Origin of the sequence: Glycomyces buryatensis (assembly GCF_004912275.1) — a bacterium.
Taxonomy (GTDB): domain Bacteria; phylum Actinomycetota; class Actinomycetes; order Mycobacteriales; family Micromonosporaceae; genus Glycomyces; species Glycomyces buryatensis.
In genome coordinates this window covers 9,217-66,887 of sequence record NZ_STGY01000047.1, presented here as the reverse complement: position 1 = coordinate 66,887, position 57,671 = coordinate 9,217, and the positions used below count along the sequence as shown (strand labels likewise).

The window sequence follows — 57,671 nt, the reverse complement described above, 5'->3', positions numbered from 1 at the left end:
CTCGGTGGTCTCGGTGGAGAACCAGGTGCCGAGGAAGTTGTAGGCGTCGGTGAAGTCGCCGGTCCAGCCCAGCAGGTACATCGGGCAGTCGCCGCTGCGCGTGGCCGGGATGTAGTCGACCCAGCTGATCGGGGTGGCCTCGACGGTCACGCCGACCGCTTCCAGGTCGGCGGCGATGATGTCGAAGATGTCCTTCGGCGCCGGCATGTAGGGCCGGGTGACGTCGGTCGGGTAGCAGACCTCGATGGACAGGTCCTCCTGGCCGGCGTCGGCCAGCATCTGCGTCGCCAGTTCCGGGTCGTAGTCGTAGGTGGTCACTTCCTCGGACCAGCCGTCGATGGTCGGCGGGATGAACTGCGAGGCGACCTCGCCGCCCGGCGGGAGCACTGAGTCGACGATGCGCTGGCGGTCGATCGCGTGGGAGAGCGCCGCGCGGACGTCGTGGTCGTCCAGCGGAGCGGTCTGCTGCTGGTAAGCCATGTAGAGGATGTTGAACACGTCGCGCTCGGGTACCTGGAATCCGGCGTCGAGCAGGGGCTGCACGTCGGCGGGGGCGACCAGGTCGTAGCCCTGGATGTCGCCGGCCTCGAGGGCTTGGCGGCGGGCGTTCTCATCGGAGATGGTGTTGAAGATGAGGGTCTTGACGTTGGCGGTCTCGCCCCAGAAGTCGTCGTAGCGCTCCAGGGTGACCGACTGCGCGCCGTGGTCCCATTCGGTCAGTTCGTAGGGGCCGGTGCCGGCGAGGACGCCCGCCTCCTGGGTGTACTGCGGGAGCGGGTCGTCGGCGGTGACGACCTCGTCGTCGGTGATCTGCTCCAGCGAGGCCGGGCTGACGATACCGGTGGTGGCCATGGTGAACGCGCCGGGGAAGTTCGCGGTGTACTCGGTGAGGCTGATGGTGGCGGTGAGTCCGTCGGCCTCGCAGCCGGCGTAGATCGACTCGGCCTCGATGCCCATTTCGGGGTCGTTCTCGGCGAAGCCGCCGAAGAAGCTGGAGTAGTAGTACGTGTAGTTCGGGGACTGGTAGCCGCCGGTGAAGTTGTGCCAGCGGTCGAAGTTCTGGCAGACGGCCTCGGCATTGAGCTCGGTCCCGTCGTGGAAGGTCACGCCCTCACGCAGGTTGAAGGTCCACTCGGTGCCCTCGGGGTTCTGCTCCCAGGTCTCGGCCAGTCCGGGGACGATCTCGGTGCCGTCGTGGTCAAGGAGCGTGTCGAAGACCTGGCGGGTGACGCGGAAGGTCTCGCCGTCGGAGGCGAAGACCGGGTCCATCGACGCGGGGTCGCCGGGGCTGCCGAAGATGAACGGCTTGGTCTCGTTGAGGTCCTCACCGCCTCGTTCACTGGAGCATGCGGCGATGAGGCCCAGCGCGATTGCCGCGCTCGCCGCTGCGCCTATGGCGCGTCGGGTCGGGGATGTTCGAGACGTGCGCATGAAATGTTCACCCGTCGGTCGTTGGGTATTCGGAGGTACCCACATGTTAAGACCGCGTGAGTTACGCCACGGTTAAGCGTTACGCAACCGTGACCGTTTCGGAGGAGATCGTTACCAACCTGGCATCCTGCGACAGAAGTGGCAGGTGTTGCAGCGCAAGACGAATCACCGCTTTTTGCAGGTAGGAGCGATGCGACCGACGGGATCGGGTGAACGAGTTCCGAGGCCGCTCAGTCGATGTCGCGGCGGCCCGAGAAGGCCCTGCCGAGGGTGACCTCGTCGGCGTATTCGAGGTCGCCGCCGACGGGGAGGCCGCTGGCCAGCCGGGTCACCTTGAACCCCATGGGCTTCACCAGCATCGCCAGGTAGGTGGCGGTGGCCTCACCCTCCGTGTTCGGATCGGTGGCGAGGATGAGCTCCTTCGTCTCTCCCTTTTGGAGTCGCGTCATGAGGGAGCGGATGCGCAGGTCGTCCGGGCCGATGCCCTCCAGCGGATTAATCGCGCCGCCGAGCACGTGGTAGCGGCCGCGGAACTCGCCCGTCCGCTCGACCGCGAGGACGTCCTTGGGCTCCTCGACCACGCAGATGAGCTCCTCGCTGCGGCGGGGATCGCGGCAGATCGCACACTCCTCGGCCTCGGTGACGTTCCCGCACGTCTCGCAGAACTTCACCTGCGCCTTCACCCGCTCCAGCGCCGAGATCAGCCGCTCCACCTCGGCGCTCTCAGTGGAGAGCAGGTGGAAGGCGAGCCGCTGGGCGCTCTTCGGGCCGATGCCCGGCAACTGCCCGAGTTCTTCGATGAGATCGCCCAAAGCCCCGTCGTACACGACTCTTCTTCCCCCTGCTGTGAATCCTATAGGATATACCAAACCTCCGGCGTGCCGTGCGACGGCGCACCGGTCGGCACTCGCGAACGCGCGAACCGAGTGGTACTTGCGAACCCGCGGGCCGAGCCTCGCTCGGGAACGCGGGTCTCGTAGCGCCTCGGCGCCACCGATTCCGGTGCGGCCGAAGCGTTTGTGTAGGGCCGGTTTACATCCCGGGGAGGCCGAGGCCTCCGCCCATGCCGCCCAGGGCGTCGCCCAGCGGGCCCATCTTCTCGGCGGCCATGCGCTTGGAGTCCGCCACAGCCGCCTGGACCGCCGCGAGCACCAGGTCCTCGAGGGTTTCGACGTCCTCGGGGTCGACCGCCTTCGGGTCGATCTTGACGCCCTTGAGCTCACCGTCGCCGGTGACCGTCGCGGTCACCAGGCCGCCCCCGGCGGAAGCGGTCACCTCGGTCTCGGTCAGCTCCTGTTGCAGCGCCATGTAATCGGCCTGCATCTGCTGGGCCTGCTTGAGCAGGTTCTGCATGTCTGCGCCACCTGGGAACATGTCACATCACCGCTTCCTATTTCTTGGATGTTGTTGCCCGGATCGGATAGTTCGCTCCCCGCACCTTAGCGCTGGGGTCCTGGACCGGCAGTCTGGTCCGTTGTCGATCGCGTTCCTGAAGGATCTGCTTCACCCGCAGGTGCGGAGTCCACAGGCCGATGTCGGGGTCGGCGTTCCTGTTCAGGACGTTGATCGCGCCCGCATGGTCCGCATCCCACACTGCCCCGCATCGAGTGCAGTCAAGCCGGTCCCCCGAACGGCGCCCGAGGGCGCCGCAGCAGGGGGCGACTTGCGAGGTGTAGGCCGCATTGACCAGGGTTAGCACAGAACCTCTGCGCTCCGACACGTTCTCAAGCGCCTCGGCTGTGACTCCCTTGGTCCACGCTGCGAGGCGGCGGTTGGTGTTCTTCCCCATACGCTTCCGCGAGACGAAGGCGCGGGTGAGGTCTTCGGCGACCAGCTGGTTCGCCTTATCAATCACGGCGTGCACGGCGCCGAAGGTCTCAGTGCGCACCTGCTGCCGGAATCGGATTCTACGCCGATCGCGTTTGGCAGTGCCGAGGTTGTTTCGCGCGATCCGTTCGGCCTTGGCGATGTCCCCGGACTCGCGGGCGCTGTCAGCAACGGCACGGATCATTGCGCGACGAGCGTTCTTAAGCTTGAGATGATCGGACTCGGCGGCCAGAAGCCGACCGAACCCGGCGCCGTGGCGATGCCCGTCGGAGTCGGTCAGGATCTCGGTGTAGCCCTTGTCGACCCCGATCGTCGCATCCCCGCACGGCCTCTTCGAAGACTTCATCGCTGCGGCATCGATCGCATAATGCACCTCGATTCGGCCTGACCGCAGAATCAACCTGAGTGTCCCCGTGGGCGCAACAGTCGTATTCAAGGGGATCTTTACAGTCTTATGGCGTTCCAAACCGGGTACGGCGAGCCACACGTTGCCGCTGTCGGAAAGCGTGAAGGTCTTGTAGTTGTCGGCGCGGACGATGATCTGGTTCGACACCCGGGAGCGACCTCTCCCCATGTAGCGGCGCATCACGCGCCGCAGATACGGATCGGCGGGCCACCGGTCGTATTTCAGGGCGATATAGAGACGTTTGCGCACGGCTTCGTCTCTGGTATGCCGGTGGATGGCTTTACGGGCCTTGAGCTTCGCACCTTCACGGGTTGATGCGATGTCGGCCATCGCGTCCCGAACGGTCTCTTTCCAGGCGTTGGCCAGCACACCGAAGGTCGCGGCGGTACCGTCCTTCATCCACCGGTCACGGACGTGCCGGTCGCGCATCCCGACTCCTCGGATCGAGCCAAATTCGCGCCACACTCGAGCGCGGACCGCCCCAAGCCTGAGCGCTTGAGTGGAAAGATGCATATATTTGCTCTGGTTGATGCAGTCGGAATAAGCAATGCGGGTGACCTTCACTCGGTGCCCCCTGCTCCACGGCCAGAACCGAATATGAAATCAACCACTGGCCGCTGCTCCTCATTCCCTGCCATCGATTCAGGCTTCTTTGACCTGCAACCAGCGTATCCCCCAGCACCGACACTCGCACTCGGTCGATGAGGGTTCGGCCTCCGCCATTTCCGGCTACTACCGGATCTGCTTGGCGCCGAACGCGCTCGAGAGCATCTTCACGGCCTGCTCCTCGCTGGTGCCGAAGCCGCCCGGGGCGACCGGGTCGTCCGGGGACGGCTCGTCGTAGTCCGCCGGCGGCGGCTCCTCGAAGTGCTCGGCGGCCTGCCTGGCCGCGGGAACGGCTACGTCAGGTCTGCGATCGGCCACCGCCCCCCGGCTAGAAGGCGCCCCCGTCGTCGGGGGCGGTCCCGCTTTTGGGAGATTCGCGGCCTCACCCACCTCGCAGCGGATCTTCCAGCTCCCGCCCAGCACCTCGTTGAAGACCTCCACCACGATGCCGTACGCGGGTTCCTTCTGGAGGTTCTCGGCATGGAAGGCGTGCTTGAAGACGAGCACCACTTCCTTGTCGGTGGCGTCGGCGACGGTGGCGTCCGACAGCAGCGCCGCCGTGGTCCGCTTCCGGTCCTTCACCGCCATCATGATCCGGTCCCATTGCCGCCGAATGGAGGCCGCGTTCGCGCCGCCACCGGCCCCGACCGGTTCGGGCGCGGGGGTGGGAGCTGGAGCGGGCTCAGGCGCGGCGGGTTCGGTCGCTGTCGCGGTGTCCCAGCCGTCGTCCGCGGCCGGTGCCGCAGCGGCAGACGGCGTTTCGTTCGCGGACTCGGGCTGCGGCCCTGCGGCTTCGGGTGCGGTGGCGGTCTCGGACGCCGGTTCCGGTGCGCTCACCGGTTGCGCGGCGGACGTCTCGGCCGCCGGGGCCGCGGGCCTGGTCACGGCCGGCGGCTCCGCCGCTCGGACCGGGGCTGGGGCTGGGGCTGCGGCGGCGGGCCGCGCGGGGGCGGACATCGCGCTCACGCCGCGCTGCTCCAGGGTCTCGAGGCGTTGCAGCAGCCCCGCCATCGACTCGTCGGAGCCGGGCAGGATCGCCCGCACGCAGGCCAGCTCCAGCAGCAGCCGCGGTGCGGTCGCCCCGCGCATGCCCGCCAGTCCGGCCGCGACGACCTCGGCCATCCGCGTCAGCGTCGAGGTCCCCATCCGAGTGGCCTGGCTGGTCATCTTCGAGAGCTGGTCGGCGGGGGCGTCGATCAGACCGCTCGATCCGGCGTCCGGGACCTGGTTCAGGATGATGAGGTCCCGCAGGCGCTCAAGCAGGTCACCGGCGTACCGCCGCGGGTCCAGCCCGCCTTCGGCGACCCGCTCGACGACCTCCATGACGGCCGCGCCGTCGGCGGCGGCGAACGCCTCGCACATCTCGTCCAGCAGGCCCGCGTCGGTGACGCCCAGCAGCGCGGCCGCCCGCTCATACGTGACTCCCGCGTCGCCCGAACCGGCGATGAGCTGGTCGAGCACCGAGAGCGTGTCGCGCGCCGAGCCGCCGCCGGAGCGGACGACCAGCGGGAAGACATCGTCGGCGACGTTCGCACCTTCCTCTTCGCACAACCGCTGGCACAGCTCGCGCATCTTCGGCGGGGCGATGAGCCGGAACGGGTAGTGGTGGGTGCGCGAGCGGATCGTCGGCAGGACCTTGTCCGGCTCAGTCGTCGCGAAGATGAACAGGACGTAGTCCGGCGGCTCCTCGACCAGCTTCAGCAGCGCATTGAAACCAGCGGCGGTCACCATGTGGGCTTCGTCGATGATGTAGATCTTGTAGCGCGAGTCCACCGGCGCGAAGACGGCACGTTCGCGCAGCTCACGGGCATCGTCCACGCCACCGTGGCTGGCCGCGTCGATCTCGATGACATCGACCGAGCCGTGGCCGTCGGCCGCCAGGGCCCGGCACGAATTGCACTCGCCGCACGGCTCCGGCGTGGGCCCCTGGGCGCAGTTGAGGGAGCGGGCCAGAATGCGGGCCGAGGAGGTCTTGCCGCAGCCGCGCGGGCCGGAGAACAGGTAGGCGTGGTTGAGGCGGCCGGCCCGGATGGCGTTGATGAGCGGTTCGGTGACGTGTTCCTGGCCGACGACTTCGGCGAAGGTCTGCGGCCGGTATTTGCGATACAGCGCGAGTGCCACGTCTTCCTCCTGCTAACCGAGAGCTCTGGCTACAGCCACGATACGGGCCCGGTCCGACATTCGCCGGTTCGACCACAGGTGTTGGTGCCGGGGGCACACCTGGGCATACCCACGGCGCGGCCGCCGCGGAAGCCCGGACCCGAAAGGCGCCGCCACCGGGATCGTAACGCGACGTATCGGCACCGGCTACGGGTGCAGAAATCGGGCAATTTCCGGAAATCAGGGGTGGTAACGCTCACATGTAAGCGGTATCCTATCCAAGGTCTACATATCCATATATTTCAAAAGGAGAGTATGTTGGATACCCTCACACCCCACCGCCATCGCCTCAGGCGGTGGCTCGCCGCCGCACTGGCGGCGGCCTGCGTCACCGGCGGCCTCACCGCATTCAGCACCGTCTCCGCCAATGCCGCCGAAGCGGACGAGGTCACCGCCACCCAGGTCGACGACCCCAACCTCCAGTACTACGGACGCTGGGCCGCCGACGGCGACTGGCGCACCATGGGCTGGGCCGGCAGCTACGTCGAGTCCGGCTTCACCGGCTCCTCCATCGGCGTCCACCTGCGCGGCACGATCGACATGTACTACTCGATCGACGGCGCTCCCGAGCAGTGGCTGCGGGCCGTCTCCGGTGACGTCTCCATCGCCACCGGCCTGTCCGGCGGCGACCACACCGTCCGCATCGGCTTCCGAGAGAAGGCCGGCTCCTACAACGGCGACCCGGCGTTCGGCGGCTTCATCGTCGCCAGCGGGTCCGCCACGACCGAGATCGAGCGTCCCGAGGGCTTCATCGAGTTCATCGGCGACTCGATCACCGTCGGGCAGCCGAACGGGGACCGCCCCTTCACCGCCTACCCGTGGCTCGTCGCCGAGGAGCTCGGCGCGGGGCACGCACAGGTCGCCCAGGGCGGCGCCTGCCTGGTCAGCCAGGACTGCTACGGCATGATGGACTGGTTCCGCCGCTCTTCGACGTGGGTCGACTCCGACGACTGGGACTTCTCCACCTACCAGGCCACGGCCGTGGTGATCAACTTGGGCACCAACGACATCGGCCACGGCGTCTCGACCGAGCAGTTCTACGAGAACTACATCGTGATGCTGGAGCGGGTGCGCGAGGCCTACCCGGACGCGCAGATCTTCGCGATGGGCGTCTTCCGCAACCGCTATGTGGCCGAGACGCAGTCGGCCGTGCAGGTCCGCAATGACGCGGGCGACGCGAACGTCCACTTCGTCGACACCGCCGGCTGGGTCGACCCGGCCACGGACACGCACGACAACGTCCACCCGACCGACGCCGGACACGAAAAGATCGCAGGTCTCCTGACCCCGGTACTCCAGGAATACCTGTAGCGATCGCTCGATGAGGTCGCGGGCCCGGTCCGAAAGGACCGGGCCCGCGCGTTCTGGATGTAGAGCGCCCGCACCGAGTCCGGTGCGGGCGCCTCTTCCCTTGCCTACGAGGACGAAAGGGCTTCCGTCGGCGACAGGCGCGACGCCCGGATCGCCGGATAGAGTCCAGCTAGGGCACCGATAAGCAATGTGGCCGCCAGCCCGCCGCCCGAGACCCACGCCGGCACCACCGCGGGCCACTCGCGCGACGCCGCGTACACCGCCGTCACCGCGGTCCCGATGAGCAGCCCGCCGATCCCGCCGAGCGCCGACAGCAGCAGCGACTCGGTCAGGAACTGCGAACGGATCTGTCCCCGAGTCGCCCCGAGCGACCTGCGCAGACCGATCTCGCTGCGCCGCTCCAGCACCGATATGACCATCGTGTTCGCCACCCCGACCCCGCCGACCAGCAGCGCGACCGCGCCGAGGCCGAGCAGCATCCCGGTGAACGCCGTGTCCACAGCGTTCTGGGCGGCCAGCGCGTCCGAGGGCCGGGACACCGAGATCTCGTCGGGCGCACTGGGGTCGGCCGTCGCCGCCAGGACCAAGGCCACCGATTCCACGTGGGTCTCTTCGGAGCGGGTGTACACGGTGGTCGCGTGCCCGCCGATCTGCGGCGTCGCCTCGACATCGGCGGCCCGGGAAAGCGACTCGGCGACTCGGTCGTCGGCGACAGCGGCGCGCTGCTCGAATCCGTGCACGAGGCCTACGAGATCGGCGAGCGGCGGCGGCTCGCCTCGGCCTCATCGCCCGGCGGGGCGAACCGATGATCGTTTCGCGTGCGCGAGTCGTGACGCGGTGGAAGCATGGCGCCCATGACCACGAAACCCAAACCCGCGACAGCGACCACCACGAGCTGGCACCGCACCTTTCCTGGAGCACCTGCCGTTCGACGACACGCAGGACTTCGAGGATGCGACGCGGGGCCTCATCGCCCGTCGTGAACCGAACGCCGTCACCGGCACCGACGGTAACGTCCTGTGGGACAACGACACCTACGACTTCCTCGACGGCGACGCCCCCGACTCGGTGAACCCGAGCCTGTGGCGGCAGTCGCGGCTCAATGCGATCCAGGGGCTGTTCGAGGTGGTCCCCGGGATCTACCAGGTCCGCGGCTTCGACCTCTCGAACACCACGTTCATCGAGGGCGACGAGGGCGTCGTCGTCATCGACACGCTGCTCTCGAAGGAGACCGGCGCGGCCGCGCTGGCGCTGTACCGCGAGCACCGCGGGCAGCGGCCGGTGAAGGCGATCATCTACACGCACTCGCACGCCGACCACTTCGGCGGCGTCAAGGGCTTCACCACCCAGGAGGAGGTCGACGCCGGGCAGGTCCGGATCTTCGCCCCCGAAGGGTTCATGGAGCACGCCGTCTCCGAGAACGTCTACGCGGGCACCGCGATGAGCCGCCGCGCCGCCTACATGTACGGCGCGGCCCTCGCCCGCGGCCCGCACGGCCAGGTCGGCGCGGGGTTGGGCCAGACCATCTCCACCGGCGAGGTCACGCTCATCGCTCCGACCGACGAGATCACCACCACCGGTCAAGAGGCGACCGTGGACGGGGTCCACATGGTCTTCCAGATGGCGCCGAACACCGAGGCGCCCTCCGAGATGCTCATCTACTTCCCTGGCTACAAGGCGCTGTGCAGTTCCGAGGACGCGACCCACACGTTCCACAACCTGCTGACCCTGCGCGGCGCGGTCGTGCGCGACCCGCACGGCTGGTCCCAGTACCTGACCGAGTCGATCGACCTGTTCGGCGGCACGGCCGAGGTCGTCTTCGCCTCGCACCACTGGCCGACCTGGGGCGCGGACCGGGTGGTGGAGTTCCTGTCGCTGCAACGGGACCTGTACGCCTACGTGCACGACCAGACCCTGCGGATGCTCAATCAGGGACTCACCGGCCCCGAGATCGCCGAGGCCATCGAGCTGCCGCCGGCGCTCGAGAAGGCCTGGTGCACCCGCGGCTACTACGGCTCGGTGAGCCACAACGTCAAGGCGATCTACCAGCGCTACCTGGGCTGGTTCGACGGCAATCCGTCGAATCTGTGGCAGCACCCGCCGGTCGAGCGGGCCAAGCGGTACGTCGAGTTCATGGGCGGATCGGACGTCGTGGTCGCCAAGGCCCGCGAGTCCTTCGCGGCGGGCGACTACCGGTGGGTCGCCGAGGTCGTGAACCATGTCGTCTTCGCCGAGCCCGACCACGCCGAGGCGCGCGTGCTCCTGGCCGACACCTACGAGCAGCTCGGCTACTTCGCCGAGAACGGGACCTGGCGCGACTTCTACCTCTCGGGCGCGACCGAGCTGCGCGACGGCCAGTTCGGCACGCCGACCGAGTCGTCGGCGAACGACGTCATCGGGGCGCTCACCCCGACGATGTTCTTCGACGCGCTCGCCATCCAGATCAACGGACCCAAGGCCTGGGACCTCCGGATCGCGATCGACATCGAAGTCACCGACACCGGCGAGCGCTACCGGCTCCGCCTCGCCAACGGCGTGCTGACCTACTCGTCGGCGAAGCAGTCGGGCGAGCCTGACGCGACGATCACGGCCCCGCGGCGCGGACTGCCCGCGATCGCTCTCGGCGGCCTCGACCCGAAGCACCTCGCGGCGGCGGGCGTCACGATCGGCGGCGACACGTCCGTGCTCAAGGCACTCGCGGGCGTGCTCGACCCGGGCGACAAGAACTTCGCCATCGTCACGCCTTGAAACGGCCGGCGGGCCTCGTGTGTGGCACAGCCGTGGAACAAGACTCTCGCAGGAACGCGCGGAAGGCCGGATCCCCCGGTCCCCGGGCAGGCGGGGCAGTCGGCGCCGGCGCGTCCTCACGGCAATGAAAAAGACCCCGGGTGACCGGGGTCTTTGGCTTTGGAGCCGCCTGACGGAATCGAACCGTCGACCTATTCATTACGAGACAATCCAAGGTTGACCGGTCCTAGCTGCGAAAACGTGGACCAGCCGTGGCGCTGGTCCACGGCTGGTCCATGAGGCCGTTGGCTGGCAGCCGCGTTCTCGCGCAGCTCAGCAGCGACAGGTCACATCACCAGGGAAAGTCGTGCGCGTCATCAGCACCCCAGGGGATCCACCTTGGGCCCTTTGGTAGGCGTTCTGGCAGGACTTCAAGGATGTACTTCCAATCCTCCGCCTCGAGGAACTCAGGACGTGCAGCCAAGCGTTCCCGGTGCTTCCCGTTGGGTCTCATTGGAAAGGGTTGGTTCCCGAAAAATCCTCGCTCGAACACAACGTGTTCCTGTGGAGCTTCAAAGCCCTTCGTCGTAAAGAAGATGTACTCGTTGAACTGCTCCCTCATCCTTCCTTCCAACTCCAGTGCCCCCATACTTTTCTGCCTTGCCCTCAGGGCTACCTTAAGAGCCTTCGGAAGATTCTGGAACGCCTCATTCCATTCCAGCCGTCCATCCCATTTATCTTGCTGAATCAATTTTTGTTTTAGATTGTCAGCCGCATCAACATCGGATATGCCTTCATCCCATTCAACAAAGTCCCCGTCAACCCCCACCAACAACTTGGGTCGATTCCAGAGGGGTTCACGATGAGCACTGCCAGCGTGCTGCGCCGGAGCTTCCGTTGCCCCCCAGGCAAACTCCAATCGACTATGTCGTGGGCCCGGACCCGCAGGTACTATAATACGTCCATCATGGATGGCCCTCTCCCTATTCGCCAAATGTAGGGCGCGGGCGACACTCTGAGCCGTCGCCTCCTGTTCGATCGCGTTGATTATTTCGTCTTGCTCGTCCGCCCGCTCTTGATCCCTTTGATTCATTCGCTCTTGTAGATTCGAAAGTTGTTTACCGAAACGTTCTTCGACCCGGTCTTCCACCGTCTTTGCGGCAATGTTGGCGGCCCCCACGACCTTCCTGCTGATCTTTTGTGAGAAGAAGTTCAGGACCCCGACTAGCGTCAGGGAAGTGCCGACACCCACCGCAAGGTTTTCGAAGACCGCGGGCTTGTACCAATTGGAAGGAATCACAAAAGCCGCACCCAGTACGATGAGTCCTACGGCCAGCGCGATGGAGAACCAGAAGGGATGAAATCCCTCCTGGCTATCCTCGTCAACTTCGTTTGCCATGCCTAGCATCATAGGCACGAACTGCGATCCTCCGGGTTTTAGACTGCACTGAGTTCAGGCTGGTTCGGAATTCAGTGCCGCGTCGATCTTCTGGTGCCAGTGCGCGTCGTAGCCCTCCAGGACGTTGTCGTACTTCTGGTGGAGCACCTGCACGCTGTGCCCGGCCCACATCGCGACCTGCTTGGGCGGGATGCCGGCATAGAGCCTCAGCACAATTCCGGAGTGCCGGAGGTCGTACGCCTTCCGCAGGCGCAGGCTTCCCCGCTCGACGGGCCCGTAGGCGAGATCGCGAGCGGCGAGCAGCACATGCCGGTAGGTGGAACTCTGGATCGGGTTGCCGTTGAGGGTGCGGAACAGCTTCCCGTCCGCGCCGACGCCGAAGCGCCGGATGTGCTCGCGGAGCAGACCGACCAGGCGCGGCGGGATCGGGACGGGCCGGGTCTCGCCAACGCCGCGGTGTTTGAGCTCCTGGCGCTCGTGACGCTCACCAGAGTCCGTCCAGTCCGCGCCGACGTCCGGCTCGGCGGCCTCCAAGACCAGGCGTCCCCAGCCCTGTTCGGGTAGTTCGCACTGATCGCGTTGGAGGGCAACGACTTCCTCCGGCCTCATCATCGCGTGATACATGCAAGCGAAGAACGCGACGAAGCGTGGGCCCTGACCGGCGCCGACGTAGCTCACGGCCGTCAGCAGGTGCTCCACCTGCTGCGTGTTGCCGATCTGCTGGGGCTTGACCACCTTGACGACCTTGAGTTTCTTGGGTGTCTCCCACCGCAGTGTGGACGCGTCGAGCGGGTTGTGCGTCAACAGCTCTTCGGTGATCGCGTACTCAAGCGCGGCGTGCAGGATCACCTTGCGCTTGGCGAAGGTGGCCGCCGACGCCGGTTTCCCGTCGAGCTTGAGCGTGAGGCGATCGAGGACGGACCGGAGCCGGGCAGGCTCGACCGCCGCGCTGATCTTCGGGCAGCGATCCTGGATCCATGCGAGCAGCGCCGCCGTGTCCGCGTCCGGCTCGGCGTCGGTCTTCTTGAATGCCCAGTGGCGCAGCGCTAGACGCACCTGATTGCGCCGCTGTGCGGGCATCTCAGGCAGGAAGGCGACGGTGATGTCGATGAGCATCGACGCGGTGCCGGACCGGCTGTTTCCGCGGTTGCGGCCCCACGCGAACAGTGCGTAGGAGGTCGCGAGGTCGAGCCAGGTCGGCTCGGTCCTGGCTTCCTCCGCGCGGAGCATCGACAGCGGCAGGCCCTTGACGAGGTCGAACGCCTCCCCGCGGTTCATCGCCGCTTGCAGGTCTCCGTTGAACGCCTTAGCCTGGCTCTTGGTGACGTACGACCGGCTGAATGCCTTGGGGTTGGGCGCGACCCGCCAACGACAGTTGTAGCGCTTGGGCCTGGCTTCGCCCCGGTCGCGGATCTTGTAGAGGACGACCTCGTAGCTGGTGGCGTTCACGCATACACCTCCGTGTTGTCGAGCAGGCTTTCCAACCAGCGGTCGAACTCGTCTTCACGGCAGACCACCCGGCCGTTCGGGAGCTTGTAGCAGCGCGGGGTCTTGCCGTAGGCGCGCCACTCCTGCCAGGTCGAGCGGGAGACTCCGAGGATGTCGAGCATCTCGGCGACGCCGAGTAGCCGGGAGCGGTAGTTCGCCTGGCGCGCATTCCGGCGGCGTGCGGCGATGTCTCGGGAGGTTGGGTGCGTCATGCTGCGGCTCCGCTCGTGTGTTGAGATGTGGTTGAGAGTGGTTGGCGGCCTTGGGCACCGGTACGGCGATCCTTGGCGCGGGTGGCGATCGACTCGGCGATCTGGGCAGCGACGTGGTGCTCTTCGGCGGTCCGGTAGCCGAACCCGATCACGGACCAGTCGACGTCCACCAGGACATCCGGCCCGCCCATGTCGAGCTGGTGCTGCGCGATCTGCCAGGCGGCGCGGGTGCCGCGCAGGGCCGCGAAGGTGGTGGAGAACGCCCGCGACTTGGTGAGGAAGTGCCCGCGGTACCCGAGCATGTGCGCCCACCGGTCGAGCCGGAGGTCCGCCAGGTGCGGGGACTCGGCGAGGTGCAGCGCGGTGCGCATCATCGCTTGCGCGTGCGGGCTCGCGCCGGACGCGGCGATGTCCGCTTCGCTCGTGACGGCCTGGTCGATGCCGTCAGTGACGCCGGTCGACTTGGTGGCGTACTTCGCGATGTAGGAGGCGACCCGGCCCGCCTGGACCGAGCCTGGACTGACCGCCTGGACCGTGCCTGGACCGCCGCTGGTCACGGCACCCGCAGACCCGCCTGCGGTTTCCGCAGAACCGGATCGGTCGGCTTGTGCGGTTTCCGCAGACGGGTCGGGCCCGGACCGGTCGGCCGGACCGGTGGCGATGGTCTGGACGTCGAGCTGCCCGCCCCACCGCAGGATCAGGCCGGACCGGTCGGCCCGCTGCGCGTCGACCTCGGTCGCGGTCGCGGCGGCCCGGACCGCCTCAGTCAGGACGGCCACCGTCGCCCAGGCCGGGGGCCGGGAGCCGGGCCCGGTCGGACCGTCGATGCGGACGGCGGCGTGGAAGTGGACTTGCCCGCGCCGCTGGTACTCGGCGACCTTGGCGTAGGACACCTTCATGACCTCGGTCGACTCGCGGATCGTCAAACCGCCGGCATGGGCCAGGGTGCGGCGCAGGCGGCGGGTGAAGTCGGCCCACAGGGCCCCGGCGTGGTTGTTCCACAGCACCGCTGTCTCGTAGTCGTAGGTATCCGGGTCGACCGGCGAGCCGAGCCTGGGGTCGGCCTCGCGGTGCCAGGCCCGGCAGGCGCACGGCCGGTGGCCGGGTCGGGAGTGGACCGGCCCGAACGAGGGCGCGGTGAGCGTCACGAACACGGTGGGCCGGTCCGCGACAGTGGCCGGGACGCCCTTGGGCTCATCGCCGACCAGTCCGGCCCGCACGAGGTGGAACGCATCTTGCTCGTACCGAGCCGAGCAGGACGGGCAAGCGGCGGCGCGGCGGGTGCCGCAACGGACCCACACCGACCGGTCCTCGGCCGTGGTCCGCACCTGGAGGCCGCTGTGCGGCAGGGTCGTCCGGGTGGTCTCGCGGCGCAGGAGCTTGACCGGTCGGGCGCAGCCGCCGACCGCTTGGACGCGGCTGCGCCAGTCGCAGTAGGCCTTGCTGGACTTGAAGGTGGACAACGACTCCCTTGTGGGCCGTTGCCGCGCGGTATCGCGTGCTACCATGGAACCTCAACATTCTGCTTTTCGAGGGGCCAAGCCATGCCGGGCGAGGCCCCTTGTTTCGTATGCGGTTGTGATCGGGCTCGGATCGGTCATGCCGGACCAGTACGAGCGAAAGCCGTACCGGCACACCAGGTGTGGCGTACCGGCACGGCTCGGGATTACTTGCGGGGCAGCAGGGCTTCCCACTGCCAGCGGTAGGCGGCGTCAACGGCGGCGAGCATGCGCCCGGTCTTGGGGAAGACGTCGCGGTCCTCGGGGTCCTGGTTGGCGAGGGTCTTGAGGAAGTCGATGCCGCAGCGCTCGACCGTCGCAGCGGCCAGGGCCGTGATCGTCTCGGGGTCCTCGGCGGCGCGCAGCTCGGCGACCTTGCAGTCCGACAGGTACAGCGCCACCCGCAAGAGGCCCTTCAACTCTGCGGTCATGAAGTTGTAAGACAGGCCCTGCTCTTCGGCTAGGAGCCCCACGGCGAACATCGGCGCGGCGCTCTCGCGACCGGTCAGCACCGAGACGGCGCGGTCCGTGTTCTTGATCGGCGCGGCGGCGTTGCGGACATCCCGCGCCAGGCGGTCCCGCTGCATCTCTTCGCGGTGGAGGGGCGAAACGAACTCGGTCGGCTCGGCGACGCGGGTGCTAACCTGGGTGTGCATGTACAAGCTCCTTCATCGGAGTTCGCCTCGACGGGTGGCAGCCCGTCGGGGCTTTTTCGTGTCCAGGGAACGAGCGGTAAACCTTGCTAAGCTTGAATCTCGTTCAACTCTTGCATTCATGGTATCAGCACAGATTCCATGGATGCAAGAGTTTGGGCGCGAGGAATTCAGGAGGTGCAAGAGTTGAGTGAGTATGCAATACTTGCGGCTATGGCAGGTCCACGGAAACTAGTCCCCACGAGCCAGGCGGCTCGTGAGCTTGACGTGGACCCATCAACCCTCTGGCGTTGGCAGAAGTCCGGCCGCGTGACTCCGAGCTGGGTGACTCCAGGAGGTCAGGCTCGGTGGGACCTCGACCTTCTGCGTCGCCAGCTCGGATTCCCCGACGAAGGAGACCACATGCCGGATGAAGCCACCGCTCCCGAGCCGCAGCCGGTTGTAGCTGCGATCGTGACCAGCGAACTTGGTGTCCTGATCGGGAAGCGGAACGACGGCAAGCCGCCGTGGACCTTCATCGCAGGCGAGATCGAACCTGGAGAGTCGGCCACGCTTGCCGCGGTGCGCGAGGTCAAGGAAGAGACCGGCCTCGATGTAATCGGAGCCGAGCGCGAGATCGGCCGGCGTGTCCACCCGAAGACCGGTCGCACCATGATCTACCTGGCCTGCAAGCCAGTCGACAAGACCGACGTGTACGTCGGTGACGAAGAGGAACTCGCCGAGGTTCGATGGGTCAAGCTCGAAGAGGCGGAAGAGCTGCTTCCGAACCTGTTCGAGCCCGTCATGGTCCACCTGGCAAGGGAACTCGGCTAGAGCGCAGACATCGAAGGGCCCGCGACCACCGGTCGCGGGCCCTCTCTGTGTCCGCCTGCGTTATAGGGGTAGCTGAGGGATAGGGTCGTCCGGCTTCTTCACCTTGATAGTGCGCTTGTGCTTGTTCTTCTCGTAGTCAGCGAGCCAATTCTTCGAGCTCAGCCAGTTCCCGCTATCGGTTTTCTGCGCTCGAAGTCGTCCGCGTTCGGCGGCTGCGCGAAGTGCCGTGACGGTGATGCCCGCATCCTCGTCGGCCAGGCTAGCCAGCGGCACCAGCCGAGACGGCCCTGCCACGGCAGGAACGACGAAGCGGTAGAGATTGTTTGTGACAGCTCGAGCGATGAGTTCACCCATGGGTCCGCAGTCGCCCTTGTCCGCCTTGCGCATCGCATTGAGGTACTTCTTGCGCTCGTTCTTGAACACGATCGCTGGCGGGTAGCCGAGCCGCACAAGGAGCAGATTGAGCAGCAGCCTGCCGGTACGACCGTTGCCGTCGAGGAACGGGTGAATTTGCTCAAAGTCGTTGTGCGCCTTGGCCAGACGTTCGGGGAATGGAACTCCATCTGACTCTCGGAGCTGTTTGACGTCCTCCACCCAATCGGTCATTCGGTGGCCGACCTCGGGAAACGGTGGCGGGGTCATCCCTTCAGGGAAAGGCTGGATGTCGTGCTCTCGCCAGTTTCCGGGCGTCTCCTTCGGAGTCGCCTGAGGATGAGGTGCCACGTTCCAGACTGGTGTCATCACCTCGTAGTGGACCTTGCGAACTTCCTGGATGCTCAGCAGCTCCCCGTTGGTCCAGTCCCCTGGCTCCAATGCCTGGCCGTAGACCCACTTGGCCGCGGCACCGTAGCCGACGACCTCCATGTACTCGCTCAGGTCCTTGGACCCAACGGCGCGCCCCTCCTCGAGCAGCTTCTTCACCTCGTTGAGGACCAGTGTGTTGCCCTCGAGGGCCGTGGAGTGGTGGGCCTCTTGGTGCCACAGCTCATCCCAAATCGCCTCTGCCTCAACGGGCGTTGGGAGACCTCCCAGTCTCGTGCGGAGGTCAGTTATCGCTTCCTCGAGACGGTCGTAGACCGTCTGCCTGGAGGGGCGTCCGCGTGTCATGAGATTGAGGCTGCCTTCCGAAGCGTGGTTCACAAGTTCCGCTGAAGTTGTCGTGCTTACCCGCAGATAATCCCAACACAACAACTCGGCCTTACCTTAGCTCAAGTTGTTGTGTTGGATTTAAAGTAGCCCTCGTTCAACAACTTCTACCGACGTGTTCTACCGGCTTGATCCACCGGCCTGTTCTACCCACTTGTTCTACCGACCCCAGGGACCCGGCTTGTGTCCAAACTTTCTCTACTTGGTCAAGGCGCGCTGCGCGCGCTTGTCGCTGGCACCGCGCCGCCTTGCTCAGGCCAACGCCGGAGCGAAGGTGCCAGCGGTTGCGGCTCACCCGAGCCACCCGGCCCCTATGGGGGGTCGGCTTGCGGCTCACCTGAGCCGAGTAATCAGACTGTCCGGCATCAAACGGACAGCTCTGAGCCGAACCGTGAGCCGCAGATCGGTCTCGTGAGCCGTAACCTGAGCCGCAAAACCGCGGCCGCTGAGCCGCTGAACCGGGGCCGGAGTGCCCGCCTGGCATCCGCGCTCCAGCAGGCTGAAACAGGCGGGAATAGCAGCGCCCGGGACCCTCTGAGATGCCCTCAGCGGCGCGAATCCGATGATCCCGCGAATCGGTGTACTAGCGGCTAGCGGGCAGCTCAGCGGCGACTTGAGCCGCTAACTCAGCTGCTAGCGCTAGCAGGAGAGCCCGCTATCGGTAGCAGCCAATTCTGAGCCGCCAGGCGGGCGGGAATCTGGCGTTCCCCGGCTGGTCCACGGCTGGTCCATGAGCAGCCGCCTACGGTCGTACTCAGCCGGACACAGCCGTACACGCCAAAACGCCCACCTAGCGGCGTATTGCCTGCTAGATGGGCGTTGAAAGGCTTGTGCCTGTGGAGCCGCCTAACGGAATCGAACCGTTGACCTATTCATTACGAGTGAATCGCTCTGCCGACTGAGCTAAGGCGGCTGGGTCCCCCACGCACCCGCCAGAGCCCGCTTATCCTTGCTGCCTTCCGGCCCTGGGGAGGTTCACAAGATGACGCCGCATGAGGGACGGGCAATAGCGTACCTCACCGAACCCGCTCCCCCAAGCCGGGAGACACCCAGGGGTCACCGAGGTCACCCCTCTTTACCCGCTGTTCGTTGCCCGCCATGGTCCGGTAAGCTTCCCGGCGGAGGATTCGCATAGTGGCCTAGTGCGCTCGCTTGGAAAGCGGGTTGGGTGTTAAAGCCCTCAGGGGTTCGAATCCCCTATCCTCCGCAAACGGACAGACAGAACATATATGCTGTTCAAGTTAGCGAAGGCTAGTATCCTGGCGCGCCGTGCATGCACGGCGCGCCAGCGCCGTATCCACGCGGACAGCGACGTACAGTCGAAACTTCCGAGCCCTTCACCGCCCAATGACGCAACCCGCGGGAGCCACAATGGCGCGAAGGATGCAATACAAGATCACGGTCACGGGCCCGATGCGTGATCCGCTCCCGGTGCATCTGATCGCAAGCGTGCTCCTCGACTGCGTCGCGGAAACACCCCCAGCAGGGAAGACCTCGGAGCCGTGTCAGGAGCTGCGGGGTGAATGCTTCTGCGACACTGCTGGAAACGCCACCAAAGACCCCGGAACGGACGCCGAAGCGTCCGGTTGCTGACCTGATGCCTCCACACCGCGTCTGCCGGCGATCGGAAGGCCGAAAGGGTGGCAGCCTCAAGCCGCCGAGGGGAAGCCAGGAGTGGGTCTGTCAAGATCTCAGGCTGCCGTTGCGCCTGGATCGTTCCTTGGACGGGACTCAGGTATGGCCGTAACTCCTCGAGGCGTTGCAGCTCTGTCGCTTGGTGGTCACCCGCTGCGTTCAGCCCATCGATGATGCGTCTCCACCTAGTGACCTGGTCAGGGGCCATGTCCTCGCGGGAATACATGCGTTTCAACCAATCGGTGAGGTACCAACAACGGCCGGCGATGTTGCGATAAGCGTCGTGGGCCAGCTGCTCTGCCCAGGTGAGGCCGGTAGTACGTTGCCATGTGAGGGAGGCACATTTCGCGAGTTGTGCGAGGGCGTCAAGTGCCTTGGGTTCGCCGTGCGCGATCGGTATCCAGCGGTTGACGAGGTCTGCGAGAGCATCGGGATCGATCCAGCTCGCGCGGGCGTGGGCCAAGGTCGCGTCGATATCGGTGTCGCTGGTTTTGATCTGGGGCGCGGGTAGGAGAGCTGCAATGGCGTAGTCGCGCCAGTTGTAGTCGCCGCGCAGGCCGTTTTCGTCGTCGATGGCGTCGAGCGCGGTCGCCATCGCGGGGGGCCACACGTGGTTCAGGTGTGCGCGGAGCTCATCGCTGTAAGTGAACAAGGTGGCCATGGCCTCGAAGAGGCCGTGCATGGCGTGCGGGTTCGCCGAGAACTGTTGGACATGCGCGTGTAGGGGACTCGGATTTCCCTGGATGGCGAGTTCGGTGAGGACGCGGACGGCGTGGATGTGGGACCGGTTGTTGTAGCCTACTTCGGTCCAGTGGTCAGCGGCCCGGGCGTGTGCGGCGAGTAGGGCTTCGGCGAGCTGGCTCGCCTCACCAGCGATACAGCTGCCGCTGGCCGCGGCACTGGTGGTGGCGATCAGGGCTGGAATCAGCCTGGGGACGTTGAACCGCTCAGCAGGGACTTGCGCGAGTGTCTGCTCGTAGGGGCGGTTGAGGTGGGCATCTGCGCGGCTGCCTGTGTGGGGGTCCCAGTTGCCGTAGCAGCAGTCCCGGACGCCTGCTTCGATTGCAGCGAAGGCGGCCTTGTGGCGACACACCGCAGTTTCCGGGCTTTCGTTGCACGGAGCCGACCAGACCCGTGCGACCGCGTACGCGAAGACGAGCCGGACTTCATCGAAGTAGCTGGTCGCGCTGCACTCCATCCCTTCAACGATCTGGTGCGTATCGAGCTGCCGCTCGGTATCGACTGCAAGCAGTGCGGGAAGCCCGATCGCGGCAGATCGATCAGCACCGAACTCATACGTGGTGGAGGCGTGATAGCGACTACCTTGATCCTGCTGCGCGGCTGCTTGAGCGAGCACCGTGACAGCCCACCGAAGTTCATCGGACGGAAGCTCGATCCGCCCGCTGACATTCGCGACTGCTGCGGTAGCTGCCACGGCCGCGATCGGGTCCATTGGGCTCAGGACGCCGTCAGGCGGGTCGAGCATGAATGCCTGCGCCACAGCGATGTCAGCGAGCAGGGTGTCGACCGTCCCAGAACGATCGAGCGAGGTCGCGTAGGAGTTCTGCAAACGGTATGCCTCGGAGGTTCGAGCACTCGCTTCCGTTGCCGGCCGCAGGATGGTTGCCACGGACTCGGGCGGCTCGCACTCGACAACGATCCCTCCCTCAGCCCTGTAGTACCGGTGGTTCTCTGGGCGGAGGACGGCTGCCCAGTTCTCCACCGTGGCGAGGAAGTGTTCGGCCTCATCGACATCGGCATCCTCGGGAACGAATACTTGGGCCCGGCGCACCATCTCGTCTGCAACAGCGGCGAGTTCGTCGAGCCGAGCCTGATCGCGAGCAGCTGAGGCTTTCACTGTGGCTTCCAAGGCGACATCTCGCAGGGTTGATCGGCGATATTGCCGGCCAACCAGATTGGCGTCATCAGGCCCCTGGACGTGAATGGTTCCCTCGTGAGCGAATCGTTCGAACTCCGCTTCCCACACGGCAGGTTGGCGCAGCCAGACGTCGATGAGCGAACCGGCCTGCGTCCGGTGTCGGACGTAGAGACCCACGACCAAAGCGGGCATGGCTACGTTGTGGCACTCGCGCATCAGCAGTTCTGCCACCAGGTGCAGTGGCATGTTGTATTCGGCTACAAGCTGGTCGGCGAAGCGCTCAACCGCCAGCAGTGCGCTCATGCAAGGGTAGGGGCCAACGGTCGACCCGCGATACCAGGACCACACGTGCCCATCGCCTACACAGTGTCGGGTGCCGACGCCGGGAAGGTCGAGCGGAAGTCCCGGCATCTCCTCGAGCGGCAAGGTGTCCGGATGATGGCCGCGGACGCGGATCGCTGCCGCATGGTCCAGCATTCGATTGATCATCGCAAGAGTGGGCACCGGACGGGCTACAAGCAGCTGCCAGAATGGACCGAAGTACCGACCCGCCATCGGAGCACCGAAGCCGCCGTAGCGGCTGTGGCCGCGAATACCCTCCTCAAGGGCGCCGTCGTACCATCCGCCTTCAGCTTTGACCGGATCGTACTGCTCTATGTAGTAGGACTCGGTGGTGTCCAGCAGCAGGTCAGGGTGATACCTCGCCATCATCACCACGGCCCAAGGGTTCTCGACGACGGCCGAAAGGTCAAAGCCCCGTTCGGCGCAGGCACGCTCGACGTGCGCCTGGGCGCGTTCGTCGAGATCGGGACCGAGCATCGCCAGCGCTTCCAGCACGAACTCGTCCTTCTGATCCGTTACGGTGTCGAGAATGCGGTCGCGGACGCGCTGGCGGAGCGAGATCGAAGCTCCCGTGTCGCTGGTAGCAAGCCCTCGCAGCCACATCAGGACCAGCTTCTGAACAGATTCCTCGAGCTGCCAATCGAACTGGTCCTGTTCGTGCGTGTGGTCGCGAAGGAACAGCAGTTCAACGAGGGGTGCGAAGACCACCGGGTCAGCTACCTCTCCGGTGGCATAGCGCTGCATGGCCAATCGAATCACCTGCCGCAGTCCGGTGAATTCGGCTGCGGTCAGGTCGGGCCAAGCTGCTTCGAGGGTCTCCTTGGCGGTTCCGAGTGTGAGTGCCGCCTCCAGAGGAACTTCCGACCATCGAGCACCGTGGCCCGGCGCAATCTGGTCGAATTCGGCCTGTAGGTCTCGGAGCGCTCGCTGCGCGTCGGCGGCTTCGAGCAGTCGCGTCTGGCAAGCGATGCGGGCGGCGCGAATCGACCAGCGGGGCGCCGCGGCCTCGGCTAGGAGATTCAGTTGCCCAGCAAGGACATAGGTCAGGGCCATATCGCGAACCAGGTCACTCGCGAACTGCACAGGCTGATTCCAAGTTCTCGCGGGATTGACGGGCGCAAGCAACCCGTCGGAGCGCAGCGACGGTAGCGCATCTGGATCTGGAGACGTGGGATGGTTTGGCAGCAGCTCGCGGGAGGCCAGCGTCCTCAATGCCTGGTCGCGAGCATCTGGCGAGGGCCGACCTTGATCCCACCGTTCGCCCTGCCGTACGAGCTGGCCCCACACCGTGTTGAACAGATGCGCCTCGGAAACGGCGCCATCGGGCACGGCGGCGTCCGGGCCGGCCCGAAGCAGCATCTCGACGAGACCGAGCCTGGCAAACAGCCAGCGCGCCCGCTCGTCATCGGCCCACCGGCCCAGTACCGGAAAACGCTCGATCAACTGCTTGACCTCGATCGGGTCAAGAACTGGGATGCTGCATTGGCGAACGTGAGCCTGGTCCGCCCCGTCCGGCACCGCTTCACCGCCGAACACCTGCCTGAGTATTTCCTCGACCAAGCTGGCTCCATCAGCTCTGGTCACTGCTATCAGACCAAGACCGGCAGCCGCAGCCGCTCGTGCGAGCGCCTTCAGCATCCGATCGCGGCCTTCCAAGACCGACTCGGCGCCATCGATCACCAACAAGCGTCCCCCGCCGACGGCGGAGGCACCCAGAACACTAGAGAGGCGAGCTTGCAGCCGTGCTTCGAACTCGTCCAAGCTAGTGGGCAGATGTCGCAGGTTGAGAACAGTCACTGCGACCTGGGCCTCGCGCATCCGGCGTGCTTCACGGACGACCAGGGCCGACTTACCAACATCAGGTTCTCCAGTGACCACGAGGGCTGAACCTTCAGTTCCAGCTGTGGCCATCGCTTTCGTCACGGCTTCGCTGACCGCAGTACGAGGAAGCTCGAGGCGGTGTGCGTTGTTGCCCATGCTGAATCGGACGTCGCTTTCAGCGTCCTCGGACAACGAGTCCAGAGCCCTCCAAGCCGCAGCGTACGTAGGGTTTCGATCGACCACTACGCCCTGCAAGTCTCGGCGCAGCGACGTCTCAGCAACCCGGGCCTCGGCCGGCGCATAACGATCCGAAAGCTCCTCGAGCCTTGCGAAGAGCGCGTCGGCCCTGTCCACCGACCCGTCGGGCACGATGGCGCGAAGGCGGCGCACCGTCTCGGTGCGGTCAGATCCGTCCACACCTTCGAGACGAAGGTCAAGCACCGAAAGTTGGTGGAGCACCCGCCAGGTCAGCTCCCCCGCTGTGCACTCAGTCGTCACCTTCGGATCGGACGCTGCCTCGCCGACGAGGGTATCGACAGCATCCAACCGCGAGCGGACCTTCGCGTTTGTGCTACCTGGCCGCTTGACCGCGGCACGGAACGATGCCTCGTCAGGCGCCTCGCGGGCGAATCGGGCCAGCTCATGCAGTTGCTTGGCCGCAGGATTCCAGCCCGCGACCGCAAGCGCGAGCCTCCAGTGCCCTGAACGGACCTTTGCCCAATGCTCGGTGACGATGCGCAGATACGACACCAGCAACTCAGCTGATGCAGTATCACTTGCAGTTAGCCCCGGGTTCCGGCGAACCCCAATCGACAAGCACCGCTCAGAACCATCCGGGGCGCGACCGATCACCACAAGGTCATCAACCGGGCTCGACAAGCTGGCCTGGAAGAGAATCGCCTCCGGTACTACGTCGTCGCCCAGGGCCGCCACCGGGTCGCTCAACAGAAGGGAAGCAAGGAGCACCGCCCCGTAGCGGTGCTCCAAGACCGTCCCACCTCCACCCGTTGAGTACGAACTCGCACCCGTTGCAGCCTTCTGACCGTTTGACATCTTCCCAGGGTATTGCAGTACCCCGACGGTCAGCCATCAACGGTTCAGACCGACGTTGCCGACCGAAAACTCTGCCAAAGCCCCGATGCGAGCCCAGGAAGGATCAAGTCGACCAGGCGATCCAGAAACTCAACAGCCGTGGGAGTTCAAGTGCTCAACCTGCCAGTCAGCGACAGGCTGCCCCCTACCCTCGGCGTGCACCAGCCTTGCGAATGTTGCCCTGGACGCTTGAGAGCCCGATGCCGTACTGCTCGGCGAGGTCGGTCTGACGGGTCCCGGCGAGGAACTCCTCGATGAGCTCCTGTCGGTCGGCTGGGGTGAGTCGTTTGCTCAACGGGCGCGGCGCCGGAAGCCCGCGCCGTCTCTCCCCGTCTACGGCCCCATCGATGCCCCTGCCCGGTTTGACCTCTTCAACCAACCTCTTGCACAGACCGTCTACCTGCGCAAACCTGTTCGAAAAATCCTTCAGTAGCTCCGCCAATAGGAAAAAGAAACGCCGGAGCTCACGCTCCGGCGTTTTTGTATGCCCTCAAATCGGCCCGCCACAAGGCCGGGCCGCACGGGACTGGGCTACCGCTCCAGGTAGGCGGCGAGGTTCGCGAGTGAGGAGGCCAGTCCGGCGGCGTGGTCCTCGGCCGAGATGCCGGGCGGGACGTCGTCGGCGCGGATCGCGACCCGCGAGCCCCCACTGATCGGGGTGACGCTCCACGTCATGGTCATCGTGCCGGCGAAGGCGGCATCGTCCGAGACGAAGTCGATCTCCTGCACGACCTTCTCGCCGGGGACGAGATCGATGAAACGAGCCTCGACAATGTCCGAATCGACGGTGGCCTTACCCGAGGCGCCGGAGGCGTCGTCGTAGGTCAGCACCAGGCGGTACGACCCGCCCGGTCGGGCGTCGAACCGCTCGAAGCGGCCGCTCATCCCCTCGGGCGGCAACCACGCCGCGAGCGCGTCGGGGTCGACGAACGCGGCATAGACCCGCTCGGTGGACGCCGCGATGTCCCTGGATGCCTGGTCGGTCCTCGCCATAGGAAGCACCGTAGCGCCGAGGACCGACAAGATCCACCGTCCGCCAATGAACAGACCGAGGATTCGGCGGTTCGCGGCAATGCCAACCGATCTTCCTGGCGCGCGAGGAGGTGCCTCACCGGCCGAGGGGCCTTTCCATAGCGCCAATCGGCGGTTGGAGACCCAGGAGCTCGTGCGGGACACTGCTCGGCTAGAAGCTCACTTCCCATTGCGTGATCTCGGGCATTTCGCGAAGTTGGTAGATGTCCCCACTGCTGTGCTCGATCAGTTCGCCGGCCGGCGTGAAGAGCACCTTGATCTCGCGGGCGTCAGCGGGGACCTCGAACACCACGGTGTGCGTCTCACCGTTGGATTCGGTCGCGGACGGGTGGGTGCTCCAGTCGAGCGGTTGAACGGGCTGCTGCTCACCCGTGAACGCCACCATCGACTTCTCGGGGTCGAGTGTCCAAGTGGTCTTGTCATAGACGTCATCGCCGGTGCATCACCAGAACTCGATCGTGATGAGGGCCGAACCCTCGGGGGTCCAACCGAAATCGTCGGACCACACCGAGCGCGTGATTTCCGCCAGATTGGAGGCGCAGTCCATCGTCCATGTGTCGTTCTCGCTCGAGAACTGCAAGTCCACGTATCTGAACGCGTCCGTCCTCTCGGTCCACAGGCCCAGGCCGTTGTAATAGGCGGCCACCGGATCGATCTGCTCACCGGTTCGCAGGTCCAAGCCCTGGGCACGACCCTCGTCCTCGATCCACAACACCGCGTCCTCGCCGGTGGGGACGACTACTGCCAGATGACCTCCGTGCATCGGCGGTTCGGCGAGGTCGATTCGTTCAGGTCCAGCCTCGATCCACGTGTTCACCGGGCCCGGCCCGACCTCAGAACTGTAGGTATGGGCATGGGCGATCTGGTTGAGGAGGAGCTCGGTGCCTTCGGCGAGCAGGGGGATGTCGGGCAGCAGCTCGGACTGCCCGGTCTCGGTGAAGTGGCAGAGGAAGGAGATCGAGAAGTGCGGGCCCATCAGGTCCGCGCCGTTCTCCAAGAGGCGCGCCTCATCTCCTTCGTCGCACCAGTGGTCGTGTCTCGGACCGGTGAAAACCTCATAGAGATCAGCGGTTCGGGGAGGTTCGACCTGGGTACAGGCTGCGGTGATCGTCGCGAGGGCAGCGAATGCGATGAGGGCAGGGGTCATGCGTCTGTTCAGGAGGGGCACGCGGTGATCCTATAAGCGAATGCTACGAGGCCTCAATAGACTGCCAGTCGATGCAGTGGTGACCGGCCGCGATCGCAGTCATCGTCTGCGGCATCTACCCCAAAATCCGCCGGGTGTCGCGATCGGCGGAGAACCAGTCGGTCCCGCCACTCGTCGACGGCCAAAACGCCGGAGCTCACGCTCCGGCGTTTTTCGTGCGGGTCCCGAGCAGGGCCTCCGCCGTCAGGCCGGGCCGGTCGGGTCCGTGTCGGCTTCGGCGGTCTCGGTGATCACCCATGCGTGGTAGGCGGGGTTGACCGCCATGACCGGGAATGCCAGGACGCAAGGCACGTCGTACGGATGCAGCGCCTTGACCCGCAGGACGATCACCGGCACCAGCGAGGCGCGGGTGTGGAAGCAGACCCGCTCCTCCACTTGGTGGTCGACGCCGCCGTTCCAGCGGAACGTCGAACGGATCGGGTCGACGCGCTGCGCGCACGCGACCAGCCGCTCGTTCACCAGGTCCTCGGCCATCTGCTGCATGAGACTGGTGCGGGGGCCGGTGACCACCACTTCGCAGATCGGTTCGAGTGCGGTTGCCTCTGCCATGGCCGCTGCTCCTCTCGTCTTCGTCAAGGAAGCGAGCGGGACGGAACCCGCAGGTCCCGTCCCGTCACGCTATTCGCTTATCCGCCTGCGGTTCAGGCGCCACCCTCGCCGGCCATGCCTCCGCGGGGCCCGGCGCCCGGGCTCTTCGGCGGCATCGTGCCGGTTCCGGCTCCCGGGCTCTTGGGAGCCCGCTCGCCGGCCAGCTCGGCCGGGGGCGTGTCCGGCACCCCGGCGGGCTTGTCGGCCCCCCGGAACGTCAGGTGGGCGTTCTCGACGTCCTTCGGGTCGCCTTCGACGTCCACGAGGATGATCTGCCCGGCCGTGAACTCGTTGAAGAGGATCTTCTCCGAGAGCGTGTCCTCGATCTCGCGCTGGATCGTCCGACGCAGCGGCCGCGCCCCGAGCACCGGGTCGTAGCCCTTGTGCCCCAGGTACAGCTTCGAGTTGTCGGTGAGCTCCAGGGCCATGTCGCGGTTGGCGAGCTGGTCCTCGATGCGCTTGACCATGAGGTCGACGATCTCGACGATCTCGGGCTCGGCGAGCTTCGGGAACACGATCGTGTCGTCGATGCGGTTGAGGAACTCCGGCCTGAAGTGGTTCTTCAGCTCGTCGGAGACCTTCTCCTTCATCCGCTCGTAGTCGTTCTCGGCCTCGTCGCCGGACTGGAAGCCCAGCGTCACGGCCTTGCCGACGTCGCGCGAACCGAGGTTCGTCGTCAGGATGATCACCGTGTTCTTGAAGTCCACGATGCGGCCCTGGCCGTCGGTCAGGCGCCCGTCCTCCAGGATCTGCAGGAGCGTGTTGAACACGTCCGGGTGGGCCTTCTCGATCTCGTCGAACAGGACCACGCTGAAGGGCTTGCGGCGGACCTTCTCGGTGAGCTGCCCGCCCTCGTCGTAACCGACGTAGCCGGGAGGCGCACCGACCAGGCGCGAAACCGTGTAGCGGTCGTGGAACTCGGACATGTCCAGCTGGATGAGCGAGTCCTCCGAGCCGAACAGGAACTCCGCGAGGGCCTTGGCCAGCTCGGTCTTACCGACACCGGACGGACCGGCGAAGATGAACGAGCCCGACGGGCGCTTGGGGTCCTTCAGACCGGCGCGGGTACGGCGGATGGCCTGGCTGACGGCCTTGACGGCGTCCTTCTGGCCGATGATCCGCTTGTGCAGCTCGTCCTCCATGCGGAGCAGACGCGAGGTCTCCTCCTCGGTGAGCTTGTACACCGGGATACCGGTCCAGTTCGCGAGGACCTCGGAGATCATCTCCTCGTCGACCTCGGTGACCTGGTCCAGGTCGCCGGCCTTCCACTCCTGCTCACGCTTGGTGCGCTTGTCGTGGAGGCGCTTCTCGGCGTCGCGCAGGCGCGCGGCGGCCTCGAAGTCCTGGGCGTCGATCGCCGACTCCTTCTGGCGCCTGGTCTCCGCGATCTCCTCGTCGATCTCGCGGAGGTCCGGCGGTGCGGTCATGCGGCGGATGCGCATTCTCGCGCCGGCCTCGTCGATCAGGTCGATCGCCTTGTCCGGCAGGAAGCGGTCCGAGATGTACCGGTCCGCCAGCGTCGCGGCCTGGACCAGCGCGCCGTCGGTGATCGAGACGCGGTGGTGCGCCTCGTAGCGGTCCCGCAGGCCCTTGAGTATCTCGATGGTGTGGGCCAGGCTCGGCTCGGCCACCTGGATCGGCTGGAAGCGGCGCTCGAGAGCGGCGTCCTTCTCCAGGTACTTGCGGTACTCGTCCAGCGTGGTCGCACCGATCGTCTGGAGCTCGCCGCGGGCCAGCATCGGCTTGAGGATCGAGGCGGCGTCGATCGCGCCCTCGGCGGCACCGGCACCGACGAGCGTGTGGATCTCGTCGATGAACAGGATGATGTCGCCGCGGGTCTTGATCTCCTTGAGCACCTTCTTCAGGCGCTCCTCAAAGTCACCGCGGTAGCGGGAGCCGGCCACGAGGGCACCGAGGTCCAGCGTGTACAGCTGCTTGTCCTTGAGCGTCTCGGGGACCTCGCCCTTGGTGATCGCCTGCGCCAGGCCCTCGACGGCGGCGGTCTTGCCGACGCCGGGCTCGCCGATGAGCACCGGGTTGTTCTTGGTGCGGCGGGAGAGGACCTGCATGACGCGTTCGATCTCGCGCTGACGGCCGATGACCGGGTCGAGCTTGCCGTCCCGGGCGGCCTGAGTCAGGTTGCGGCCGAACTGATCCAAAACGAGCGAGCCGGACTGCTGGGCCTCGGTCGAGGTGCCACCGGCGGTCGCGCCGGCGGGCTCCTTGCCCTGGTATCCAGAGAGCAGCTGCAGCACCTGCTGGCGGACCCGGTTCAGGTCGGCGCCGAGCTTGATGAGCACCTGCGCGGCCACGCCCTCGCCTTCGCGAATCAGGCCGAGCAGAATGTGTTCGGTGCCAATGTAGTTGTGGCCCAACTGCAGTGCCTCACGCAGGCTCAGTTCGAGCACCTTCTTCGCCCGCGGGGTGAAGGGGATGTGCCCGGAGGGGGCCTGCTGGCCCTGCCCGATGATCTCTTCGACCTGCTGACGGACGCCTTCGAGGGAGATGCCGAGGCTCTCCAGGGCTTTCGCCGCCACGCCCTCGCCCTCATGAATGAGGCCGAGCAGGATGTGTTCCGTCCCGATGTAGTTGTGGTTGAGCATCCTGGCTTCTTCTTGAGCCAGGACGACCACGCGCCGGGCACGGTCGGTAAACCGTTCAAACATGCGCTTCTGCTCCTCGCGTCCGCCGCTACTTGTCGTCAATACTGGTCGTGGCTTGCAAAACCCTGTGGGTACACCTTATCTCCCGAGCTGTCCGGCAACGGGTGCCACGTGGGTGACAACAAGCGTGCACCTTAGGCCATTCCCAGAGAGAAAACGTTCGCTCTGAGCGCAATGCCAGGTCCGCTCGTGACCCCGTCCGTCCAAGGCCCCGGTGGGCCGCCGGGAAATCCCCTCGATAACGATCATGCCCTGCGCCTATGAGACTTCGCGAAACCACCGGACCGATGGAACGGTGCGGGGCCCTTCGATTGAGTTTCCACATCGAGCCCAAACGAAACACCCGCGCGGGCGCGGGTCCGTTCACCGGACACCCCCTAGGCGAAATCGGGGCCGGGGAGGTGGGCCGGGCCGTCCTCAGTGAGGGCCGCGGGCGAGGCGAAAGCGAAGCGCCCGCACCCTGCCGGGTACGGGCGTTCAGAGGATCAAAAATTCGCCGGTCGCTCAGTGCGCCTCGTTGTACTCCTCGACGATGGCCTGAGGAATACGGCCACGCGGGGAGACATTCTTGCCGTTGCGCTCGGCCCACTCGCGGATGGCCTTGTTCTGCTCACGGTCAACGGCCATACGGCGGGTGGAAGCGCCGCGCGCCGGTCCCCGGACTACACCCACGGTGTATCGACCCAATCGCGTCCCAGCCTCCTGGAATTTCGCCAGGGCTTCACGCAGTTCATTGGCATGCGTGGCAGAAAGGTCGATCTCGTAGGCCTGTCCGTCGATAGCGAATTTGACGGTCTCCTCAGCCTTGCTGCCGTCGATATCGTCGATCAGGATGACCTGTGTCTTCTTCGCCATGGCAAATTCCTCTCGATCCGACCGAAGCGACGAACGCTTACCGGCACTGCCTTTGCTACTAGTGCCAGAGCATATACGAGTCCCTTAGAGATGCGAAAGAGGGTGGCCAGAACTGAATCAACGCAGCACCCGGAACGTCCAGGTACTGCGTTGATTCAAGACGCCGCTCGAAGCCGCGTTCTCGCCGTTTATTTCTTACTATTCGGGTTTCACCAGCGGGAAGAGGATGGTCTCTCGGATACCGAGTCCGGTGAGCGCCATAAGCAACCGATCGATTCCCATGCCCATGCCGCCGCTCGGCGGCATTCCGTATTCCATCGCGCGCAGGAAATCCTCATCCACGGTCATGGCCTCGACGTCGCCCTTCGCGGCCAGTCTGGCCTGCGCCTCCAGGCGCTCGCGCTGGATGACCGGGTCGACCAGCTCCGAATAGCCGGTGGCCAGTTCGAAACCGCGAACGTAAAGATCCCATTTCTCGGCCAGTCCCGACTCCGTGCGGTGACCCCGGGTGAGCGGCGAGGTGTCCTCGGGGTAGTCGTAAACGAAGGTGGGAGCGTGGAGGTCGTCGACCACCAGGTGCTCGAACAATTCCTCGGCCAGTTTCCCGTGGCCCCACAACGGGTCGACTCCGAGCTCGACTTTCTCGGCGTAGGCCCGCAACTGGTCCAGGGAAGTGTCGACGGTCACGGTTTCTCCGAGCGCTTCGGAAAGGGAGCCGAAGAGGGTGATCTCGTTCCAATCCCCGCCCAGGTCGTAGGAGGTCCCGTCGGCCAGCTCGACCGTCTCCGAACCGAACGCGGAGCGCGCCGCCCCTTGAATGAGCGACTTGGTCAACTCACCGATCGTGCGGTAGTCGCCGTAGGCCTGATAGGCCTCCAGCATCGCAAACTCGGGAGAATGCGACGAGTCGGCGCCCTCGTTGCGGAAGTTCCGGTTGATCTCGAATACGCGATCGATGCCTCCGACTACGCACCGTTTCAAATACAACTCGGGCGCGATGCGCATGTACAGGTCGATGTCATAGGCGTTCATATGCGTCATGAACGGCCGGGCGGTCGCGCCGCCGGGCTGGACCTGCATCATCGGGGTCTCGACTTCGATGAAGTCGCGCTCGTCGAGTTGTTCGCGAATCGAGCGGACGACGGCGGAGCGATTGCGCGCGTTGGCGCGGGCCTCGGGGCGCACGATCAGGTCGACGTAGCGCTGGCGGACCCGGGTCTCCTCGGCGAGCGGCTTGTGCGCCACCGGAAGCGGGCGGAGGGCCTTGGCGGTGATCGCGAAGGAGTCGGCCATGACCGACAGCTCGCCGCGCTTGGAGGTGACGACCTCGCCGGTGACGCCGAGGTGGTCGCCGATGTCGACCAGGCGCTTCCACTCGTCGAGCGCTTCCTTGCCGACCTTGCCCTGGGAGACCATGACCTGGAATTCGGTGCCGTCGCCGTCGCGCAGGCGGGCGAAGCAGAGCTTGCCGGCGGTGCGGGTGAAGATGACGCGGCCGGTGGTGGAGGCGGTCACCCCGGAGGACTCGCCCTCGGGAAGCTCGGCGAACTGCTCCCGCAGCTCGGCCAGGGAGTGGGTGCGCGGGTAGCCGAGCGGGTACGGCTGCTTGCCTTCCGCGAGGAGGGCGGCGCGCTTCTCGCGCCGGATCTTCATCTGCTCGGGAAGGTCTGGGCCGCTGTCAATGGTCTGCTCGTGCTCGGTCACGTCTTACAGGGTAAATGCCGCCACCACGAGTCAGCATGCGACTTTCCTCGCACCGCCGCGCATCACACGCCCGTCGGTACCCGGGATCGAGTGTGTCGGGACGAAGTCCCCCCCGATTCGATAGTGCCCGGCGGGTGCGACGTTCTAGTCGGCGGCCCGAGTCGGCTGTGCGGGGACCGAGGCCGGGAGTTCGATGGCGAAGGCCGGGTAGCCCACCACCCGTTCGGGGTCCCCTCCGGTGTCCGCGGACGTGGCCAGGGCGAGTTGCCTTGGGCGCCTTCCGGTCGCGTCGGCCCAGGCCACGGTTCCGCGCAGGGCGAACACGCCGCAGGCGTGGGACGTGGAGATCTCGCGGGGACGCAGCCCCTTGATCGCCTCCGCCGTCTTGGCGTCGATGCGCCGGGCCGTCTCCTGGTCGTTGTAGTGCGACAGGTCGGTCGAGCACAGCAGGACCGTGCCCTCGCCGCCCTCCGCCAGCAGCGCCGCGACGACTCGCGCGGTGTCCGGCGACTGGCTCATGCCGCAGGCCACTGGCACCACTTCGATGTCGTCGCCGAGCGCGACCTGCAAGAACGGCAGCTGCACCTCCAGCGAATGCTCCGACTCGTGCGGCAGCCGCGAGGATCCGACGACCCCGGTCTCGGCGGCGTGCACGTCGCCCAGCGGGGTCTGCCAAGCGGTGTACGGGGCGGCCGCATGGCCGCGCAGCGGATGGGAGTGCGAAGGGCCGACCAGCACCACGCGGCGAATTCGATCGCGGTGGGCGGCCAGCCGGGCGTACACCTGGGCGGCGACGGGCCCCGAATAGCGGTATCCGGCGTGCGGGACGATATAGGCCGCGGCGAGCGGTTCGTCGCCCACGGGAACGGCGTCGAGCAAGTCGGTGATCGACTCGCGCAGCCGCTTCGCGTGGGCCGGGTAGAACCGGCCCGCTACGGCCGGTGGACGGATGAGGTCTGATTTGGTCGGTGGCATCGCAAGGTCTTCCGGGTCATGGTTCCTGATGTTTGTGTGACGGCGCGGCGATGCGGATCGGTTGCCGCCTAGGACCCCAGTCTCCAGCCGGACCCTCGAAAACCCCGGGAACCCGCGCCCCACAGAATGCGCATTGTCCAGTATCCGACAGCGCATATCGGTCTATTCGGTACCAATCGCGCACCACGAGAGCTTCACCACAGTCGGGGCAGTAGGTCGTCTGATTCGCTGTGTCATGAACATTGCCGGCGTAGACGTATCGCAGCCCCGCCCCGATCGCGATCTCGCGGGCCCTGCGGAGCGTCTGAGGCGGAGTGGGAGGGACATCGCGCATCTTGAAATCGGGATGAAATGCCGTGAAATGCAAGGGCACTCCGGTTCCGAGATGCCCGGCGATCCACTCGCACTCGGCGGCGATCTCGGCGTCGGAATCATTGTGCCCGGGGATGAGCAGCGTCGTGATCTCGGTCCACACCTCGGTCTCGTGCACCAGGTATTCAAGGGTGTCGAGGACCTTCGCCAAGGACGAGAAGGTGATCTTCTTGTAGAACTCTTCACTGAACGCCTTGAGATCGATGTTGGCGGCGTCCATATGAGCGTACAGCTCGGCGCGGGCGGCGGGATTGATGTACCCGGCCGACACGGCCACGGCCTTGAGTCCGGCCTCGCGGGCGGCGTCGGCGCAGTCGGCGGCGTATTCGAGGAAGATGGTCGGGTCGTTGTAGGTGAATGCGATGGACTTGCAGCCCAACGACTTCGCCTTCTCGGCCAGGGCCAGGGGCGAGGCCGAGGAGGAGAGCGTGTCGATCTCGCGGGACTTGGAGATGTCCCAGTTCTGGCAGAACCGGCAGGCCAGATTGCAGCCGGCGGTGCCGAACGACAGCACCGGCGTGCCGGGCAGGAAGTGGTTGAGCGGCTTCTTCTCGATCGGGTCGATGCAGAAACCGGAGGAGCGCCCGTAGGACGTCAGGACGATCTGGTCGCCCGCGCGAGCCCGCACGAAGCACAAACCGCGCTGGCCGTCACGCAGGCGGCAGGCGCGCGGGCAGACGGTGCACTCGATGCGGCCGTCGTCCAGGGCACGGTGGAACTCGGTCCCGACGGTGAACTCATCGGCACCCGCAACCCGTGCCCTCGCGGGAGTGACGGCGGCCATACGTCAAAGGTAACCCCGCGCCGCCGGGCATGAAAACACCGACCGCGCGGCGCCGAAGCGTCGCGCGGTCGGTCCGGGGGCCGGATTAGTTCAGGCGGGCACCGGAGGTGGTGTGGAAGACGTGCTCGTGGCCCGGTTCCGGGACCACGTAGACCGTCTCGGCCAGACGCGGGACGTTCACGGACTCGGTGCGAACGACGAAGCGCTCGGACGAGCCGTTGTAGGCCGCGTGGCCGTACACGTAGGCCTCGCTGCCCAGCTCCTCGACGAGGTCGACCTCGATCGGGATGCCGCCGGAGGTCTCCGAGCCGATCTTGCAGTGCTCGGGACGGATGCCGACGGTGACTTCCTTGGCGCCGCCATCGGTCGTCGCGGCGTCGCGGACCTCGCGCGAGAGCGGGAGGGTCACGTCGCCGAACAGGGCGCCGCCCTCGGTCAGGCTGACCGTCTTGATGTTCATCGCGGGCGAGCCGATGAAGCCGGCCACGAAGGTGTTCTGAGGCTTCTCGTACAGCACGCGCGGGGTGTCGCACTGCTGCAGCAGGCCGTCCTTGAGCACCGCGATGCGGTGGCCCATCGTCATGGCCTCGACCTGGTCGTGGGTGACGTAGACGGTGGTGATGCCGAGGCGCTTCTGGAGCGAGGCGATCTGCGAACGGGTCTGGACACGCAGCTTGGCGTCCAGGTTCGACAGCGGCTCGTCCATGAGGAACACCTGCGGCTCACGCACGATGGCGCGGCCCATGGCGACACGCTGGCGCTGACCACCGGAGAGGGCCTTGGGCTTGCGGCCCAGGTAGTCGGTGAGGTCGAGGAGCTTGGCGGCGTCCTCCACCTTCGACTTGATCTCGGCCTTCGGCATGCGGCGCAGCTTGAGCGCGAACGCCATGTTGTCGAAGACGGACATGTGGGGGTAGAGCGCGTAGTTCTGGAAGACCATCGCGATGTCGCGGGACTTCGGGGGGAGGTTCGAGACGTCGGTCTCGTTGATGAAGACCGAGCCGCCGTCGATCTCCTCGAGCCCGGCGAGCATGCGCAGGGAGGTGGACTTACCGCAACCGGAGGGGCCGACGAGGACGAGGAATTCGCCGTCTTGGATCTCCAGGTTGAGCTTGTCGACGGCGGGCTTGTCGGTGCCCGGGTAGATGCGCGAGGCATCCTGGTATGTAACTGTGGCCATGATGAGGTCCCTTTCACTGGCAGGTACGTGCCAGACGATCCGTTGTAAAAGGCGTGTTGTGCACGAACTACAACGACGGGTCTCACCAAGGCGGCGCGACCCTGCGCAGCGGTTCGTCCGCGACCCGGTGTTCCCACCGTGAAGCGTGAGGCGAGCCTAGCGGCAGATGAATGCCTTTGCCAAGCGGAGACCGAACGTTTGTCCGGTTTCCCGGGAAAGGATGCCGAACTGTTACCAGTCTCACGCGGGGTGAAATACCGCTCTCAGGCGACCCGCAGGGCCTGGAGCAGGGCCTCGTCTCCGACGATGTCGCAGATCCCGAACGGCAGCCGTCCCCACAGCGCCAGCGCGATGTCCGAGGCCGAGCCGGCGGCGCGGGCCTGGAGACCGGCCCTGGCATCGGGGTGGTCGAGCAGGGCGACGCGGCCTTCGCGCAGGCGCACGAACCAGGTCGCGTCGGCGTCCTGTGCGAACAGCTGGGCGAGCCCGGCCGCTTCGGACTCGGCTTCGCGCCGCTCCCCGGCGGGCAGGAACGCCTCGAAGACCTCCGAGATCGCCTCGGCGGCAAGGCCTGCGGGGACGGGGGCGGTGGCGCCTACGGCCATCTGCACGTCCCAGCGGGCGAGGCCGGTGGCGACGGTGACGCGGCGGTGCCAGAACTCGGCGCGGTGGTCCACGGGCGCCCAGGTCCAGGCGGGGGTGTCGTGCGGGTGGGTTTCGAGGGCGGCTTCGAGCAGGAACAGTTCCTCTTCGAAGATCTCGGCGGCGCGCTGGACGGGGACGTCCACGGGGGAGGGCCTGGGGACGTCGGGTCCCCCTGGAACGGCGTTGAGTGCGGTTCGGGTCCAACGGTAGAGGCGGACGAGATCGGCTATGACTCCGGCGACGGTCGTGTCGGGGCGGGAGGGCACCACGCGGTCGGCCGTGGCGGTGTCGACGATCTCGCCGAGGCCGCCGGCCTCGTTCTTGAGCTCGGTCAGGTAGTCGGTGATGCGCAGCTTGGACATGGGTGACCGCCGATCCTCGTTGCCTCAATACAGCTTAGGCTTTGCCGCGTGAACCACGCCAGTCCGCATCACAGCGAGAACCGCCCAGGGGGTCGGATCCCCGACAAAGCGCTCGGGCGTTATACGACCCTGCGTCTGGGCGGTCCGGCCCGCGAACTGGTCGAGACCCACAGCTCGGAAGAAGCCGTCGAGGCGCTCCGAGCGGCGAAGAGCTCGACGCTGGTGCTCGCCGGCGGCAGCAACGTCGTCATCGGCGACGACGGCTTCGACGGCACGGTGGTCCTGCTGCGCGGCGGCGGGATCGAGGAGTCTGGGCCCCAGACGGTGCGTGTCCAGGCCGGGCAGGTGTGGGACGACTTCGTCGCTTGGACTGTGGAGCATGAGCGCTCGGGTGTGGAGTTCCTTTCGGGCATTCCCGGCTCGGCCGGGGCGACCCCGATCCAGAACGTGGGCGCCTACGGCCAGGAGGTGTCCCAGACGATCGCCTCGGTGCGGGTGTGGGACCGCGAGACCGACGAGATCCGCGACTGGTCACCCGCCGAATGCCGGTTCGCTTACCGCCACAGCGTTTTCAAGCACAATATGCGCTACTTCGTGATGAGCGTGGACTTCACCCTGGAATCGAGCCCGGGCTCCCAGCCGATCGCCTACGCCGAGACGGCCAGGCGGCTCGGGGTCGACGTGGGCGATCGGGTGCCGCTGGAGGCGGCCCGCAAGACGGTGCTGGAGCTGCGACGCGGCAAGGGCATGGTGCTGGACGAGGCCGACCACGACACCTGGAGCTCGGGGTCGTTCTTCACAAACCCGATCATCAGTGCCCACCAGTTCCACGAGCTCAAGGAACGAGTGGGCGACGCCCCGCACTGGCCGGTCGGGGATGAACAGGTGAAAGTCTCGGCGGCCTGGCTCATCGGCGCGGCCGGCTTCGAAAAGGGCTACCGCAAGGGCAATGTGGGATTGTCCACGAAGCACACGCTGGCCCTGACGAACCGCGGCGGCGCCACCACGGCCGAACTGATCGCGCTCGCAATGGAAGTGGCCGACGAGGTAGAGATGAACTTCGGCATCCGCCTCCACCCGGAGCCCGTCGTCATCGGCGCCACGCTGAGCTGAACCGAGCGAAGACACACCGAGACCTCATAACGTTCGCCGAAATCCGCCGCCGAGGATATACTGTAATCCGCATGGGATATCTAGGCGTGGAGGCGATCATGACCAAGACACTCGTAGACGTCGATGACGAGCTGCTGGCCGATGTCATGGCCAAATCCGGGGCGAATACCAAGAAACAGGCGATCAACGAGGCACTGGAGTACTACCGCGAGGCCCAGCAGACCGGCCCGCAGACCGCTTGGAACAACTTGCGTCGAATGGCGGCCGACAACACCATCGACCTTGACGAAGTCGAGCGGCTCAGCAACCTTCACAAGGGCGGCCGTCCCGCCGAATGATCGAGTACCTCATCGACACCAGTGCTCTCATCCGCATCATTCGCGGGCAGGTCGATCCGGCATGGATTCAGTACGCAGACCGGGGTGAGTTCGGCATCTGCGAACCGGTGATCTTCGAGTTCGTCCAAGGCTCTGGCAAACGCCAAGCCAAGATGATCGAGGCCGAACTACTGGGAAGCAATGAGTGGGTGGAGTTGCCGGACAAAACCGGTAGCCACATGCGCAGGCTTCGCCGGGACTTGACCGAGCGCAGCATGCACACCATGTTCAGTCTCACCGACTATCTCATCGCCGCGACCGCGATTCAGATGGGATTGACCGTCCTGCACGAGGACAAGGACTTCTCCGCCGCTGCCCGATACTTCCCCGATCTCAGCGAACAGCGCATCAGCAAGACGCTCCCCGAAATTTCACGAGGCTTCGGATAAATCAGGGCATTCGGCCGGGGCGCACTCGATTCCCGGATCGTCGCGAACACCGACAGCGCGAGGGCCGGAAGCGGATTGCTCCGCGTCCGGCCCTCGCCTTGTGACACTCGGATTATGCTGCGGCCGTTGCCAGCTCTGCGATCTGCTCCTCCTCCACTGGCTGTTCCTCCGGCTTGCGGATGAAGACGATGGCGATGAGCACTCCCAGGAGGGCGAAGGCCGCGGCGATCGCGAAGGCCAGGCTGTAGCCGTCCCGCAGGGCCTCGATCGCTCCGGCTCCGGCCTCGGCGCTGGAGGCGGTCGCCGATGCGGCCACCGTGGCCAGGACCGCCAGGCCGATCGCGCCGCCGGCCTGCTGGGCGGTGTTGTTCAGGCCCGAGGCCGCGCCCTGGTCCTCGGGGGCGGCGCCCGCCATCGCGGTCATGACCACCGTCGGCAGGGCCAGGCCGAAGCCAGCGCCCATCAGGAACAGGATCGGCATGATGTCGACGAAGTAGTCGCCGTCGATCGGCGCCCGGCTCAGCAGGACCAGTCCGGTGGCCAGGGCCCCGAATCCGATCACCAGGATCGGGCGGGGGCCGAAGCGGGCCACCAGGCGGGCGGCGAAGAACAGGGAGACGACCGCGATCATCGCCGGTGCCGGCAGGAACGCCAGGCCGGTGCTGAGCGCGTCGAGCCCCAGGACTCCCTGGAGGTACAGCGCGAGCATGAACTGGAAGCCGAACCCGGCCGCGAAGCCCGTCACGACGATGGCGTTGGCCGCCGAGGCCTGGCGGTTGCGGAAGATCCGCAGCGGCAGCAGCGGCGTCCCCGCCTTTGCCTGGCGTACCAGGAAGGCGACGATCATCAGTGCCGCGACGACGCCGAGCAGGGCAGATCGGGTGCCCGAGACCGCCGGGTCGGCGATCATCACGATGGCGTACACGCCCAGGGAGAGACCGCCGGTCACCAGGGCCGCGCCCAGGATGTCGGCGCCCTGCCTGAAGCCGATGCCGCTTTCGGGGGAGAGGACCTTCAGCGCGACGACGAAGGCCACCACACCGAACGGCACGTTCACCCAGAACACGCCCTCCCAGCCGATCGACTGCGTGATGAGACCGCCGGAGATCAGGCCGATCGCCGCGCCACCGGCGCCGATGAAGCTGTACAGGGCCATCGCCTTGGCCTGCTCCCCCGGCTCGGGGTAGAGCCGCACGATCATGCCGAGGATGACCGCCGAGGCGAGCGCCCCGCCGACTCCCTGAAGGAAGCGCCCGGCGATGAGCATCTCGGGGCTGGGGGCGAGCGCCGCGACCACCGAGGCGATGGTGAACAGCGCCAGCCCGACCAGGAACACCTTGCGCGATCCGATCAGGTCGCCCAGGCGGCCCGACAGGAGCAGCAGTCCGGCGAAGGCGAGCAGGTAGGCGTTGACGACCCAGGCCAGCTGCGAGGTGGTGAAGCCCAGGTCCGACTGGATGGTCGGCAGCGCCACGGTGACGATGGAGCCGTCCAGGATGACCATGAGCTGCATGACGAGCAGCACGCCGAGCGCGAGGCCGCGCCGAGCCGGGACGGCCTGGGTGGAGGAGGAACGCACCGGTTCACTCTTTTGGTTCAGCAAAGTTCTCATGCCTTGAATCTACGGAGCTTCGATGAGACTCCCAATGGCCGAAGCACTCAAATTCATGTCTCTTCGTATCATCATCGGCGTTGTATGCTGTCGGTATGGACATTCTCAGCGGGACCATCGCGGCGCTGCGCGTCGGCAGCCCCGACGCGGGCAGGTTCGTCCGCCACGCACCTTGGGGCCGCGAATACGAGCGAATCGACGGGGCCGCATTCCATGTGGTGCTTGAGGGTTCGTGCTGGCTGATCCCCCGGGAGGGCGAACCGGTGCGGCTGAACGTCGGCGATATCGCGCTGCTCTACCTCGACCGCGGCCACGGCATCGCCGACAACCCCACCACGCCCCTGACCGAGATCGCCGGCCCCGCCGACAAACCCGTCATCGACGGCCCCGGCGCCCGCGCGACCGTGCTGTGCGGGATCTACAAGTTCACGCCCGGCTGGTCGCACCCGATGTTCGACGAACTCCCCGAAGTGGTCCACGTGCCCGCCCGCCTCGGCCGCCACCCGCAGCTGCGGGCCGCGATCGACCTGCTCAGCGCCGAGGTCGAGAGCGAAGAGCAGGGCCGCGAGGCAATGCTCCCCGCGCTCCTGGACGCCCTGTTCGTCTACACCATGCGGGCCTGGTACTCCGAGGCCGGCGAGGATCCCGACGCCGACGGCTGGGCCGCCCTGCTGCACGACGAGGCCATGCTGAACGCCTTGCGCGCCATACAGACCGACCCCGGCCGCAAATGGACCGTGGAGGACCTGGGGCGCATCGCGGGACTCTCCCGGGCGCACTTCGCCCGCCGCTTCACCGCCCTGGTCGGCGAAGCCCCGCTCGCCTATCTGACGCGCTGGCGGATGATCGCCGCCGCCAAACTGCTGAGAGAGGGCGACGGGACCCTCGCCAGCGTCGCGCGCGAGGTCGGCTACGGCTCAGAGTTCGCCTTCGCGAAGGCGTTCAAGCGCGCCCACGGTACGGCGCCGGGGCAGTACCGGCGCGAATTCGCCGCAGCCACAACGACATCCGCCGAACGCGCCCTGGCCGGTGCGTCTGCGGTCTGACGCGGCCTGACCTGACGACTACGAGAGCAGCCGGGCGGCGTCGAGCGCGGCGTAGGTCGCGATGATGCCCGCGCCCGCCCGCTTGATCGACGTCAGCGACTCCAGGATCGCCGCATCGCGATCGATCCAGCCGCGCTCGGCGGCCGCGACGATCTGCGCGTACTCGCCCGAGATGTGGTAGGCCGCAACGGGAACCGGCGAGTAGTCGGCGGCGGCCCGCACGATGTCCAGATAGGGCAGCGCGGGCTTGACCATGACGATGTCCGCGCCCTCGGCCACGTCCAGCTCGATCTCCCGCAGCGCGTCGGTCGCGTTCGGCGTGTCCTGCTGATAGGTGCGCCGGTCGCCTTGCAGCTGCGACTCGACCGCCTCGCGGAACGGGCCGTAGAACGCGCTGGCGAACTTGGCGGCGTAGGCGAGCAGCCCCGTGTCGGTGTACCCGGTCTCGTCCAAAGCCTTACGGACGTAACCGATCTGGCCGTCCATCATGCCCGAGGCGCCGAGCAGGTCGGCCCCGGCCGCGGCCAGGCACTCGCCCATCTCGGCGTAGCGCTCCAGCGTGGTGTCATTGTCGACCGACCCGTCGGCGTTCAGGACGCCACAGTGGCCGTGGTCGGTGAACTCGTCCAGGCACAGGTCCGGAATGAGGACCAGATCATCGCCGACCTCATCGCGGATCGCCCGGGTGGCGACATTGAGGATCCCGTCCGGATCGGTTGCGCCCGAACCGATCTCGTCTCGCTCCTCGGGGATGCCGAAGGGCATGAGCCCGCCGATCCCGGCCCGCACGGCCTCGACCGCGAGCTTGCGCGCCGAGTCCACCGAGTGCTGGTACACCCCGGGCATCGATGCGATCGGATGCGGCTCGGTCAGGCCCTCCTTGACGAACATGGGCAGGACCAGATCGGCCGGATGCACACGGGTCTCGGCCACCAGACGGCGAATGGCCGCAGTGCGGCGCAGCCTCCGAGGACGGATCGTCGGGAAGTCGGCTGGGCTCGGCACTGCGGCCATCTCCTAAATCAATCGTCAGCGGAACCTGAGCGCGGTCGGGCCTTGCACCTTCTGGCCGCGTCGGGTCTTGATCGGGCCCTCGGCCAGGCGCTGCTTCAGCTCCACGGCGTACTCGGCGAGCGACTCGATCAGGTCGGGAACGGAAGCGTTGTCCGGCTTGGCGTCCACGCGCAGACCGAACTCGATCGCGGTGTCCGAGGTGGCCGGACCGATGCAGGCCACTACGGTCCGCTGGTGCGGCTTGCCGGCGATGCCGACCAGGTTCCGCACCGTCGAAGACGAGGTGAACAGCACCGCGTCGAAACCACCGGACTTGATCGCGTCGCGGATCTCGGCGGCCGGCGGCGAGGCGCGCACCGTGCGGTACGCCGTGACGTCGTCGACCTCCCAGCCGCGCTCGGTCAGCCCCGAAACCAAAGTCTCCGTGGCAATGTCAGCGCGCGGCAAGAGCACCCGGCCGACCATGTCCAGGATCGGGTCGTGCGGCGGGAAGACCTCCAGCAGGCCCTCCGAGGACTGCTGGCCCGACGGCAGGAGCTCCGGCTCGATGCCGAACTCTCGCACCGCGTTCGCCGTCGCCTCGCCGATGCAGGCGATGCGCAGGCCACCGAAGGCGCGGGCGTCGAGCCCGTGCTCCTTGAACTTCTCCCAGATCGCCTTCACCGAGTTCTGGCTGGTGAACACGATCCACGCGTAACGGCCGTCGACGAGGCCCTTGATGGACCGCTCCATCTGGGCCGGGGTGCGCGGCGGCTCGACGGCGATCGTCGGCACCTCGCACGGGATGGCGCCATAGGCGCGCAGGCGCTCCGACATGACGCCGGACTGCTCCTTCGTGCGCGGAATGAGCACCTTCCAGCCGTACAGCGGACGCGACTCCCACCAGGCCAGTTCGAGGCGGTCCTCGACACCGGGACCGATGGTGAGGACGACCTGCCCGGCATAGCCGAGCGCCGCCTCCACGAACGTGTCCACGGAGGAGGTGGTGGTGTACTCGGTCTCGCCGGTCGCATCGCCGGTCACGGCCACGGCCGTCTCACCCGACACCCCGCCCGCGAGCAGGATGTCGCGCAGGCTGGACAGGTCCGAGACGTCGGCGGTGACCGTGAGGCTGCCGCGCTTGACCGCGTCGGCCAGCGCGAACGGCTCCAACGACGCGATGTCGTCGATGTCGATGACGGTGCGGACCTCGCCGGGCGGCATGCCCGCGTAGACCGCGACGGCCTGCGCGTGGCTCATCCCCGGGATGACCTCGAAGCGCGCTTCCTCGGCGCTGGCGGCCCGGATCTCGATCTTGGCCAGGCGGTTCGGGTAGGCGTCGCCGACGATCAGGCGGGCGATGTTCTCGCCCTCCCGGGCGGCGGCGGCCATGAGCTTGCCCTGGTCGCTCGGGGAGGACTCGATCAGTTTGAGCTTGCCCTCGTCCCCGGTGAGTTCCTTGGCGGCCTCGATGAGCGACTGCGGGAGCGACCGGTCATAGTAGACGCGGTCGGCTTCGCGGATGGCGTCGAGGGCGCGCTTGGTCAGCAGTCCCGGATCGCCTGGGCCGGTCCCGACGAATCGCACGCGGCCCACCAGCTTACGGGCACTGGTCATGTTCTCTCCATCAACAATCGTCTGCGTTAAAGTTCTGACTTCAATAGTTGCTCGGCGCCGCCCGCGAGCAAATCCTCGGCCAATGCCTTCCCCACCTCGGCGGCTTGGGCCGCCAGGTCTCCGGCTTCCGCGTCCCTGAGGGTCGCGGTGGTCGAGAGTCGTTCGGTTACGGTGCCGTCGACGGCGAATGCCGCCCCCCGTAGGTACAAGTCGATCTCTCCCGGCGCTGAGCCTTCCGAGACATCGGCGAGAGCGGCGACTGGTGCGCTGCATCCTGCTTCGAGTCGCGCGAGAAGGCCGCGTTCGGCGGCGACCGCGGCTTGTGAGTACCGGTCGTTGAGCATACTAGAAATGCGCGCAGATGTCTTGTCCGCTTTGCGGCATTCGACCGCCAACGCCCCTTGTGCGGGGGCGGGGAGCATCACTAGTGGGTCCAGGTATTCCGTGATCTCCTGCTCTCGGCTCACCCGTTTGAGGCCCGCGGCGGCGATGACGACGGCGTCGAGGTCGTCGCCGACGCGACCGATACGAGTGTCGATATTGCCGCGGATCGGGACGCATTCGAAGTCTCGGCCGAGGGCCAGCAGCTGGCTGATGCGCCGCGGGGAGCCGGTGCCGATGCGGGCGCCGGGCCCGAGTTCGGCGAGGGTGCGGCCCTGGGAGGCGATGAGGACGTCGCGCGCGTCGGCGCGGGGCGGCACGGCGATGACCAGGTGTTCGGGCTGCTGCGTGGGCAGGTCCTTGTAGGAGTGGACGGCGATGTCGATCGACCCGTTCTCCAGTGCGTCGCGCAGCTGGTTGACGAACACGCCGACGCCGAGCTGGGCGACGGGGACGGTGGTGCCGTCGCCGGTGGTCTTGATCTCGACCAGTTCGGTCTTCTCGCCTGAGACGCGTTCGATCTCGTCGGCGACCATCTGGCTTTGTGCGAGCGCGAGTTTCGATCCCCTTGTGCCGACGCGAATCACAGTATTACTTTCCTTCCGGCTTGATCTTGAGAGCTTGCGTCAGGGCGGTGTCGTGCGATTCGTCGAGGGCGTTCGGGTCGAGGTCGAAGAGGTCTCGCAGGGCCTTGGCGTAGTCGGGGGCGCCGGGCTGGCCGGCGAGTTCGCGGACGCGGACCGTCGGCTCGTGGAGGAGGCGCTGGACGACGCGGTGGACGGTGCGGGCGACCTCGGCGCGCTGGTCGTCGGTGAAGTCGCCGCGGCGGGCGACGCGGGAGAGCTCGGCCTCGACGATGTCGGCGGCGGCCGAGCGCAGGGCGGCGACGGTCGGGGTGACGGCGTCGGCCCGCAGCGCGTCGTTGTAGGCGGCGATCTCCTCGCTGAGGAGGCGCTCGACCTCGGCGAGGGTCTCGGCCCCGGCGCCGGTGGCGTCGGAGCGCTGGATCTGGGCGATGTCGATGACGCTGACGCCGTCGAGCGCGGCGACGTCCTCGGCGACGTCGCGCGGCAGGGCCAGGTCGCACACCACCAGCTTCTCCCGCCGATTCGCGAGGTCGGTGGCGTGGAGGATCGGCGCGGACGAGGCGGTCGCGCATACCAGCAGGTCGACGCCGCTCGCCAGCTCGGCGAGGTCGTCGTAGGAGGCCGGGGTCGCGCCGTATTCGACGGCGAGGCGGTGGGCCTTGCCGCCGTCGCGGTTGGCGACGGCGAGGCTGGCGGTGCCCGCTCGGGCGAGGGTCGCGGTGGCGAGGCCGCCCATGGCGCCCGCGCCGACGACGGCGGCGTCGGTCTCGGCGATGGGGCGCCCGAGTTCCTTCTCCGCCAAGGCGAGTGCGGCGGTGACGACGGAGGGGGCGGCGGCGTCGACGTCGGTCTCGGCGTGGACCCGCTTGCCGACGCGCAGCGCCTGCTGGAACAGCTCGTGGAGGTGGCGGCCGACGAGGTCGGCCTCGCGGGCGGTGTCGTAGGCGTCGCGCAGCTGGCCCAGGATCTGGGGTTCGCCGGCGACCATCGAGTCGAGTCCGGCGGCGACGCGGAAGGTGTGGGCGACGGCGTCGGCGCCGTGGCGTACGTACCCGCAGGAGGCGAAGTCGAAGTCGGCGTCGGTCTCGCCGAGGCCCCAGAGGCGGTGCAGCTCGTCGACGATCGCGGACAGGCCGCCGTGGAAGGTGGCGGCCGCCGCGTAGACCTCGACGCGGTTGCAGGTCGACAGCACCACCGCCTCGCGCACGTCGCCGCCGCGCAGGAGCTGCTCGGCCACCCGCGTGCCTCCAGCGGTGTCCACCGCGAGGCGTTCCAGGGTCTCGACCGCCGCACTGCGGTGCGAGATACCGACTACCAGGAGGTTCACTTCACCGTTCCCGTCTCTTGACGCCCTAGGGTCTTGTGGTGTTCGTGGAAGGAGAGGATCTGCAGTTCGACCGCGAGGTCGACCTTGCGGACCGCTACGCCCTCCGGCACTGCCAAGACACACGGCGCGAAGTTGAGAATGCTTGTGACACCAGCATCTACGAGCAGATCGGCCACGTGTTGCGCGGCCGCTTCAGGTGTGGCGATCACCCCTATGTTGATGCCTTCGTCACGTACCGCCTCCGCCAGGAGCGCCACGTCGCGCACCCGGACTCCGTCGAGGTCCTTGCCAATGATGCCCTGGTCAGCGTCGAAAAGGCCAACGACGTCGAAGCCGCGATTGGAGAAACCGGGATATCGGGCGAGCGCTTGGCCAAGGTGCCCAAGGCCGATGATGGCGACGCGGGAGTCGTCGGTGAGACCGAGCACGCCCGCGATATGGGTGGCCAGGGCGGCGGCGTTGTAGCCGACGCCGCGCATGCCGGAGGCGCCGAGCTGGGAGAGGTCCTTGCGGAGCATCGCCGAATTGACCCCGCAGGTGGCCGCGAGCGTCTCGGAGGAGACCGTCTCGACGCCGGCGTCGGTGAGCGCCGAGAGGGCCCGGAGGTATTCGGGCAGGCGGCGAACAGTGGCCGCCGGGAGATCGGCGGCCTTCGTGACAGGTGTGGGGACTAGCTCGCTCTCGGTGCCTTCGCCGGTCGTCGTCAATGAAGCTCCAGGTTCGTCGCACTGGGCTGTGGAAGACCTCAGCTTAGGACCCGGTTCGAATGAGGGAGCGCACAGGCGGTGCTTACCCTCCGTGCACGGACTCGGCGGCTCGCGGGCGCGGGTTGCGGTACACCCCCGTAACACCGGGCATGGCCCGGCTGTACCGAAACTCGACGCTGCCCTACGAGCCGCCGTCGTCACCCAGTTTGCCCGGAAAGGTCCGTCGATGACCGGAACTGAAAATATTCGGCGCGTCGCCGCGTCACCCGATCGACTGACTCCTTAGGACGCGCCGCCGAGGTCGCGCACCAGCCTCGGCACGTCGACGTCCCAGTAGCCGTGCTCGGCGCCGTCCAGCAGGACCACCGGCAGCCGGTCGCCGTACTCGCGGGCCATCTCGGGGTCGTCGGCCACGTCGACCTCGGCCCACGCCTGGCCCGTGGCCGCGGTGACGCGATCGAGATCGGCGCGCGCCGCACCGCACAGATGGCAATCCCTTGTAGTCAGCAACGTCAGCCTGCTCACCCTGGTCTCTCCCCAATCGCGCGTCCGGAATCGACGTCGCACAGCTTGTGCGACACCCTCCGTCATTCCTCGATCACTATTGAGCTCGAACGGGTCCGTGACCTCGGACCGCCGAACATCTGGGGAGGTAATGGTGGGATTCCGCCCCCGCATCGAAGGGTACGCCGACCGGCCGTGCAGAGCCCGACATCAATCGTGCCCAAGCCGTCACCGTCGGCGACACGCCGACGTCAAATCCGTCGCTCCGGCCGCCTCGATTCCTAAACTCAGGCGGGTCAGTCCCTGCGGGACCCGATCGCATGACTCGGCCCGACCCCTCACACGAGGAGGCCACTAGTGCCCGGTATTGCACCGACGCTCACAACACACACCGCCCCCTTCCTGCGCGGCAGCGCCTTTGCCGGCGTCCTGTCGTCGCCCGAGACCGCCATGGATCACCTACGGCAGGTGCTCTGGACCGTCATGAGCCTGAACACCGGCACCGCCGAGCAGCATTCGGTCGGCGCCGGCTCCCAGACTCCGGTCGCGGGTGCCTCGCCTGGCACCTCGCCCGGGAAGGACACCGAGGACCAGGCCGACGGCGAGGAGGTCGCCCAGCTGGTCGCACGCGCCCAGGACGGCGACGCCAGCGCCTTCGGCGAGATCTACGACCGCTACAACGAGACCGTCTACCGCTACATCTACTTCCGCGTCAACAACGCCCAGCTCGCCGAGGACCTCGCCTCAGAGACCTTCCTGCGCGCGCTGCGGCGCATCTCCAGCTTCTCGTGGCAGGGCCGGGCCTTCGGGGCCTGGCTCGTGACCATCGCACGCAACCTCGTGGTCGACCACTTCAAGTCCGGTCGCTACCGGCTCGAGATCGCCAAACCCGACGTCCTCGGCGCCGACACCGCCGAGACCGACCCGTCCACCTCTCCCGAGACCGCCGCGCTGGAGAAGCTGACCAACGCGACCCTGCTGACGGCGGTCAAGAAGCTCAACCCCGACCAGCAGGAATGCATTGTCCTGCGGTTCCTCCAAGGGTTCACCGTCGCCGAGACCGCCCGCACCATGGGCAAGAACGAGGGCGCGGTCAAGGCATTGCAGTACCGGGCCGTGCGGACCCTCGCCCGGCTGCTGCCCGACGGCTTCCGCGGCTGATTCCGCGGCTGAGACGCCGAAAAAATCTCGGAATGTCGGGAACCCGACACCAACCCGTCTAACCAGGGCCTCGGCCCTATGTCACGACCCACACTGCCGGGCCCGAGCCCGGCCAGGCCGTAACCTCAGGGGCGATTCGTGCGTTGTTACAGGTACAGGAGCAGAATCCACGCAGTGAGAGGGGGTGTACCCGATGAATATCAATCCCATGGAACGTCGGCGCGCGGAGGAATTCGCGCAGCTGCTTGACCTAGACGTCTCCACCCACCCTCACTTGCGCGACAGCGCCCACGCATCGGGGGCGTCGTCGGAAACCGACGAACTCATGGGGGTCACCGAGCAGCTCGGTGACCTCCGGACACAACTCATGGCGGCCAGCGAGCCGTCCGCCGACTGGCAGGACGCCACCCGGCGGCGCCTCATGGCCGTCGCCGCGGAAGAGGGCATCGGCGCGACGGCGCGGCACCGTGCCAGCGCCGCCGTGCCCACGAGCCATCGGGCACCGGTACTGGACGAGATGTTCCCCCGCCGCCCGCGCGGCGGACGGCGACTCGCCATTGTCGCGGCGCTGCTGACCGGGACCGTCGCCGTCTCGGGGGTCTCCGCGGCCTCCGGCGACGCCCTGCCGGGCGAGACGCTCTACAACGTCAAGCGCTCGGCCGAGCGGGCCCAGCTCGCGCTGGCCGGCAATGACATCGGGCGCGCCCAGCTCCACCTGGAGTTCGCGCGCACCCGCATCGCCGAGGCCTCCCAGGTCTCCGGTGACGACGAGGCGGCCGCCGACGCGCTCACCGACGCCGCCGGCAACCTTCGGGAGGGCGTAGCGCTCCTGGGGCAGCTGGCCGTCACGAGCGACGATCCCTCGCCGCTGGACTACATCGACCAGTTCACCAACGAGCACCGGTGGGTGCTGGACGACCTCGTCGCCAACCTCGACGGGGACGCCGGCGCCGTCGTCGATGAGCTCGCCGTGCTCATCGACGACGCCGCCGTCCGCTCGGTGGAGCTGCGCGAGGCGCTGCCCTGCACCGAGCTCGGGGGCGAGTCCGACTCGCTCGGTCCCGTGCCCGGCAACTGCGCGACCCACGACACGGTCGAGTCGGCCGAGCCCGAATCCCAGGGCCCCGGGGACGTCTCGATGGAGCCCTCTGAATCGGGCACCGATTCCTCCGGCTCGGGTTCGAATTCGAGTCCGGGCGAGGAGAGCACCCAGTCCGGCAATGAGACCGGCCAAAACCTGGACGGGGCCGGCAACAGCCCCGTCGACAACGCGGTCACAAGTCAGCCGTCAGACCCGGCATCGGGCGGAGCAACCGACGACTCCGAGGACGACGACGATGTCCTCGGTGAACTGACCGGTGTCGTCTCCGACCTGTTCAATTAGCGATCGCCTTGCGATCAGGCTCAGACGCTTTGGCGCTGGCCGGGCTCGGCCCGATCGGCGAGGCAGGCCGGACTCTGCGCGGCGGCGCCCCGGCATCGGGGCGCCGCCGCTCGGTTCGGTCCACGCCACGCGGACCGAACGGCCTGACCAACACCACTGCTGTCGGAGACGACGGTCGGTCCGCCGCCGCGCGGGCCGAACCGGATGAACCGCTCATATCGGCCCCGCTCAGAACCGCCGGGGCCGTCCTGCGCAAAAGCGCCCGAACCGGGCCGACCCTGAGAAGTAACTCGGCCCACACTGGAAATTCACCAAGCTCGCGTCCTGGCGTTACAGGGCGCCTTGCAGGGCCCGGTAGGCTTTTAGGGTGTCTGAGATAGAGGCTTCCATCAACGCCTCCGCCACGCCCCGACCCCCGGCCGCGCGCGTAGGCGGCGGCTCCAACCACCCCCTGCACCACTCCGTCGTCGTCGAACCCGATGCTCCGGGCGACGAGGAGCAAGCGGAGGGCCCTTCCGCGGCCTTCTTCGACGTCGACAACACGCTGATGCACGGCGCCTCCATCTACTGGCTGGCCCGCGGGCTCGCCCGCCACGGGGTGCTGTCCGGCCGCGACATCCTGGGCGCCGCCTGGAAGCAGGCGCGCTACAAGCTTCGCGGCACCGAGCACCACGGCCACATCTCCTCCATCCGCGCCACCGCGCTCAACCTCGTCGCCGGTTTCCCCGTCGACGAGATGCGCTCGCTGTGCGAAGAGGTGGTCGACCGCGATATCGCCCCGCGCATCCTCGAGCCCGTCCGCCGTCTCGCCGAGCGGCACCTCGCCGCCGACCAGGAGGTGTGGCTGGTCACCGCGAGCCCCGTCGAGCTGGCCGGGGTCATCGCCTCCCGGCTCGGGCTGACCGGCGCGCTCGGCACCATCGCCGAGATCGAGGACGGCTGCTACACCGGCGAACTCGTCGGCGACCTGATGCACGGCCCCGCCAAGGCCACCGGGATCGCCGAGCTCGCCGAGGAACGCGGTCTCGACCTGGCCCAGTGCACGGCCTACTCCGACTCCGCGAACGACCTGCCGATGCTCCGCAAGGTCGGCAAGGCCATCGCCGTCAACCCCGACTCCCGGCTCGCCAGGCAGGCCCGCCACAACGGCTGGCCGGTCCTGGACTACCGCCGGGGCCGCCGCGCCGCGAAGCTCGCGCTGCCCTCGGCGGCCGCCGCCGGGGTCGCCGCCGGACTGTTCTACCTGTTCAAGTCCCGCGATCGGGATTAGATGGCGGGAGCGCAGCGACTCACGTTGGCCGCGGCGATGGTCCTCGCCCTCGCCTGGCTGGCCTGGCCCTCCCCCGAACGCCCCTCCACCGCCAATACCGCGGTCGACCAGACGCCGACCGTCTGGGCCGCATGGGATCTGGAACCCGACGACTGGCCCGGCCTGATCGACGGCGCCGCGTGGACGCCGCTCTCGTTCCTCGATGAGGGCACCGCGCTCGGGACCGACGAGGCCGGGCGGCTGCTCTACGTCGAGTCCGGCGAGGAACTCACCGCGACGGTCCTGGCCGAGCCCGGCGGCTCACCCGGGATCGCCGCCACCGCCGCGAGCGACGACGCCATCGCCTGGATCCAGTCCACCCCGGACGAGGCCGGCCAGGTCGTATCCGAACTGTGGACGGCCCCGCGCGACCCGGACGGGCGGCCCGGCGAAGCGGAACTGCTGACCACCGACACCGGCGACGTCATCACCGCCGGCAGCGCCTACGACCTCCAGTTCGCCGCCGAAGGACTCCACTGGCTCGCCACCGCCCGCGACGCCGAACGCGTCACCGAGCACCGCTCGATCCCCACCTCCGGCGGCGAGGTCGAAGTGGTCGGCCACCGGGGCGCCTGGCAGGCCGCGGCCTGGCCCTGGCTCGCCAGCGCCGGTTCCGACTCGCTCGGCGGCGCCGAGCTGGTCCGCACCGACACCGGCGCGGGCGTCAAGGTCACCGCCGGGACGGACGAGCTCGCGATGTGCTCGGCCAGCTGGTGCCGACTGGTCGTCACGACCGACGACGGGTCCCGCGTCGACCTGGTCCGCAGCGACGGGACCGATCGCACGACCGTCGCCGAGGGTTTCACCTCGGCGGTGTCCGCCGATGCCGGTCTCATCGATCGCTTTGAGCCCCTTCAGGAGTCGAACGCGACCACCGGCGACGGCACCAAGGTCACGCTGTTCGATCTCGATACTGGCGAGACCTATCTGGTCGCCTCCGCCGCCGGGCAGACCGGGGCCGTCGAGCGTCATCTGTGGTGGTCGACCGGAACCGAGGAACTGCTCGTGTGGCACGTGCTGGACCTCACGGACCTCGCTTGAAGTCAACTACCGCCGATTGAGGCCGGTGGTTTGTCGCTCGTGTCCGCCGCTGGGTGCGGCGTATCGGCGACATTAGGCGTATTGACGAAAGCCCAGGTCTTGCGTGCGCGGTCGCGAACGTTGACCGCGGCTACCTGGTCGGCGGGCCCAGCGAGTCCGCAGCCGACACAGGCAAAAACATCTCGAGTAGGCCGGTTGGCCTTCGCAGTGTGCCCGCATAGCGGGCACCGGCGCGAGGTGTTCCTCGCATCGACGACCACGACCGGCACCCCGGCGCGGGCCGCCTTGTAGGCGATGAAGGTCTGGAGTTGGTGGAAGGACCACGCGTTGAGCTCGCCTCGCTGGGCGGCTGTGAGCCGTACCCGGTCGCGGATACCGGCAAGATCCTCGATGCCGATGCCGCGACCGGTGCGTTCAGCCGATGCTACGAGCTGCTTCGCGATGCGATGGTTCTGGTCTTTGACCGCCCGCGCCTCGCGGCGCGCACGGGCCTTGAGCTTCTTCTTCGCCGACTTGGTGGCCTTCGCCTGCAACTCCGCCCGGACCTTCGCCATGCGCCTGCGGTAACGCCGCAGCCCGGCACCCTCAAAGTTGTCGCCGTCCGAAGAGGTGGCGATATTGACGATCCCCATGTCCACCCCGACGAAATCGACCGGGTCGGTGTTCGCCTCGGCGTCGACCAACTCGACGGTCGCGAGCAGATACCAGGCGCCATCGCGACAGACCAGATCCGATTCGCCCTTACGGTGCCGCTCCAGGACTTTGAGCTGGTCGACATGGCCGGTGAAGCCGATACCGCGCATGCGCCCGGCCACGGTCCAGATCGACACCGTCCGCGCGTCATGCTGCCACGAAAGACACCGGTCGTCGAACGCCTGCGCCGCCTCAGCGCGGAACGCGACCGGCTTCCCCGTCACCTTCGCCGCGCGTTTACCTTGCAGCCGCCCGGCTTTGATCAGGGCCGCGATCGTGGCATAGGCGTGGCAAGTCTTCTTGATGACCAACTGCGCCATCTGCGAGCCGATCCCGCGATCTTTCAACTCGGCATAGGTGTGCTGCCGCAGCGCATACTCCCGCAGTAGCCCGTGTTTGAAGGACACGGCTGCAGTCCAGTTCGCGGCCTCGTTCACCGCGCGCAGCGTCGCGGCCAGCGCCTGCGCCTGCTCCGGCGTCGGAACCAGCTTCACCTGTATGACCTGCTTGCCCACGTGTTCAACGATAAAGACCGGATACGGTACGAACAGCCTTCCACAACCCGAACGGGTGATATGAACACCGTCACCCACCCGCTCGCAATCCCGCTACGTGGGACCGCACGCGGGCAGTCGCCCGAATACCTCCAGGACCTAAAGTGGCCTGGGTTCCTTCGTGAAACCTTCTGAATTGACTCCCCTGGAGGCGCGGGTAACGTCGAGTCCGTGACTTTGCCGCACGAAACGCCGTCCCGGCCCGCGATCATGGGGATCCTCAACGTCACCCCGGATTCGTTCTCCGACGGCGGACGCTACCTCGACTTCTCCGACGCGGTCGGCCATGGCGAGCAGATGGCCGCCGAGGGCGCCGATCTCATCGACGTGGGCGGTGAGTCGACCCGGCCCGGTGCCGAGAGGGTCGATGCCGCCACCGAGATCGCCCGCGTGGTGGACGTGGTCGCCGCGCTCGCCGAGCGGGACCTGACGGTCTCCATCGACACGACGCGGGCGGCGGTGGCCGCGGCGGCGATCGATGCGGGCGCGAGCGTCGTCAATGACGTCTCGGGGGGCCTGGCCGATCCGGACATGGCCTCGGTCGTGGCCGACCGGGAGGTGCGGTGGATCCTGATGCACTGGCGGGGGCACTCCTCGGACATGCAGCGGCTGGCGCATTACGAGAACGTGGTGGCGGACGTGAAGGCCGAGCTGGAGGACCGCGTCGAGGCGGCGCTGGACTCCGGAGTGGACCGTTCGAAGCTGATCCTGGACCCGGGGATCGGGTTCGCCAAGTCCGCCGCGCACAACTGGCAGTTGTCGGCGCGCCTGGACGAATTCGTGGGGCTGGGATTCCCGGTGCTGTTCGCGTCCTCGCGCAAGTCGTACCTGGGCAAGCTGCTGTCGGACGAGGGAGGCAAGCCGCGCCCGGTCGGACAGCGGGAGGCCGCCACACTCGCCACCTCGGTCCTGGCATTCGAGGCGGGCGCCTGGGGCGTGCGAGTCCACGACGTGGCGGGTACGGCGGACGCCCGAGAGGTCTGGATGGCGACGAGGAACGCCGCCTAAACGAGCGGCCGGATCATCTGTCGTACCCCGCGGGCACTGTTGTGAACCGGGGGGAGCTCCGATCCGACACACCCGACCCCGGGGGTCGGCGTCCCGCTCTCCCGCCCCGGTTTTCAATGGCCGTCTGGCCCATTTCCCACCAAATCACTTGGGCATGAGTTGTCCTAAAACCTGGAATGCGAGTTGCAGCCGGGTTCAACCTGCCCGTAACATTCGGCTCGTACTTCATCCAGAGCAACTGAGGGGCCCGGCCCGACGATGTTGCGGCAACCACCGAGCCGTCTTTCATAGGCGCAGCGGCAGGTGCCAAATCCGGCCCGCATGAGCGGGGAAGATGAGGGAGGAGCCTTCTCGTATGTCAAACACGCAGTCTGCGGAGCAGACCAGAAAACTCGGCGCCGATGGTCCGGCGAAAGGTCTCGTCTGTCGCAACTGCGGCACCACCTACGACCTGATCGCCCAGCACGCCTGTTGGCAGTGCTTCGGCCCGCTCGAAGTCGACTACGACCAGGCCGAACTGGCCAAGGTCACCCGCGAACAGATCGAAGCCGGCCCGCAGAACATCTGGCGTTACGCGCCGCTGCTGCCCGTCGGCGTCCACCCCGAGGACCGCGTCAGCGTCAACCCGGGTCTGACCCCGCTCATCGACGCGGTGCACCTCGCCAAGGCGCTCGGCATGAGGAAGCTCTGGGTCAAGGACGACAGCGCCAACCCGACCCACTCCTTCAAGGACCGCGTGGTCTCCACGGCCGTCTCGGCCGCGGTCAAGCTCGGCTTCGACCGCTTCGCCTGCGCCTCGACCGGCAACCTGGCCAACTCGGTGGCCGCGCACGCCGCCCGCGCCGGCGTCCCCTCCGTCGTGTTCATCCCCTCGGACCTGGAGCCGGGCAAGATCGTGCAGTCGGCGATCTACGGCGGCACGCTGGTGGCCGTCGACGGCTCCTACGACGACGTGAACCGGCTGTGCTCGGAGCTGACCGAGACCGACGAGTTCGAGTCGACCGCGTTCGTGAACGTCAATATCCGCCCCTATTACGCCGAAGGTTCCAAGACCCTTGGGTACGAGGTGGCCGAGCAGCTCGGCTGGCGCCTGCCCGAGCAGGTCGTCATCCCCATGGCCTCCGGTGAACTGCTCACCAAGATCCACAAGGCCTTCGAGGAGTCGGCCGAGATCGGCCTCGTCGCTCCGGGCGAGGTGCGCGTCTTCGGCGCCCAGTCCGCCGGTTGCAGCCCGATCGCCGACGCCTTCAGCGAGGGCACCGACGTCATCACCCCGGTCAAGCCGACCGGGATCGCCAAGAGCCTCAATATCGGTGACCCGGCGGCCGGTCCCTACGCGATCGAGGCCTGCCGTTCGACCGGTGGCGGCATGGCGAAGGTCGACGACGACGAGATCCGCGAGGGAATTCAGCTCCTGGCCTCCACCACGGGAGTATTCGCTGAAACCGCCGGCGGGGTCGTTGTCGCTACTCTCCGTAAGCTTCTTGAGTCGGGGCAGCTCGACTCGGAGAAGGAGACGGTCATCTACAATACCGGTGACGGGCTGAAGACGTTGGACGCGGTCTCATCCCTGGTGGGGCCGACGCACACCGTGAAGCCCTCACTCAAGGCGGCCCGCGAGGCAGGGCTTCTGAAGTCCTGAGTGGAATGACAGTGAAGCGCTTGCCTAACCGGCAAAATTATCACTCACTGTGACCGATAGGAAGGTTGTTGTCGGGTACCCGACAGAAAGAAGCGATCTTCGGGTCTTGACCGAATTCACTGAATGAGTAACAATTCTCTTTGCGGGAGGCCGCAGAAGTCCTGTCGCCACTCACCCGGTTGACTGCGAGTCCTGGGGCTAGAACGTGTCGAGCAGCGCCAGCCGGTGTCAGGAACTGCGGTCTCCCGACCAATTCCTTCCGAATGCCCTCTCCCCCAATGCCATGGCGAAATCGGCTTGCCCGAGGTCCCCGCGTTGGGCAGACTCAGCGGCATGAGTGACTTCACGATCGTCCCACTGGACACAACGGACCACGAACTGGTCCAGTCCTGGTTGTCCGCAGGGCAAGCCGTGCATGAACACGACAGCGTCGGACTCGCGGGCTGGCATCCGGTGCGCTCGCTCGTCGGACTCGTCCAGGGCTACAGCGACCGCGACGAGTTCCACTGGGTCGCCGTCTTCGGCGGTCAGGTCATCGGCACCTCCACGATGAACCTGTCGACGCTCGACAACACCCATATGGCGGACATCGAAGTCCAGGTCCGGCCCGAACACCGGCGCCGCGGCGTCGGCACCGCCCTGCTTCAACGCATGGAAACCGAGGCGGCCCAGGCCGGCCGGACCACCATGAGCTGCTGGGCCTCGGTGCCGATTCCCGACGGCCCCCCGATCAGCGACTCCTGCATCGGATTCGCCGCCCACCACGGCTACTCGGACTCGCTCACCACCGTCACCCGGCGCTGCGACCTCGACAAGGTGGACGACGAAGAGCTGCAACAGCTCTGGAACCAGTCCATGGAGGCCGCCGAGGGCTTCGAGGTCGTCGTCTTCGAGGGCACGCCCCCGGACGACCTCATCGACGGCTTCGCCTATCTCCACGGGCGCATGTACACCGACATGCCACTGGGCGAATGGGACCTGCAAGAGGCCGATATCGACGCCGACCGCATTCGCGACTGGGAGCGCCAGCGCCGCGAAAAGGGCGAACTCCATCTCCAGGTCGCGGTGCGACACAAGGAGAGCGGCGACGTCGCCGGATTCACCGAGATCATTATCGAGGGCGGCCGGGAGCACCACTGCTTCCAGGGCGACACCATCGTCGATCCGCGCTTCCGCGGCCACAAACTCGGCACGATCCTCAAGATCGCCAATCAGGTCCGCATTCGCGAATGGCGGCCCAAGATGCGTTACGTGTGGACCGGGAACGCCGAGACCAATCACCACATGATCGCCATCAATGAGGCGGTCGGCTATCGCAAGATCTACAACGAGGCCGTGTACCAGAAGAAGCTGAGCTGATCGGATCAGCCGGACTGCTTGGGCACCAAAGAATTCGAGGGCAAGGACACACC

Annotated in this window: 45 protein-coding genes, 2 tRNA genes, 1 other RNA gene, 2 pseudogenes and 1 riboswitch (1 of these 51 running past the window's edge); of the genes and pseudogenes, 15 read left to right on the top strand and 35 right to left on the bottom strand. The window is 66.9% G+C overall.

Annotated elements, in window-relative coordinates:
• The 5 genes from FAB82_RS12665 to FAB82_RS12645 form a co-directional block, all read right to left on the bottom strand.
• Positions 1–1,431 carry the 5' portion of an ABC transporter substrate-binding protein gene (locus FAB82_RS12665; RefSeq protein ID WP_136534900.1) on the bottom strand. Its footprint begins 237 nt before the window's first position, so only the first 1,431 of its 1,668 coding nucleotides appear in the window; it begins with the start codon at positions 1,429–1,431; the stop codon falls past the left edge of the window.
• A gap of 230 nt (positions 1,432–1,661) precedes the next feature.
• Positions 1,662–2,258 carry a recombination mediator RecR gene (recR, locus tag FAB82_RS12660; RefSeq protein WP_136534899.1) on the bottom strand — a complete coding sequence of 199 codons (597 nt, stop codon included), beginning with the start codon at positions 2,256–2,258 and terminating at the stop codon, positions 1,662–1,664.
• Positions 2,259–2,463: 205 nt separating this feature from the next.
• Complete coding sequence (locus tag FAB82_RS12655) at positions 2,464–2,805, bottom strand: YbaB/EbfC family nucleoid-associated protein (protein ID WP_136534898.1); 342 nt, start codon at positions 2,803–2,805, stop codon at positions 2,464–2,466.
• Positions 2,806–2,821: 16 nt separating this feature from the next.
• Positions 2,822–4,228 carry a zinc ribbon domain-containing protein gene (locus FAB82_RS12650; RefSeq protein ID WP_136534897.1) on the bottom strand — a complete coding sequence of 469 codons (1,407 nt, stop codon included), beginning with the start codon at positions 4,226–4,228 and terminating at the stop codon, positions 2,822–2,824.
• 168 nt (positions 4,229–4,396) lie between these two features.
• Positions 4,397–6,391, bottom strand: a complete 1,995-nt coding sequence (locus FAB82_RS12645; protein WP_136534896.1) for a DNA polymerase III subunit gamma and tau — start codon at positions 6,389–6,391, stop codon at positions 4,397–4,399.
• A gap of 297 nt (positions 6,392–6,688) precedes the next feature.
• On the opposite strand from FAB82_RS12645, the gene FAB82_RS12640 reads away from it, so the two are divergent.
• Positions 6,689–7,741, top strand: coding sequence for an SGNH/GDSL hydrolase family protein (locus FAB82_RS12640; RefSeq protein ID WP_168801574.1), 1,053 nt, complete (start codon positions 6,689–6,691; stop codon positions 7,739–7,741).
• 104 nt (positions 7,742–7,845) lie between these two features.
• Here FAB82_RS12640 and FAB82_RS12635 read toward each other — a convergent pair.
• Positions 7,846–8,385, bottom strand: a pseudogene (locus tag FAB82_RS12635) (ABC transporter permease); the annotation flags it as partial.
• Positions 8,386–8,653: 268 nt separating this feature from the next.
• Between FAB82_RS12635 and FAB82_RS12630 the strand changes: the two are divergent.
• Positions 8,654–10,489 (top strand): alkyl/aryl-sulfatase, encoded by a 1,836-nt coding sequence (locus FAB82_RS12630; protein ID WP_136534893.1) that lies wholly within the window; start codon positions 8,654–8,656, stop codon positions 10,487–10,489.
• A 331-nt stretch (positions 10,490–10,820) separates the two neighbouring features.
• Here FAB82_RS12630 and FAB82_RS12620 read toward each other — a convergent pair whose 3' ends face one another.
• The 5 genes from FAB82_RS12620 to FAB82_RS12600 all read right to left on the bottom strand — a co-directional run bounded on the left by FAB82_RS12620 (position 10,821) and on the right by FAB82_RS12600 (position 15,722).
• A complete protein-coding gene (locus FAB82_RS12620) occupies positions 10,821–11,867 on the bottom strand; it encodes a hypothetical protein (RefSeq protein WP_136534892.1) in 1,047 nt (348 codons plus the stop codon).
• Positions 11,868–11,921: 54 nt separating this feature from the next.
• Positions 11,922–13,316 carry a tyrosine-type recombinase/integrase gene (locus FAB82_RS12615; RefSeq protein ID WP_136534891.1) on the bottom strand — a complete coding sequence of 465 codons (1,395 nt, stop codon included), beginning with the start codon at positions 13,314–13,316 and terminating at the stop codon, positions 11,922–11,924.
• Complete coding sequence (locus FAB82_RS12610; protein WP_136534890.1) at positions 13,313–13,567, bottom strand: helix-turn-helix transcriptional regulator; 255 nt, start codon at positions 13,565–13,567, stop codon at positions 13,313–13,315. Before FAB82_RS12610 ends, FAB82_RS12615 begins: the two co-directional genes overlap by 4 nt.
• The gene (locus FAB82_RS12605; protein WP_211116569.1) at positions 13,564–15,030 is read right to left on the bottom strand and encodes a replication initiator; all 1,467 of its coding nucleotides are present in this window, start codon (positions 15,028–15,030) and stop codon (positions 13,564–13,566) included. The genes FAB82_RS12610 and FAB82_RS12605 overlap by 4 nt, the downstream gene beginning before the upstream one ends.
• Positions 15,031–15,233: 203 nt before the next feature.
• A complete protein-coding gene (locus tag FAB82_RS12600; RefSeq protein ID WP_136534889.1) occupies positions 15,234–15,722 on the bottom strand; it encodes a hypothetical protein in 489 nt (162 codons plus the stop codon).
• A 399-nt stretch (positions 15,723–16,121) separates the two neighbouring features.
• Here FAB82_RS12600 and FAB82_RS12590 point away from each other — a divergent pair, with 399 nt between their 5' ends.
• The gene (locus FAB82_RS12590) at positions 16,122–16,532 is read left to right on the top strand and encodes an NUDIX domain-containing protein (RefSeq protein WP_136534914.1); all 411 of its coding nucleotides are present in this window, start codon (positions 16,122–16,124) and stop codon (positions 16,530–16,532) included.
• 60 nt (positions 16,533–16,592) lie between these two features.
• Here FAB82_RS12590 and FAB82_RS28380 read toward each other — a convergent pair whose 3' ends face one another.
• From FAB82_RS28380 to ffs, 3 genes are all read right to left on the bottom strand, one after another.
• Positions 16,593–17,453 carry a Fic family protein gene (locus tag FAB82_RS28380; protein ID WP_211116568.1) on the bottom strand — a complete coding sequence of 287 codons (861 nt, stop codon included), beginning with the start codon at positions 17,451–17,453 and terminating at the stop codon, positions 16,593–16,595.
• 1,062 nt (positions 17,454–18,515) lie between these two features.
• Positions 18,516–18,591, bottom strand: a tRNA-Thr gene (locus tag FAB82_RS12580).
• Positions 18,589–18,682, bottom strand: an RNA gene (gene ffs / locus FAB82_RS12575) — signal recognition particle sRNA small type. Before ffs ends, FAB82_RS12580 begins: the two co-directional genes overlap by 3 nt.
• A gap of 116 nt (positions 18,683–18,798) precedes the next feature.
• Here ffs and FAB82_RS12570 point away from each other — a divergent pair.
• A tRNA-Ser gene (locus FAB82_RS12570) sits at positions 18,799–18,885 on the top strand.
• Between the two features lie 195 nt (positions 18,886–19,080).
• On the opposite strand, the gene FAB82_RS12565 is transcribed toward FAB82_RS12570, so the two are convergent.
• From FAB82_RS12565 to FAB82_RS12510, 13 genes and pseudogenes are all read right to left on the bottom strand, one after another.
• Positions 19,081–24,342 (bottom strand): hypothetical protein, encoded by a 5,262-nt coding sequence (locus FAB82_RS12565; protein WP_136534887.1) that lies wholly within the window; start codon positions 24,340–24,342, stop codon positions 19,081–19,083.
• A 250-nt stretch (positions 24,343–24,592) separates the two neighbouring features.
• Entirely contained in the window at positions 24,593–24,742 is a 150-nt protein-coding gene (locus tag FAB82_RS27100; RefSeq protein ID WP_168801573.1) for a ribonuclease H family protein, read from the bottom strand.
• A 236-nt stretch (positions 24,743–24,978) separates the two neighbouring features.
• On the bottom strand, positions 24,979–25,440 hold the full coding sequence (locus FAB82_RS12560; protein ID WP_136534886.1) for an SRPBCC family protein: 462 nt from the start codon (positions 25,438–25,440) through the stop codon (positions 24,979–24,981).
• Positions 25,441–25,630: 190 nt separating this feature from the next.
• Positions 25,631–25,861 (bottom strand): hypothetical protein, encoded by a 231-nt coding sequence (locus FAB82_RS12555; RefSeq protein ID WP_211116567.1) that lies wholly within the window; start codon positions 25,859–25,861, stop codon positions 25,631–25,633.
• 60 nt (positions 25,862–25,921) lie between these two features.
• Positions 25,922–26,647, bottom strand: coding sequence for a hypothetical protein (locus FAB82_RS12550; protein WP_136534884.1), 726 nt, complete (start codon positions 26,645–26,647; stop codon positions 25,922–25,924).
• 222 nt (positions 26,648–26,869) lie between these two features.
• Positions 26,870–27,235 (bottom strand): divalent-cation tolerance protein CutA, encoded by a 366-nt coding sequence (gene cutA, locus FAB82_RS12545; protein ID WP_136534883.1) that lies wholly within the window; start codon positions 27,233–27,235, stop codon positions 26,870–26,872.
• A gap of 194 nt (positions 27,236–27,429) precedes the next feature.
• A pseudogene (locus FAB82_RS12540) lies at positions 27,430–29,940 on the bottom strand (ATP-dependent Clp protease ATP-binding subunit); the annotation flags it as partial.
• Between the two features lie 501 nt (positions 29,941–30,441).
• Positions 30,442–30,792 carry a histone-like nucleoid-structuring protein Lsr2 gene (locus FAB82_RS12535; RefSeq protein ID WP_136534881.1) on the bottom strand — a complete coding sequence of 117 codons (351 nt, stop codon included), beginning with the start codon at positions 30,790–30,792 and terminating at the stop codon, positions 30,442–30,444.
• Positions 30,793–30,990: 198 nt separating this feature from the next.
• Positions 30,991–32,496, bottom strand: coding sequence for a lysine--tRNA ligase (gene lysS, locus FAB82_RS12530; RefSeq protein WP_246039617.1), 1,506 nt, complete (start codon positions 32,494–32,496; stop codon positions 30,991–30,993).
• Between the two features lie 144 nt (positions 32,497–32,640).
• Positions 32,641–33,471 carry an AmmeMemoRadiSam system protein B gene (gene amrB, locus FAB82_RS12525; RefSeq protein WP_168801572.1) on the bottom strand — a complete coding sequence of 277 codons (831 nt, stop codon included), beginning with the start codon at positions 33,469–33,471 and terminating at the stop codon, positions 32,641–32,643.
• A 16-nt stretch (positions 33,472–33,487) separates the two neighbouring features.
• The gene (amrS, locus tag FAB82_RS12520) at positions 33,488–34,627 is read right to left on the bottom strand and encodes an AmmeMemoRadiSam system radical SAM enzyme (protein ID WP_136534879.1); all 1,140 of its coding nucleotides are present in this window, start codon (positions 34,625–34,627) and stop codon (positions 33,488–33,490) included.
• Between the two features lie 85 nt (positions 34,628–34,712).
• A complete protein-coding gene (locus tag FAB82_RS12515; RefSeq protein WP_136534878.1) occupies positions 34,713–35,807 on the bottom strand; it encodes an ABC transporter ATP-binding protein in 1,095 nt (364 codons plus the stop codon).
• 263 nt (positions 35,808–36,070) lie between these two features.
• Complete coding sequence (locus FAB82_RS12510; protein ID WP_136534877.1) at positions 36,071–36,814, bottom strand: hypothetical protein; 744 nt, start codon at positions 36,812–36,814, stop codon at positions 36,071–36,073.
• Between the two features lie 48 nt (positions 36,815–36,862).
• On the opposite strand from FAB82_RS12510, the gene FAB82_RS12505 reads away from it, so the two are divergent.
• From FAB82_RS12505 to FAB82_RS12495, 3 genes are all read left to right on the top strand, one after another.
• On the top strand, positions 36,863–37,927 hold the full coding sequence (locus FAB82_RS12505) for a UDP-N-acetylmuramate dehydrogenase (RefSeq protein WP_246039616.1): 1,065 nt from the start codon (positions 36,863–36,865) through the stop codon (positions 37,925–37,927).
• A 98-nt stretch (positions 37,928–38,025) separates the two neighbouring features.
• Positions 38,026–38,265: a type II toxin-antitoxin system VapB family antitoxin gene (locus tag FAB82_RS12500; RefSeq protein WP_168801571.1), complete on the top strand. Its 240-nt coding sequence runs from the start codon at positions 38,026–38,028 to the stop codon at positions 38,263–38,265.
• Positions 38,262–38,693 (top strand): PIN domain-containing protein, encoded by a 432-nt coding sequence (locus FAB82_RS12495; RefSeq protein WP_136534875.1) that lies wholly within the window; start codon positions 38,262–38,264, stop codon positions 38,691–38,693. The genes FAB82_RS12500 and FAB82_RS12495 overlap by 4 nt, the downstream gene beginning before the upstream one ends.
• Positions 38,694–38,805: 112 nt before the next feature.
• Here FAB82_RS12495 and FAB82_RS12490 read toward each other — a convergent pair whose 3' ends face one another.
• A complete protein-coding gene (locus tag FAB82_RS12490) occupies positions 38,806–40,305 on the bottom strand; it encodes an MFS transporter (protein WP_211116566.1) in 1,500 nt (499 codons plus the stop codon).
• Positions 40,306–40,400: 95 nt separating this feature from the next.
• Here FAB82_RS12490 and FAB82_RS12485 point away from each other — a divergent pair, with 95 nt between their 5' ends.
• Positions 40,401–41,351: an AraC family transcriptional regulator gene (locus FAB82_RS12485; RefSeq protein WP_136534874.1), complete on the top strand. Its 951-nt coding sequence runs from the start codon at positions 40,401–40,403 to the stop codon at positions 41,349–41,351.
• An 18-nt stretch (positions 41,352–41,369) separates the two neighbouring features.
• On the opposite strand, the gene hemB is transcribed toward FAB82_RS12485, so the two are convergent.
• The 6 genes from hemB to FAB82_RS12455 form a co-directional block, all read right to left on the bottom strand.
• Positions 41,370–42,356 carry a porphobilinogen synthase gene (gene hemB / locus FAB82_RS12480; protein WP_246039615.1) on the bottom strand — a complete coding sequence of 329 codons (987 nt, stop codon included), beginning with the start codon at positions 42,354–42,356 and terminating at the stop codon, positions 41,370–41,372.
• Between the two features lie 24 nt (positions 42,357–42,380).
• Positions 42,381–43,961 (bottom strand): bifunctional uroporphyrinogen-III C-methyltransferase/uroporphyrinogen-III synthase, encoded by a 1,581-nt coding sequence (locus tag FAB82_RS12475; protein ID WP_136534872.1) that lies wholly within the window; start codon positions 43,959–43,961, stop codon positions 42,381–42,383.
• A 26-nt stretch (positions 43,962–43,987) separates the two neighbouring features.
• Positions 43,988–44,929, bottom strand: a complete 942-nt coding sequence (gene hemC, locus FAB82_RS12470; protein ID WP_136534871.1) for a hydroxymethylbilane synthase — start codon at positions 44,927–44,929, stop codon at positions 43,988–43,990.
• 4 nt (positions 44,930–44,933) lie between these two features.
• The gene (locus FAB82_RS12465) at positions 44,934–46,256 is read right to left on the bottom strand and encodes a glutamyl-tRNA reductase (RefSeq protein WP_136534870.1); all 1,323 of its coding nucleotides are present in this window, start codon (positions 46,254–46,256) and stop codon (positions 44,934–44,936) included.
• Positions 46,253–46,963, bottom strand: a complete 711-nt coding sequence (locus FAB82_RS12460; protein ID WP_136534869.1) for a redox-sensing transcriptional repressor Rex — start codon at positions 46,961–46,963, stop codon at positions 46,253–46,255. Before FAB82_RS12460 ends, FAB82_RS12465 begins: the two co-directional genes overlap by 4 nt.
• A gap of 282 nt (positions 46,964–47,245) precedes the next feature.
• Positions 47,246–47,488: a glutaredoxin family protein gene (locus FAB82_RS12455; RefSeq protein WP_211116565.1), complete on the bottom strand. Its 243-nt coding sequence runs from the start codon at positions 47,486–47,488 to the stop codon at positions 47,246–47,248.
• Between the two features lie 336 nt (positions 47,489–47,824).
• Between FAB82_RS12455 and FAB82_RS12450 the strand changes: the two genes are divergently transcribed.
• From FAB82_RS12450 to FAB82_RS12435, 4 genes are all read left to right on the top strand, one after another.
• The gene (locus tag FAB82_RS12450; RefSeq protein ID WP_246039614.1) at positions 47,825–48,628 is read left to right on the top strand and encodes an ECF subfamily RNA polymerase sigma factor, BldN family; all 804 of its coding nucleotides are present in this window, start codon (positions 47,825–47,827) and stop codon (positions 48,626–48,628) included.
• A gap of 208 nt (positions 48,629–48,836) precedes the next feature.
• Positions 48,837–50,012, top strand: a complete 1,176-nt coding sequence (locus tag FAB82_RS12445; protein ID WP_136534867.1) for a DUF5667 domain-containing protein — start codon at positions 48,837–48,839, stop codon at positions 50,010–50,012.
• A gap of 367 nt (positions 50,013–50,379) precedes the next feature.
• Positions 50,380–51,282, top strand: a complete 903-nt coding sequence (locus FAB82_RS12440) for an HAD family hydrolase (protein ID WP_211116564.1) — start codon at positions 50,380–50,382, stop codon at positions 51,280–51,282.
• Entirely contained in the window at positions 51,283–52,362 is a 1,080-nt protein-coding gene (locus tag FAB82_RS12435) for a hypothetical protein (RefSeq protein ID WP_136534866.1), read from the top strand.
• 2 nt (positions 52,363–52,364) lie between these two features.
• Here the strand turns inward: FAB82_RS12435 and FAB82_RS12430 are convergent, their stop codons facing one another.
• Positions 52,365–53,570: an RNA-guided endonuclease InsQ/TnpB family protein gene (locus FAB82_RS12430; protein WP_211116563.1), complete on the bottom strand. Its 1,206-nt coding sequence runs from the start codon at positions 53,568–53,570 to the stop codon at positions 52,365–52,367.
• Between the two features lie 249 nt (positions 53,571–53,819).
• Here FAB82_RS12430 and folP point away from each other — a divergent pair, with 249 nt between their 5' ends.
• The 3 genes from folP (at position 53,820) to FAB82_RS12415 (ending at position 57,618) form a co-directional block, all read left to right on the top strand.
• The gene (gene folP, locus FAB82_RS12425; protein WP_136534908.1) at positions 53,820–54,617 is read left to right on the top strand and encodes a dihydropteroate synthase; all 798 of its coding nucleotides are present in this window, start codon (positions 53,820–53,822) and stop codon (positions 54,615–54,617) included.
• A 222-nt stretch (positions 54,618–54,839) separates the two neighbouring features.
• A riboswitch (SAM riboswitch) is annotated at positions 54,840–54,958 on the top strand.
• 14 nt (positions 54,959–54,972) lie between these two features.
• A complete protein-coding gene (gene thrC / locus FAB82_RS12420; RefSeq protein WP_136534865.1) occupies positions 54,973–56,259 on the top strand; it encodes a threonine synthase in 1,287 nt (428 codons plus the stop codon).
• Between the two features lie 333 nt (positions 56,260–56,592).
• A complete protein-coding gene (locus FAB82_RS12415; protein WP_136534864.1) occupies positions 56,593–57,618 on the top strand; it encodes a GNAT family N-acetyltransferase in 1,026 nt (341 codons plus the stop codon).
• Positions 57,619–57,671: the final 53 nt, after the last annotated feature.

Excerpts from the sequence above, each read along its gene's own strand:
- FAB82_RS12655 (WP_136534898.1), bottom strand. The coding sequence starts at position 2,805 with ATGTTCCCAGGTGGCGCAGACATGCAGAACCTGCTCAAGCAGGCCCAG.
- FAB82_RS12620 (WP_136534892.1), bottom strand. The coding sequence starts at position 11,867 with ATGGCAAACGAAGTTGACGAGGATAGCCAGGAGGGATTTCATCCCTTC.
- FAB82_RS12610 (WP_136534890.1), bottom strand. The coding sequence starts at position 13,567 with ATGACGCACCCAACCTCCCGAGACATCGCCGCACGCCGCCGGAATGCG.
- FAB82_RS12600 (WP_136534889.1), bottom strand. The coding sequence starts at position 15,722 with ATGCACACCCAGGTTAGCACCCGCGTCGCCGAGCCGACCGAGTTCGTT.
- FAB82_RS12590 (WP_136534914.1), top strand. The coding sequence starts at position 16,122 with ATGCCGGATGAAGCCACCGCTCCCGAGCCGCAGCCGGTTGTAGCTGCG.
- FAB82_RS12560 (WP_136534886.1), bottom strand. The coding sequence starts at position 25,440 with ATGGCGAGGACCGACCAGGCATCCAGGGACATCGCGGCGTCCACCGAG.
- cutA (WP_136534883.1), bottom strand. The coding sequence starts at position 27,235 with ATGGCAGAGGCAACCGCACTCGAACCGATCTGCGAAGTGGTGGTCACC.
- FAB82_RS12535 (WP_136534881.1), bottom strand. The coding sequence starts at position 30,792 with ATGGCGAAGAAGACACAGGTCATCCTGATCGACGATATCGACGGCAGC.
- amrB (WP_168801572.1), bottom strand. The coding sequence starts at position 33,471 with ATGCCACCGACCAAATCAGACCTCATCCGTCCACCGGCCGTAGCGGGC.
- amrS (WP_136534879.1), bottom strand. The coding sequence starts at position 34,627 with ATGGCCGCCGTCACTCCCGCGAGGGCACGGGTTGCGGGTGCCGATGAG.
- FAB82_RS12515 (WP_136534878.1), bottom strand. The coding sequence starts at position 35,807 with ATGGCCACAGTTACATACCAGGATGCCTCGCGCATCTACCCGGGCACC.
- FAB82_RS12510 (WP_136534877.1), bottom strand. The coding sequence starts at position 36,814 with ATGTCCAAGCTGCGCATCACCGACTACCTGACCGAGCTCAAGAACGAG.
- FAB82_RS12500 (WP_168801571.1), top strand. The coding sequence starts at position 38,026 with ATGACCAAGACACTCGTAGACGTCGATGACGAGCTGCTGGCCGATGTC.
- FAB82_RS12495 (WP_136534875.1), top strand. The coding sequence starts at position 38,262 with ATGATCGAGTACCTCATCGACACCAGTGCTCTCATCCGCATCATTCGC.
- FAB82_RS12490 (WP_211116566.1), bottom strand. The coding sequence starts at position 40,305 with ATGAGAACTTTGCTGAACCAAAAGAGTGAACCGGTGCGTTCCTCCTCC.
- FAB82_RS12485 (WP_136534874.1), top strand. The coding sequence starts at position 40,401 with ATGGACATTCTCAGCGGGACCATCGCGGCGCTGCGCGTCGGCAGCCCC.
- FAB82_RS12475 (WP_136534872.1), bottom strand. The coding sequence starts at position 43,961 with ATGACCAGTGCCCGTAAGCTGGTGGGCCGCGTGCGATTCGTCGGGACC.
- FAB82_RS12445 (WP_136534867.1), top strand. The coding sequence starts at position 48,837 with ATGGAACGTCGGCGCGCGGAGGAATTCGCGCAGCTGCTTGACCTAGAC.
- FAB82_RS12435 (WP_136534866.1), top strand. The coding sequence starts at position 51,283 with ATGGCGGGAGCGCAGCGACTCACGTTGGCCGCGGCGATGGTCCTCGCC.
- folP (WP_136534908.1), top strand. The coding sequence starts at position 53,820 with ATGGGGATCCTCAACGTCACCCCGGATTCGTTCTCCGACGGCGGACGC.
- thrC (WP_136534865.1), top strand. The coding sequence starts at position 54,973 with ATGTCAAACACGCAGTCTGCGGAGCAGACCAGAAAACTCGGCGCCGAT.
- FAB82_RS12415 (WP_136534864.1), top strand. The coding sequence starts at position 56,593 with ATGAGTGACTTCACGATCGTCCCACTGGACACAACGGACCACGAACTG.